The sequence below is a fragment of the Pseudoduganella violaceinigra DSM 15887 genome, assembly GCF_000425385.1.
In the GTDB taxonomy this organism is placed as follows: Bacteria; Pseudomonadota; Gammaproteobacteria; order Burkholderiales; family Burkholderiaceae_D; genus Rugamonas; species Rugamonas violaceinigra.
The window spans coordinates 334558-392228 of sequence record NZ_AUDI01000004.1; the positions used below are offsets into that span (position 1 = coordinate 334558).

General features: G+C 62.5%; 46 protein-coding genes and 2 riboswitches (2 of these 48 only partly in view). Of the genes, 26 read left to right on the forward strand and 20 right to left on the reverse strand.

The window, feature by feature from the left end:
- Positions 1-84: the final stretch of a hypothetical protein gene (locus H597_RS29815; RefSeq protein WP_035373137.1), read on the forward strand. The gene continues 528 nt to the left of window position 1, outside the view; the window shows 84 of its 612 coding nt (coding positions 529-612); the start codon falls outside the window, past its left edge; it ends in the stop codon at positions 82-84.
- 56 nt (positions 85-140) lie between these two features.
- Positions 141-1772: a peptide chain release factor 3 gene (locus H597_RS0105365; protein ID WP_028101227.1), complete on the forward strand. Its 1632-nt coding sequence runs from the start codon at positions 141-143 to the stop codon at positions 1770-1772.
- A gap of 170 nt (positions 1773-1942) precedes the next feature.
- Here H597_RS0105365 and H597_RS0105370 read toward each other — a convergent pair whose 3' ends face one another.
- From H597_RS0105370 to H597_RS0105385, 4 genes are all read right to left on the reverse strand, one after another.
- The gene (locus H597_RS0105370; protein WP_035373138.1) at positions 1943-3832 is read right to left on the reverse strand and encodes a putative bifunctional diguanylate cyclase/phosphodiesterase; all 1890 of its coding nucleotides are present in this window, start codon (positions 3830-3832) and stop codon (positions 1943-1945) included.
- On the reverse strand, positions 3829-4368 hold the full coding sequence (locus tag H597_RS0105375) for a YfiR family protein (RefSeq protein WP_028101229.1): 540 nt from the start codon (positions 4366-4368) through the stop codon (positions 3829-3831). Before H597_RS0105375 ends, H597_RS0105370 begins: the two co-directional genes overlap by 4 nt.
- On the reverse strand, positions 4368-6332 hold the full coding sequence (locus tag H597_RS0105380) for a TonB-dependent receptor plug domain-containing protein (RefSeq protein WP_083940953.1): 1965 nt from the start codon (positions 6330-6332) through the stop codon (positions 4368-4370). Before H597_RS0105380 ends, H597_RS0105375 begins: the two co-directional genes overlap by 1 nt.
- 97 nt (positions 6333-6429) lie before the next feature.
- Positions 6430-7332, reverse strand: a complete 903-nt coding sequence (locus tag H597_RS0105385; RefSeq protein WP_211232009.1) for a GlxA family transcriptional regulator — start codon at positions 7330-7332, stop codon at positions 6430-6432.
- A gap of 96 nt (positions 7333-7428) precedes the next feature.
- On the opposite strand from H597_RS0105385, the gene H597_RS29820 reads away from it, so the two are divergent.
- Positions 7429-8388, forward strand: a complete 960-nt coding sequence (locus H597_RS29820) for a fatty acid desaturase family protein (protein ID WP_211232010.1) — start codon at positions 7429-7431, stop codon at positions 8386-8388.
- 79 nt (positions 8389-8467) lie between these two features.
- Here the strand turns inward: H597_RS29820 and H597_RS0105395 are convergent, their stop codons facing one another.
- Together H597_RS0105395 and H597_RS0105400 are read right to left on the reverse strand one after the other, a co-directional pair.
- A complete protein-coding gene (locus H597_RS0105395) occupies positions 8468-8917 on the reverse strand; it encodes a DP-EP family protein (protein ID WP_154667967.1) in 450 nt (149 codons plus the stop codon).
- A gap of 11 nt (positions 8918-8928) precedes the next feature.
- Complete coding sequence (locus tag H597_RS0105400; RefSeq protein ID WP_028101233.1) at positions 8929-12168, reverse strand: nSTAND1 domain-containing NTPase; 3240 nt, start codon at positions 12166-12168, stop codon at positions 8929-8931.
- 188 nt (positions 12169-12356) lie between these two features.
- Between H597_RS0105400 and H597_RS0105405 the strand changes: the two genes are divergently transcribed.
- Positions 12357-13697: a hypothetical protein gene (locus H597_RS0105405; protein WP_154667968.1), complete on the forward strand. Its 1341-nt coding sequence runs from the start codon at positions 12357-12359 to the stop codon at positions 13695-13697.
- A gap of 3 nt (positions 13698-13700) precedes the next feature.
- Positions 13701-15224, forward strand: a complete 1524-nt coding sequence (locus H597_RS0105410; RefSeq protein WP_154667969.1) for a hypothetical protein — start codon at positions 13701-13703, stop codon at positions 15222-15224.
- On the opposite strand, the gene H597_RS0105415 is transcribed toward H597_RS0105410, so the two are convergent.
- From H597_RS0105415 to gcvT, 4 genes are all read right to left on the reverse strand, one after another.
- The gene (locus H597_RS0105415) at positions 15221-15550 is read right to left on the reverse strand and encodes a hypothetical protein (protein ID WP_028101236.1); all 330 of its coding nucleotides are present in this window, start codon (positions 15548-15550) and stop codon (positions 15221-15223) included. The two genes, H597_RS0105410 and H597_RS0105415, sit on opposite strands and share 4 nt — an antisense overlap.
- A 133-nt stretch (positions 15551-15683) precedes the next feature.
- Entirely contained in the window at positions 15684-18563 is a 2880-nt protein-coding gene (gene gcvP, locus H597_RS0105420; RefSeq protein ID WP_028101237.1) for an aminomethyl-transferring glycine dehydrogenase, read from the reverse strand.
- A 65-nt stretch (positions 18564-18628) separates the two neighbouring features.
- The gene (gene gcvH / locus H597_RS0105425) at positions 18629-19009 is read right to left on the reverse strand and encodes a glycine cleavage system protein GcvH (RefSeq protein ID WP_028101238.1); all 381 of its coding nucleotides are present in this window, start codon (positions 19007-19009) and stop codon (positions 18629-18631) included.
- 41 nt (positions 19010-19050) lie between these two features.
- The gene (gcvT, locus tag H597_RS0105430; protein ID WP_028101239.1) at positions 19051-20169 is read right to left on the reverse strand and encodes a glycine cleavage system aminomethyltransferase GcvT; all 1119 of its coding nucleotides are present in this window, start codon (positions 20167-20169) and stop codon (positions 19051-19053) included.
- A 54-nt stretch (positions 20170-20223) separates the two neighbouring features.
- Positions 20224-20328: riboswitch (glycine riboswitch) on the reverse strand.
- 8 nt (positions 20329-20336) lie between these two features.
- Positions 20337-20422, reverse strand: a riboswitch (glycine riboswitch).
- 279 nt (positions 20423-20701) lie between these two features.
- Here gcvT and H597_RS0105435 point away from each other — a divergent pair.
- Entirely contained in the window at positions 20702-21262 is a 561-nt protein-coding gene (locus H597_RS0105435; RefSeq protein WP_028101240.1) for an ATP-dependent Clp protease proteolytic subunit, read from the forward strand.
- A 51-nt stretch (positions 21263-21313) separates the two neighbouring features.
- On the opposite strand, the gene H597_RS34695 is transcribed toward H597_RS0105435, so the two are convergent.
- Complete coding sequence (locus H597_RS34695) at positions 21314-21484, reverse strand: hypothetical protein (protein WP_154667970.1); 171 nt, start codon at positions 21482-21484, stop codon at positions 21314-21316.
- Between the two features lie 225 nt (positions 21485-21709).
- On the opposite strand from H597_RS34695, the gene H597_RS0105445 reads away from it, so the two are divergent.
- Positions 21710-24436, forward strand: coding sequence for a DUF1631 family protein (locus H597_RS0105445; protein ID WP_028101241.1), 2727 nt, complete (start codon positions 21710-21712; stop codon positions 24434-24436).
- Here the strand turns inward: H597_RS0105445 and H597_RS0105450 are convergent.
- The gene (locus tag H597_RS0105450) at positions 24433-24870 is read right to left on the reverse strand and encodes a low molecular weight protein-tyrosine-phosphatase (protein ID WP_371850715.1); all 438 of its coding nucleotides are present in this window, start codon (positions 24868-24870) and stop codon (positions 24433-24435) included. The genes H597_RS0105445 and H597_RS0105450 overlap by 4 nt on opposite strands.
- Before the next feature lie 112 nt (positions 24871-24982).
- Here H597_RS0105450 and smc point away from each other — a divergent pair, with 112 nt between their 5' ends.
- From smc to H597_RS0105485, 7 genes are all read left to right on the forward strand, one after another.
- Entirely contained in the window at positions 24983-28513 is a 3531-nt protein-coding gene (smc, locus tag H597_RS0105455) for a chromosome segregation protein SMC (RefSeq protein WP_028101243.1), read from the forward strand.
- A 17-nt stretch (positions 28514-28530) separates the two neighbouring features.
- On the forward strand, positions 28531-29652 hold the full coding sequence (locus tag H597_RS0105460; protein ID WP_083940971.1) for a cell division protein ZipA C-terminal FtsZ-binding domain-containing protein: 1122 nt from the start codon (positions 28531-28533) through the stop codon (positions 29650-29652).
- Between the two features lie 8 nt (positions 29653-29660).
- Positions 29661-32003, forward strand: coding sequence for an NAD-dependent DNA ligase LigA (ligA, locus tag H597_RS0105465; RefSeq protein WP_028101245.1), 2343 nt, complete (start codon positions 29661-29663; stop codon positions 32001-32003).
- A gap of 2 nt (positions 32004-32005) precedes the next feature.
- Complete coding sequence (def, locus tag H597_RS0105470) at positions 32006-32542, forward strand: peptide deformylase (protein ID WP_028101246.1); 537 nt, start codon at positions 32006-32008, stop codon at positions 32540-32542.
- A 79-nt stretch (positions 32543-32621) separates the two neighbouring features.
- On the forward strand, positions 32622-34604 hold the full coding sequence (locus H597_RS0105475) for an OPT family oligopeptide transporter (protein WP_028101247.1): 1983 nt from the start codon (positions 32622-32624) through the stop codon (positions 34602-34604).
- The gene (locus H597_RS0105480; RefSeq protein WP_028101248.1) at positions 34604-35299 is read left to right on the forward strand and encodes a hypothetical protein; all 696 of its coding nucleotides are present in this window, start codon (positions 34604-34606) and stop codon (positions 35297-35299) included. The genes H597_RS0105475 and H597_RS0105480 overlap by 1 nt, the downstream gene beginning before the upstream one ends.
- Before the next feature lie 2 nt (positions 35300-35301).
- Positions 35302-36123, forward strand: a complete 822-nt coding sequence (locus H597_RS0105485) for an aldo/keto reductase (protein WP_035373141.1) — start codon at positions 35302-35304, stop codon at positions 36121-36123.
- Positions 36124-36133: 10 nt separating this feature from the next.
- Here the strand turns inward: H597_RS0105485 and H597_RS29825 are convergent, their stop codons facing one another.
- Entirely contained in the window at positions 36134-36901 is a 768-nt protein-coding gene (locus H597_RS29825) for a MipA/OmpV family protein (RefSeq protein WP_051293551.1), read from the reverse strand.
- Between the two features lie 110 nt (positions 36902-37011).
- On the opposite strand from H597_RS29825, the gene H597_RS0105495 reads away from it, so the two are divergent.
- Positions 37012-37683, forward strand: a complete 672-nt coding sequence (locus tag H597_RS0105495; RefSeq protein WP_028101250.1) for a response regulator — start codon at positions 37012-37014, stop codon at positions 37681-37683.
- Complete coding sequence (locus tag H597_RS0105500; protein ID WP_028101251.1) at positions 37680-39071, forward strand: sensor histidine kinase; 1392 nt, start codon at positions 37680-37682, stop codon at positions 39069-39071. Before H597_RS0105495 ends, H597_RS0105500 begins: the two co-directional genes overlap by 4 nt.
- Here the strand turns inward: H597_RS0105500 and H597_RS0105505 are convergent.
- The 4 genes from H597_RS0105505 to map all read right to left on the reverse strand — a co-directional run bounded on the left by H597_RS0105505 (position 39068) and on the right by map (position 44103).
- Complete coding sequence (locus tag H597_RS0105505) at positions 39068-39823, reverse strand: flagellar brake protein (protein WP_229632096.1); 756 nt, start codon at positions 39821-39823, stop codon at positions 39068-39070. The two genes, H597_RS0105500 and H597_RS0105505, sit on opposite strands and share 4 nt — an antisense overlap.
- A 122-nt stretch (positions 39824-39945) precedes the next feature.
- On the reverse strand, positions 39946-40695 hold the full coding sequence (locus tag H597_RS0105510) for a pseudouridine synthase (protein WP_028101253.1): 750 nt from the start codon (positions 40693-40695) through the stop codon (positions 39946-39948).
- A complete protein-coding gene (locus tag H597_RS0105515; protein WP_028101254.1) occupies positions 40695-43262 on the reverse strand; it encodes a [protein-PII] uridylyltransferase in 2568 nt (855 codons plus the stop codon). Before H597_RS0105515 ends, H597_RS0105510 begins: the two co-directional genes overlap by 1 nt.
- A gap of 22 nt (positions 43263-43284) precedes the next feature.
- Positions 43285-44103: a type I methionyl aminopeptidase gene (gene map / locus H597_RS0105520; RefSeq protein ID WP_028101255.1), complete on the reverse strand. Its 819-nt coding sequence runs from the start codon at positions 44101-44103 to the stop codon at positions 43285-43287.
- Positions 44104-44356: 253 nt separating this feature from the next.
- Between map and H597_RS29830 the strand changes: the two genes are divergently transcribed.
- Both H597_RS29830 and H597_RS0105530 read left to right on the forward strand, forming a co-directional pair.
- Positions 44357-46774 (forward strand): phosphocholine-specific phospholipase C, encoded by a 2418-nt coding sequence (locus tag H597_RS29830; RefSeq protein WP_035373144.1) that lies wholly within the window; start codon positions 44357-44359, stop codon positions 46772-46774.
- Between the two features lie 117 nt (positions 46775-46891).
- The gene (locus tag H597_RS0105530) at positions 46892-48799 is read left to right on the forward strand and encodes a M6 family metalloprotease domain-containing protein (protein ID WP_028101256.1); all 1908 of its coding nucleotides are present in this window, start codon (positions 46892-46894) and stop codon (positions 48797-48799) included.
- 14 nt (positions 48800-48813) lie between these two features.
- Here H597_RS0105530 and H597_RS0105535 read toward each other — a convergent pair whose 3' ends face one another.
- The 3 genes from H597_RS0105535 to H597_RS0105545 all read right to left on the reverse strand — a co-directional run bounded on the left by H597_RS0105535 (position 48814) and on the right by H597_RS0105545 (position 50095).
- A complete protein-coding gene (locus H597_RS0105535) occupies positions 48814-49383 on the reverse strand; it encodes a hypothetical protein (protein WP_028101257.1) in 570 nt (189 codons plus the stop codon).
- Between the two features lie 67 nt (positions 49384-49450).
- A complete protein-coding gene (locus tag H597_RS0105540) occupies positions 49451-49651 on the reverse strand; it encodes a DUF4287 domain-containing protein (RefSeq protein WP_028101258.1) in 201 nt (66 codons plus the stop codon).
- Between the two features lie 9 nt (positions 49652-49660).
- Complete coding sequence (locus tag H597_RS0105545; RefSeq protein ID WP_028101259.1) at positions 49661-50095, reverse strand: SRPBCC family protein; 435 nt, start codon at positions 50093-50095, stop codon at positions 49661-49663.
- A gap of 310 nt (positions 50096-50405) precedes the next feature.
- Between H597_RS0105545 and rpsB the strand changes: the two genes are divergently transcribed.
- The 8 genes from rpsB to rseP form a co-directional block, all read left to right on the forward strand.
- Positions 50406-51158: a 30S ribosomal protein S2 gene (gene rpsB / locus H597_RS0105550; RefSeq protein WP_028101260.1), complete on the forward strand. Its 753-nt coding sequence runs from the start codon at positions 50406-50408 to the stop codon at positions 51156-51158.
- 145 nt (positions 51159-51303) lie between these two features.
- A complete protein-coding gene (tsf, locus tag H597_RS0105555; protein ID WP_028101261.1) occupies positions 51304-52218 on the forward strand; it encodes a translation elongation factor Ts in 915 nt (304 codons plus the stop codon).
- Positions 52219-52383: 165 nt separating this feature from the next.
- Positions 52384-53100: a UMP kinase gene (gene pyrH / locus H597_RS0105560; RefSeq protein WP_028101262.1), complete on the forward strand. Its 717-nt coding sequence runs from the start codon at positions 52384-52386 to the stop codon at positions 53098-53100.
- Between the two features lie 33 nt (positions 53101-53133).
- On the forward strand, positions 53134-53694 hold the full coding sequence (gene frr, locus H597_RS0105565; protein WP_028101263.1) for a ribosome recycling factor: 561 nt from the start codon (positions 53134-53136) through the stop codon (positions 53692-53694).
- 70 nt (positions 53695-53764) lie between these two features.
- A complete protein-coding gene (uppS, locus tag H597_RS0105570; RefSeq protein ID WP_028101264.1) occupies positions 53765-54514 on the forward strand; it encodes a polyprenyl diphosphate synthase in 750 nt (249 codons plus the stop codon).
- A 7-nt stretch (positions 54515-54521) separates the two neighbouring features.
- A complete protein-coding gene (locus H597_RS0105575) occupies positions 54522-55358 on the forward strand; it encodes a phosphatidate cytidylyltransferase (protein ID WP_028101265.1) in 837 nt (278 codons plus the stop codon).
- A gap of 8 nt (positions 55359-55366) precedes the next feature.
- Positions 55367-56539, forward strand: a complete 1173-nt coding sequence (gene ispC / locus H597_RS0105580) for a 1-deoxy-D-xylulose-5-phosphate reductoisomerase (protein WP_028101266.1) — start codon at positions 55367-55369, stop codon at positions 56537-56539.
- A gap of 5 nt (positions 56540-56544) precedes the next feature.
- Positions 56545-57671, forward strand: partial view of an RIP metalloprotease RseP gene (gene rseP, locus H597_RS0105585; protein WP_028101267.1) — the 5' portion only. The gene runs 238 nt beyond the window's last position; 1127 of the gene's 1365 nt are visible here — the first part of the coding sequence; its start codon is at positions 56545-56547; the stop codon falls past the right edge of the window.

A 57671-nucleotide genomic window follows, 5' to 3' on the forward strand; every position in this document is an offset into this window, starting at 1 on the left:
TTCAATCCCGGCAGGATAGGGCGCATTGCCGTCCACAGCCGCATTTCCATGAAAATCGTCGTCGACTACGCTATACGGGCGTGAAGGTACGCATGGTAGAATAGCGGGTTTTCCGTCCGCGCCATCCGCTGGCTGCCATCATGTCTGACGATATCCAAATTCAAGCTTCGAGCAAGACCCCGGCGCTGATTGCGCGCGAGGTTGCGCGCCGCCGTACTTTCGGCATTATTTCCCACCCCGACGCGGGTAAAACCACCCTGACCGAAAAGCTGCTGCTGTTCTCGGGCGCAATCCAGATGGCCGGTACGGTCAAGGCGCGCAAGAGCGGCCGCCACGCCACGTCCGACTGGATGGAAATCGAGAAGCAGCGCGGTATTTCCGTGGCTTCATCGGTGATGCAGTTCGAGTTCCGCGACCACATCATCAACCTGCTGGACACGCCGGGGCACCAGGACTTCTCCGAAGACACCTATCGCGTGCTGACCGCGGTCGACTCGGGCCTGATGGTGATCGACGCGGCCAAGGGCGTGGAAGCGCAGACCATCAAGCTGCTCGACGTTTGCCGTATGCGCAATACGCCGATCGTGACCTTCATGAACAAGCTGGACCGCGAATGCCGCGATCCGCTGGAGCTGCTCGACGAAGTCGAATCGGTGCTGAAGATCCAGTGCGCGCCTGTGACCTGGCCGATCGGCATGGGCAAGAATTTCCGCGGCGTGTACCACCTGATCAACGACGAGATCCTGCTGTTCCGCGCCGGCGAAGAAAGCGTGCAAAGCTTCGAGGTCATCAAAGGCATCGACAATCCGCGCCTGCAGGAGATGTTCCCGCTGGAGATGGACCAGCTGCGCATGGAAGTGGAACTGGTGCATGGCGCCTCGCATCCATTCAGCCTGGAAGACTTCCTGGCGGGTAAGCAGACTCCGGTGTTCTTCGGTTCCGCGATCAATAACTTCGGCGTGCGCGAGATCCTGTCGGCGCTGGTCGATTGGGCGCCTGCGCCGGAATCGCGCGATGCGTCGGTGCGTACCGTGCAGCCGACCGAAGAGAAGTTTTCGGGCTTCGTATTCAAGATCCAGGCCAATATGGATCCTGCGCACCGCGATCGTATCGCTTTCTTGCGCGTCTGCTCGGGCCGTTTCGAGCGGGGCATGAAGGTCAAGCATCTGCGCCTGAACCGCGAAGTCAAGGTGTCGTCCGTGGTGACGTTCATGGCTTCGTCGCGCGAGCAGGTGGAAGAGGCTTACGCGGGCGATATCATCGGTTTGCCAAACCATGGCAATATGCAGATCGGCGATTCGTTCTCCGAAGGCGAAATGCTGCAGTTCACCGGTATTCCTTACTTTGCGCCGGACTTCTTCCGCCAGGTGCGCATCCGTAACCCGCTGAAGATCAAGCAGCTGCAGAAGGGCTTACAGCAGCTGGGCGAAGAGGGCGCTGTGCAGGTGTTCAAGCCGGTGCAGGGCGGCGAGGTGGTGCTGGGCGCTGTGGGCGTGCTGCAGTTTGAGGTGGTGGCTTCGCGCTTGCTGAATGAGTATGGTGTGGATGCCGTGTTCGAAGGTACGTCCATTTCCACCGCACGCTGGGTTTCCAGCGATGACAAGAAGGCGCTGGCGGACTTTGAGGCGGCCTTGGGGCATAACGTGGCGTATGACGCGGCGGGCAACCTGGCGTACCTGGCGACTTCCGGTGTGAACCTGCGCTTGACTCAGGAGCGCTGGCCTAAGCTGACTTTCCATGCTACGCGTGAGCATGCGACCAAGCTGGATTGAAAACCGGTAAAGCGGGGTCAGACCCAAAGGGTCAGACCCCGTCAGAACTTCCGGCGCCGGTTGGGTTTGAGGCTTTTGACTTTCGGCAAATGTCAAAGACCTTGAACTAACACCCCTAACCTTCGTTCAGACGGGGTCAGACCCTTGGGTCTGACCCCGGGTTGCCGGTTCTAAGCAGCCCACGAGCGGCGCTCGCGCAATAGAGCCTCCAACTGCTCCGCCGGCATCGGCCGCGCGAAATAGAACCCCTGCATCACATCGCAGCCCGCATCCGACAGGAAGGCCACCTGCGCCTCTGTCTCCACCCCTTCCGCAACAACGCTCAGATTCAACGAGTGCGCCATGGCGATGATCGCTTTGGCGATCGCAGCCCCGTCGCCCGGGACCGCGTTCACGAAACTGCGGTCGATCTTCAGCTGGTCGATCGGGAAACGCTTCAAATACGCCATCGACGAATATCCGGTACCGAAATCATCGATCGACAGATGAATGCCCGCGGCCTGGATCTTGTGCAGCAGCGCGATATTGGCGTTGACGTTCTCCATCAGCACGCCTTCGGTAATTTCCAGTTCCAGCAAGCGTGGCGGCAGGCCGGTCTCCATCAGCAAGGCCTGCACCTCATACATCAGCTGGACGTCCTTGGTCTGGCATGCCGACAAGTTGACCGCCACGTGCTCGATATCCTCCATCAACCCCGCCTTGCGCCACTCTGCCGCCTGGCGGATGGCGGTCTGCAGCACCCAGCGTCCCAGCGAGACGATTACACCGCTTTCCTCCGCCACGGGAATGAACTCCGCCGGGCTCACAGCGCCGCCCAAGGCCTCGCAATTCCAGCGCGTCAGCACTTCCATGCCGCGCATACGCCCCGTCCGCACGTCGATCTGCGGCTGGTAATGCAGGTACAGCTCATTGTTTTGCAAAGCCTTGCGCAAGTTCGCCTCCAGCGCCAGGCGCTTGCTGGCCTTGAGCGCCATCTCCTCATGGAAGACTTCATAGGCGTTCTTGCCCTTGTTCTTGGCGTGGTACATGGCGATATCGGCGCAGCGCATCGCGGCGGCGGCATCCCGCGCATCCTTCGGGTAGACGCTGACGCCGATACTGGCGCTGACGAAGAGCTGGTGGGTCTCGACCATGAAGGGCTCCGACAGGGCGCGCAGGATCTTGCGCGCTACCTCGTCCGGCTCCAGTTCTTCATCGGCTGGCTCCACGATGACCACGAACTCGTCGCCGCCGATGCGGCAAATGATGTCGGTGCTGCGCAGGGAATGCGTCAGCCTCTCAGCAACAAGGCGCAACAGCTTGTCGCCGGTGTCGTGGCCCAGCGTATCGTTGACGACCTTGAAGTTGTCCAGGTCCAGCAGCAGCAAGCTGACGTTGGTTTCCTGCTTGTCTGCCCGCTTGAGCGTATGTTCGAGCTTGTCGTTGAAAGCATTCCGGTTCGGCAGGCAGGTTACCGGATCCACATGCGCCAGCAGATGCAGGTGATGTTCGGCTTGCGCCACCGCGGCCCGCATGCGCCGCACCAGCAGCCAGGCCAGCGCGAACGAACCCAGGGTTGCGATGCCGGTGAAGCCAGCGAAAGCCAAGGCGCGCCGATACAGCGGCATGAGCGTGGCGCGAATCGAAACACTGCCAACGTTCTTGTGGTCGACCTTGATCGGCTCCTGCACCTCGATATAGTCCATGCCGTATTCATGCAGCGATTCGCCATGCGCGCTGGGCGGCAATTCGGGCACTGGTGCACCATTGCGGCGGAATTGCGCCAGCGGCGTATTGCCCACCGTGATATTCGCGCTTTGGACGCTGGGCGATGCGGCCAGTCCGCCCAGGATTTCGTCTGCCGCACGGGTGTCGCTGAACAGCAGCGCGGCCGTACTGTTGTTGCCGACAATGCGCGCCTGCACCTGGAGATCGCGCAGTAGCGTGCCGCGCAAGGCCATGAACTGGAACAACACCATGAGCAGGCCGGCAAGGCACAAAGCCGCCCCGGCGGCCAGCATGGTCGAACGTACCACCTTGCTGCCGATCGGCAGCAGCGCGATGTTAGCGCGCGACTTCATTGGACACTCCTTGCCAGCCGCAATAGCTTGGAACTGAGCGACAGGCGTGCCATGCGCACTGGCACCAGGTCCACGTCAAAGCCCACGCGGCGATTGTCGATTCCAAAGGAAATCATGGCGCCGTTGGCGCCTATCGTGCGGTCGTCAGCGACGGTCAGCACGCTGCTGTTCGCCAGTTCGTGCTTAAGCTGCGGCCAGCGCTCACGGTCCTGTGCGTCGAGCACCAACAGGTGGCAGGCCGCCAACTGCGATGCGCCCGGTGATGCGGGCAGCGTGCGCACGACGAGGCGGTGACCATTGACGTGCTTCTCCTGCAGGCCGCTAAGGGCGGTCAACAAGGCATTGCCCTGGAAGACGCAAAGGCGCAAAGGCGCGCTTGCGGGCAGGGTGTCCGTCGGCCATTCGGTGAACATGGCGAAATTGAACAGGATGGCCGCCTTCAGCTCCGCTTCGTCCGCACCCGCTGGAAGCTGGGCGCGCGCGTACCCGCCAGCCAGCAGCAGGAGTGTGAGGAAGGCGAACAGACGCTGCATCATCAGTATGCCGCCTTCAGCCGGAAGTAGACCCGTCGTCCATCCTGCTCAATGGTACGTTGCAGGAGGCCCAGCGATGCGGGTTCGCCGTAATGGCGGTCCAGCACGTTTTGCACGCCAAGCGAGGCGTCCAGATGGCGGGTCAGGCCGATGCTGAAGAAATTCAGATTGGCCAGCAAAAAGCCGCCTGTCTCGCCACCGTCCAGCAGCTTGCGGGAGCTGACATACTGCCCTTCAACACCGACATGCCAGGTGCCGGCAAGCCGGCCAGTTGTATTCAGCTTCGCCAGCCAGTTGGGCGAATTCACTTCACTGGCGCCGCCAGTCACGCGCTGCCGCGAAACGCTGGCACGCAGGCGCGCACCGTTGGCGAAGGAGTGCTCATACTCCAGCTCGAGGCCACGGGCCCGTGCCTTGCCCAGGTTACGGAAGATCGGCAAACCGATTTCCTCATCGATAACCTCGGTCACCAGTCCGGACGCCTCGTTGGTGTACGCGGCCAGCGTCATCCGCGCATTGGCGCCAAGCTGGCGTACCAGCGCTAACTCATGACTTCGAATGCGTTCGCGGCCCAGGTTGGGATTGGCCAGTTGGCCGCCTTGCCCGTCGATCCCGTAGAAGAGTTCATAGCTGTTCGGGGTGCGGAACGCGCTGCCGTAAATGGCTTTGGCCGTCGTGCCAGGCGAGACTTCGGCGATCAGCGCCAGGCGCGGATTGAATACTCCGCCGGTGCTGGTGTCGTGATCATAGCGCAAGCCGGCGTTCAGCAGTACATCCTTCGCCAGGGTGATTTCATCTTGCGCAAAGACGCCGAAACGCTTACTCGTCGAGCGGTCGTTGAGATAACTGACAAAAGGATCGATGTCGAAGTTCTGCTGCAGTACATGATTGTTGTATTGGTAGTCCGCACCGATTACTACCTTGTGGGCCGGCGCCGCTTGCAGGAACAGGCTGACATCCGCTCCCCACCAGCGTGCGCGCGTGCGGTCCATGTTGAGGGTACCGAACGGCTCCTGGTTGACGAAGCGCCCGTCGTAGCGGTATTCGCTGTAGCTCAGGCGCCCCGTCAGCTCGCCATGCATCGGCACGAGGGCTTTGCGGTAGCCAAGTGCGGCCGACATCAGTTGATCCATGGTCGAAGCGCCCGGCACGTCGAAAGGCTGGCCGTAGGGCGCTGTAGGCATGCCCTTGCTGCGCTTGCCGTCGAGAAGTGACAGCGACCAGTCGCCCCATTGGCCCCGAGCGAAGAAGCGTGAGAAGCGTTCCCAGTCCAGGCCGTGCGCTACGCCGCCGAATTCCGGGAAGTAGAGGTCGCGGCCGTCGCTATGACCGTGGGTAGCGGCCAGCAGCAGCTCGGAGTCGCCATTACGCCAGCCGTAGCTTGCGCTGCCGCTGCGGGTGCCGGCTTGACCCGCCTCCAGCGTCGCACGCGCGCCTTCGAGATCGGGGGCGCGGCGTGTAATGACGTTGATGACGCCGAAGAACGCGTTGGTGCCATACACCGAAGATCCCGGCCCCGGCACGAATTCGATGCGGTCCACCAGCCCGAGGTCAAGCGGGAACTCGGCGCCGAGTTGGGCCTGATCAAACACCGGGTCGTTGATGCGCGTGCCGTCGATCTGCAGCAGGAAGCGCGTATTCAGGTCGCCCGGACGCAGAAAGCCACGCGCACCGAGATAGCTATAGCTTCGGTCATTGCTGGTGTACAGGCCACGGATGCTGCGCAGCGCGTCGGCAAGCGTGCGCCAGCCATACGCGCGGATATCGTCCGACGTCAGAATGGTGACATTTGAGGGCGCCTGTATTGCATTTTGGTTGAAGCGGGAGGCACTGTAGACCTCCATCGACATCAATTGTTCAAGTGGCAAAGTAGTCAGGTCGGCATCTTGTGCGCAAGCGTTCGCCGCCGCGAGCAGCAAGACTGCCAGCGGCCTTGCGTGAAGGCCATGCAGTGCTTTGATTCTCATCCCGATGGATTGCTTTTATGGTGTCTGCACATGGTGGCATTGCCGTGAGGGAATGTACAGCCCGGCAGGCGCTATCACCACTATTTAACAACAACCATTAGCTGACGAACAATGTTCTCCACGCGCTTGGAGCTTTCCCTTCCAACTGTTTGAACGCACGCCGGAAAACGGTCTCGTCGCTGAATCCAGTTTCAATGGCGACGCGGCGCAAACTCAGGTTCGGGCGTGCCAGCAGACGCTTGGCCTGCTCGATACGGCATTGCAGAATGTACTGCACCGGCGTGACGCCAAGCGTCGCATGGAAGCGGCGCGCCAGGTTGCGCTGGCTCATGGCGACATGGCGCGCTACGTCGTCCGGTGTGATGCCGGCGCAGTTGTGCTGTTCGATATAGCGTTGGGCTGCCTGCACACGCGCGTCGGTGTGCTCATTCCTTCCGTTTGCGCCGTTCACATCGGCCAGTTGCCGAGCGGAGTTGGCATAGCGGGCGAATTTCAAGGCTGCCTTCTCGCCGTGGAAGTGCGAGACCAGGTGGGCGCAGGCGTCGATGGTTGGTGTGATGCTGGCTGCGGTAATCAGCCTGCCGTCGACAACCAACGGCGATTGCGGCGAAAGGCGCACTGCCGGCCGGGCCGCCGTGATTGAGCGCCGATCGGCAAGGTTGCAGGTCGCATCGCGTCCGTCCAGCAGACCCGTGGCGGCCAGCACGCGCACACCGCTTGCGGAAGCGAGGATGCAGCCGCCTGCTTCGTAGTGCTTCACGATCCAGCGCAAGAGGGACGGGACTGCTGGCACGTCGCCATAGAAGGAGGGCAGGACCAGCACGTTCGCCTGCCTGGCGGTGCGCAGGCTGCGTTCCGGCAGCAGGGCCGGGCCGGTGAACGAACGCACTGGCTGAAGTGTCGGGCCAACCAGCGTCACATCAAACATTGCAGCCGCTTTCAGATCGGGTTCACGGGCATTGAGAGTCCCCGCTACCGCCAGCAGTTCACGAATCAGCATGACTCCGCCGGCCCAGCAATTGTGGTCGATATAGATGCTTGTCGAGATGGCGGAAAAAGTATGTTGCATGGCGAATAATGTACCATGCAGCGCGCCATGCAGGACTACGATGGCTGCATGAATATTCTCTCCTACATCGACAAGCAAGAACTTCGTGCCTTTACGACGGCCGACAACTGGCGTGCCTCTGGAGTCGTGTTCGTCAACGTGGCGCTGGTGTCGCTTGGATTCGCATTGCCCGCGATATGGCACCATCCAATTGCCTGGATACTTGCCAGCATACTTCTCGCAGGCCGCGCACTTGGATTTGCGATTCTGACGCATGACGCAGCACACCGGAATTTCTTCACGTCGCGAAGTGTGAACCAGTGGATGGGGAAATGGATTTTCGGCGCGTTGCCAAACGTGCCTTACGCGGCATATCGCCGTGGCCATCTGGAACACCATCGCACCGCTGGAACCGCCGCCGACCCTGATCTCGCCTTCGTCACTGGCTATCCAGCGACTCGCGCAAGCCTTGCACGCAAGCTGTTACGCGATATCTCTGGCCTAAACGGTTTGAAGGGCATCATCTACCAGTTCCAACCGACTGATCGTGGAGCGCTGTACCCGTTCTTTGTGATGCACGGCTTGATCGTTGCCGTGCTGTGGACGCTTGGCGTACCACAGGTGTATGGCTGCTGGTGGCTTGGTCAGTTGTTTGTCTTCCCATTGATACTGCGGCTGCGCGTAATGGGGGAGCATGGTGCTGTCCCCGATCACATGGACCGGGACCCGCGCCGCAATACCGCAACGACGTTGGCAGGCCCGCTCGCTCGATTGCTGGTAGCGCCGAACTTCGTCAATTACCACGTTGAACATCACATGGCCGCGACGGTGCCAGGTTATAAGCTACCCGCATTGCATAAGCTGCTTCGTAAGCGTGGCTATTTTGAAGGGACGGAGTGCCCGGCCGAATCGTATTGGAGTGTCATTCGCCGATGCACAGCCGGAAGTGAAAGCGCCGCAGTGCGCCGCATTAGCGGCGCCCGCGGCGCTTTGGATAACATGCGTTGAAGCCGTGAAATTGTAGAAAAGTGGTTGGCCAACCTAGTGCTACTTCAGGGCTTTAGCGAGGCTCCGGCATTCGAGCAAATTAGGCGCGAGGATCATTCTCTGGCTCGGGATCGCGTTCCAAATCAGCTGCCAATGCCGCCACGACCATTGCGCGAGGATCGTTTTCAACCTCAGGGTCGACCAGAAATTCTTGGTTGTCCTTGGCGGTAAATTTAATCGAAATGTTGAATTTCTCCGCAATTGTATTGGCATCGCTAAACGTTACCAATCTTCCGCTTTCGCTAATGCTGGGCTTACTGAATTGCTGTGAGTTATCTGGCCTTACGCTAAGGCCTTTAAATTTTACATCCACCGGCGTTGGATCGATCAGCTGATAATTGATTACGGTATCTGGTTCCGTAACGGTAAGGGATCTTGGCGTGAAAGTGGTCGCGTATGTCACTTTCCCGTTCGCATCTAAGTGGGGGATTGCCGTGACCTGAACATTTAGGAACGTGGTAGCCGCTGTATCGATAACTGAGTTCTTCATGATTTCCTTTCTCATCGGTTTGCAAGGTATTTCGCGTAGCGAGAATTGTTAAAAGCCATTCTCTTAAGCTTTGATCTAATGATATCTGAAGTCGAATATTCCCCAGCGCACATCGCACTTCGCAAATAAGGGGCTAAGATGGCAGGGTTTAAAGAATCGCCAGCGAATGGCTTCAGCAACGATTCCGCCTCTTTGCAAAATTTGGTTCCTTCATCGACTTTATTTTGAGTTTTTAGTAGTTCACCTTTTAGAGCAACCAACTCTGCTAGTTGCGACGCAATTGTCGCATCATTCATGCTGGACTCAAAAGTCGTGCGATACAGTGCAATGTAATCATCCAAAGTAGCTAATGCGTCGGAGACGTGCCCCGATTGCGCATTGAAAGTTGCGGATTGGATTGCAATGGTACCTATAAAACCTTGTAATCGACTATTTTTAGGGGACTTTTTGAACTCAATATCCCAAATCTTACGAAGCTCATCTAATTTTTTCGCGATCATTGGTGTAGGCAAACCAGGTTGGACAATTAAAGAATTAACTCGAACAAAGGCGAGACTTAATTTCCATTTCAGGTTGCTAAGGTCTTGTGTCGTCAATAAAGTCAATAATGTATCGGCCTTATCGAGGTGGGTTGCCGCATCGGAGTCAAGTCCTAGCGCGATTTCTAGCGTCGCTCGGTGCCATAAAGCGTTTGCTAGTCGATAAGTCCAAAGACCATCATTGGGCGCTTGTTGGTGCACCGAAGATACGAGCTCTTCCTCTTCTCTAACTAAGGAAAAGGCAGCGTCGAGATGTCCCATCTTTTGTTTTGCGTCAGCCAACCAGGAAATGCTGTTAGCTAAGTCCGCCTTAATCTTTGAATTGTTGGGACTACCGAGCAGTGCTTTGCGCTTAAGCTGGACTGACTTTTCAAATGCCTCCGCTGCCAACGCAGGCTGATTGTTTTGTATTTGAGTGCTGCCGATCGCGCTATATGCATAAGACTGTTCCATCCATGCTTCCGAATCGTTAGGATAGGCTTTAACGATCCTATCGCTATAATTGAGATACTCGTTTGCATGCGCAAGTGCATCGCTCCACTCATTTCTGTTTGAGTGGTATAGGGAGATCCAAAATGCGTTTGCACCTAGATCCTTTAGGAGTGCCTTGTCAGTGCTAGTTCCTTTATCCTGAAGGCGAAGAATTTTTCGCGCAGCCAACAGTGCCTCATGCGCGGCGGGGAAATTGGAGCGCGTGGTATTAACCTCGGCAATTACGTGTAAGGCCTTGGCTCGCTGATTCAAAGAGGTAGGGCTCTCTACTAGGGACTCAGTCGAAGAGAGGTAATTTAGCGCCTTGTTACTCACGCTGTCTAGCAGGTCCAAACGGCCAAGCGGGCGGAGCTTTTCCGCAAACTCGCCAAGCATGTAGCCCAACAGCGCTTCTGCTTCAACTCGGTGTTGTTCTGCGGATCGTTGTGCGTTACGAGCGGCAAGTCCGAGTGCTGCGGAGACTAACGCTAAGATCCCAATCAACGTGGTTATGCCGAGTCGGACTCGCTCGCCTCGTTTTGCGCGCGACATTGAGGCGCGAATGAACTCGGTCTCTACTGGCGCAAGAGAAAAATCCGCAAGAGATAGCAAGCGGACCGCCTTTTCAACTTGACTACCAGACGGAAGCAAAAGGTCGGTCGCCCGTCCCCCATCAGCCCATCGCCTCGCTTGGCTCGTGAGTTGGGTCCGCAACTGTAATGAGCTCAGGAATTGTGCAATCCAGTTTGCAACGCGTGGCCAGCGTCGGAGCAATGCCTCATGTGCAACGCCGAAACTCGGTACGTCCCCTGCTAGCTCACTTACGAATAAGCGGGACTCGATCATAACCCTAACAAATTCTTTTTCGTCCTCGCTTTGCAGCATCGAAAGCGGGCTTCTTCTGGAAGTCACTGTCGAAGACTCTTCGCCTACGTTCACCAACAGGGATAGCACGCGCGGAAGGACATCAATTTGCTGCGGAGTTAAATTTGCGACTATCTGTTCAGCACGTACGCCAACGGCTCCTTCGATGCCGCCTAATTGGTGATAGACCTCAAATTTGAGTGCGTCATCTTCACTTCGTTGCCGATACAATTCGTTTAAGGTGTATTGCAGTAGCGGCAGCATATCGGGATTGCCCCGTGCAGCATCGCAGAGGACATCATCGAGACTCGCTCCGGTCAATTCATCCTTTTCAAACGTCAGGTTGGCAGCTAACGCGGGTTGTCGTACGATTTGCGCAATGTCTGCACCATCTGGAGGCAGAACGTCGAAATGTCCACCGCGCGATTTCAGATTCAGCAGCATTGGCTGCGCCATAACTTCTGGATAGAAGTCATTACGGCAGGCCATTAGCATCAACAAACAGTTCGACTTGGCCAACGCGTCGATCACTCCCAGGAATTGGTGAGCTTCGCCAGGCTGGGAGCGAAAGACTGCCTCAATGCGATCAACGAAGACGCCGACCGTTGTACGCGAGCATCCTCGTTCGAGTAGCTCGGCCGCCACCGCTTCGGGATTTGATGCCAATCGCTGACCAAGGCTATCGGCACTTGCGCCCGGGAAAAGCGGTTCTCCAAGGATGTCAGCGTCAATCAGAGCACCGGCAAGGGCTTGGAACAGAGTGCCACTACCCAGGTCAGCGCAATCGAGGTAGACGCTACTCGCCAAGCCGACCGGCTCATCAGAACGGGTGGCGCTTGCCATCAATTGGGGCAGCAGACCGGCACGGACGAGTGATGTTTTGCCCGAGCCGGACGGCCCGAGCACAAGCGCCATAGGCGAGCCATTTGTAGCCTGGGTCATTACCACTTCGCGTAACTGGGCAGTGGCCTGCACTCGTCCGAAGAAGATCGCCGCGTGGTTTTCCTGGAATGCCTCCAGGCCGCGGAATGGCGATCCACCTTCCCAAGTGACTGGCGCTTGGCTTGCCAATGTAGTAACAGGCGCAATGGCGCGGTAGCCACGCTTGCGGATCGTCTCAATATAGCGCGGATCGGTGCTCGAATCACCTAAGGCGCGGCGCAGCTGGGTGATGGCTTTATGAATCGGGTTGTCGCCCAGTTCGTTGCTTCCCCAACAAGCCTGCAGGATCTCTTCCGCCGGAATGACAGCGCCCGGATGCCGGCACAAATAGCGCAACACCGCCATCACACGCGGCTCGAGCTGCGTCTTCGCATCCCCATTGCTGACGATATTGGCTTCTGGACTGACCAACCAGTCGCCGAATTGGAACTCCATGACTCGCCTTACCTTCTTTTCTTATATGTCTTATAAATCAATGGCTTAGAAACCTTCCGGAGCATTTCTTCCGGACCGGAAGGTTTTCTTCCGGCCTTCGGAAGGTTTCCGGAAGGCGAGGGAAGGCTTTTTTTCTTATATTGTCGACATTGCCAAACGGCCAAATCTTAACATTCTTAATAGTAAAAATGGTCACTACTAAAGCGGTATTTTTTGAGATCGGTTCCGAATCCACGACTTCTGTACAACAGCTGTCGGCGAGTTGGTTCACTTCCGGAAAGTTCCTGGAGAGCACGATCGATGCAATGCGCGCGGCCGGCGAGTTTCCAAATGACATCAAATACGGCAGCATGGAGGTCGGCAGCCTGGCGCTCGGCGGCGAGGAAGATGACCGAGCCGAGCTGCGTCCGATCGAGATTCGCTACGATTCGGCGACCCCGTCGGTTGCCCAGGTGACGATGACCCTGTCGTCGGGTAATTTGCGCTTCTATAACGGTTATGGCCGTCAAGAAATCTTGCGTCAATCGGTGGCCGGGTGGCGTCTCGAGTTCACGGTAGCGGTCAATGAATTCGGCGGCCTGGTGTTGAACGCGGCGCTATGTGATGTGGATAAATCCCATCTGCCGTGTGATAACGCTCCGCTCAAGGAATTCTTCATTACCGCCGTCAGCCATTGGCTGCGCACTTTGGCGCCGGCTGTGCTGAAAAAAACAGCAATGCGCCGCGCTGTGATCGGCCGCGAGAACTTCCTGCGCCAATATATTTACCCGATGGTGGTGGATAAGCTGCAGCGCCGCTTGAATTCCCTGCCGGATTATGTGGCGTCCCGCGACGGGGTAGCCCACGTTAATACGCTGGATAGCCAGAACGAGAAGTCGGGTGTGGAGGCGACGCTGAAAAACGGCGAACGCGCCCGCTTCATCCGTAATAGCAACGGCTGGACCTACCGCGACCACGTGCTGCTGAACTGGCAGGAAGCCAACCGGACCTTGCACGACCGCGAGTCGGAGCAGGACCTGCGCTATACGGTAAACCTGGGCCGCCAATCGGGACCGGACGGGGTGTCGCGCCCGACCCTGGACATTGGCGGCGTGTTGGGCCGTTACGAATGGGACAGCGTGAAGCAGGAGTTGCCGCTGTCGCGCCAGCGCAGCTATATGGGCAAGGCCTGGGCACGCGCTACTTTGCAGTGGTCGCTGCGCCTGCAATGGCATGCGGAGGATGGCCGGGTGGGCGTGGCCTCGCTGGCGCGCAAGGGTATGCCGGCCACCGATGCCGGCACGACGGGGATTTATGTGGTATCCGATCCGCTGCCGCATCTGCTGAATGTACAACGCATCAACCTGTGGTGGGAGGGCAATGCCGCCAGCCTGTCATCGGTTCAACAAGATATCGCCGGTTCGCTGGCCGCGGCTACCGGCGACATGTTCGCCGCCGTTGCGGAGGGACTGGCCCCAGGGCGCAAGCTGGGTTGCCGTGACTTGCGCATTAACGAGTCGGGTGACATCGAAATCGAACTGGGGGAATGAAGCATGTCTGTCTTGATGACATCTGTGCCGGTGGCGCAGGTTCGGAAGTGGGGCGGCGCGTACGCGTCGGGCGCACTGAGTTTTGCTGCGGCGCGCGTCGCACGCATTGTTTTGCAACGGGAGCCGATGGCAAGTGAAGCCTTGTCGTGGACTACTCTCTATAGCTGCCAGGGTGAGGCCGTGCGCGGCCGTGCCGAGCTGGCGCTGCATTTGCTGGCCCGTCCGGAACTGGCGGAGCTGGATGCCAAGGAGCGCCTGCGGCGTGCCTACAACGCGGTGTTCGACCGCTACGATGCGTCGCAGCCGGCGGATATGGCTTATTGGCTCAGCCAGATGACGGCCGGGCGCGAGCTGGCTGCGCTGGTGCGCCATGAACTGGTGCCGCTGTTTGAGTCCGGCTACCGCTCCAGCCCTTGCGCGTCGCCGGCGACGGCGCGCTCGCCGCTGTTTGTCGTGCGGGATGGCTCGGGTTTGCCGCTGGTGTTTACGCTCGGCTCCAACCGTTCGCTGTACCTGTTCCGCCGCACGCCGTTCGGCCGCTGGTCGCAGACGGATTTGAGCGGCATGCTGCCGCTGAACCAGCCGGGCAAGGTGCAGGCGCTGGATGTGCAGCAGGCCCCGGACGGTACGATCGCGCTGGCGCTGGCTGTTGCGCCATGGGCCAGCGGCGGCGGGCCTACCTTGCATGTTGCTGTTGGCATTTCAAACCAGCTCGATGAAACGGGCTGGGTGGAAGTCATGCGCGGCATGGCTGCGCGCCATGTGCCGGAGGTGGAGGAGCCGGTGACCCGCATTGCCTTTGGCCTCTTGCAGTCGGGCGCCGTGCCGATGGTGTTGGTGACCGCTGAGAATACCTGGTATTTCAATGCTGCGGCGGAAGGGGCCTTGATTGCCTGGGACGACGAAGGGGCAGAGCCTTCGCTGGCGACCGCCCTGGGCAGCTACCGCGTGCCGGGCGCCTGGCGTCTGAGCGAGACGCCGTCGGGCCGTATGCTGCGCTTCAACAGCTTTGCGCGCGCTGCGGCATGGGGGATCGCAATCGATTATCAGGGCTTGCCGCGCCGGGCGAACGGGCTGCATCTGGCGCCTTCCAATGTGCCGAACGTGCCGGATGTCTTTGTCGCGGGCGATAGCATCGTCGTGTATCGCGGCGGGCAGTCGGTGCCGCAGCCTGTGGCGAATATTGGCGGCGCTTGCGTGGTCTGGAGCGAGGCGACTGCGGTTGGCGAGTATCTGGCTTACGGCGATGGCGCAGGCGGACTGTGGCTGGTGTGCCGGCGGCAGGGCGGGCACTGGAGCATGCCGGTGCCGATTGCGACGACGCTGGTGATGGCGGCGCTGATGGCCGCGCCGAATCATGGCGGCGTGCACGCGATCGGCATCACCCCAGGCGGGGCGCTGGCCTGGCTGCGCTTTAATGCCGATGGCGCGCAGGTTGGGGCGGAGGAGATTACCCAGGCTGCGGTCTGGGACGATGAGGCGCAAGATGTGCAGCGCGCCGCACGCGTAACCCGCAGCGTGGCTTAAGGGCGGTCGCGCAACAGCAGTGCGTCGATGATGCCGGCGAGCCAGCAGGCGACCAGGATCCATGCGGCCGTGTCGGCGCCGGGGACGAAGCTGGTTTCGTGCAGGCGGGCGGAAATGGCGAACGGGTCGGGGGCCAGGGTGCCGTTCAGGGCTTCTTCCATCAGGGTTGCGGTGGCCGCCCATACGCCGTACATGATCCAGCAGAACGATGCCAGGGCGGGCAGCAGGATGGCTGCTCCGCGCTTGGGGCGTTTGAGGACCATGAGTTGGCCTAGGCCGGGGAAGGCCAGGCCGGAGAGCAGGGCGGCTTTTGTTGTTTGCTTCATTCATTCTCCAACGCGGCGGTCGCGGACCAAAGGTGTCTGACCCTCCGGGTCTGACACCGGTTTACCGGTTTTACATAGCAAAAACGCCGGCACCTCACGGTACCGGCGTTTTCCTTTTCAGGCAAGAGCCAGATTAAGCGTAATCGCTAACCGGGATGCAGGCGCAGAACAGGTTGCGGTCGCCGTACACGTTGTCGGCGCGGCCCACCGGCGGCCAGTACTTCTGCTTGCGCAGCGACGGTACCGGGTAGGCTGCCACTTCGCGGCTGTACTTGCGTTCCCACTTGTCGGCCAGCAGCACCTCGGCGGTGTGCGGGGCGAACTTCAGCGGGTTGTCCAGCTTGTCGAATTCGCCCGATTCCACTTTGGCGATTTCGGCGCGAATGGCGATCATCGCGTCGATGAAGCGGTCCAGTTCAACCTTGGATTCGGATTCGGTCGGCTCGATCATCAGCGTGCCTGGAACAGGGAAGCTCATGGTCGGCGCGTGGAAGCCGAAGTCCATCAGGCGCTTGGCGACGTCTTCGTTGCTGATGCCGGTGGCATCGGTCAGTGGACGCAGGTCCAGGATGCACTCGTGCGCCACCAGGCCGTCGTGGCCCGAGTACAGCACCGGGAAGTGCGGCGCCAGGCGGCGCGCGACGTAGTTGGCGTTCAGGATCGCGGTTTCGGTTGCCGCGGTCAGGCCTTCGCCGCCCATCATGGCGATGTACATCCAGGAGATCGGCAGGATCGATGCCGAGCCGAACGGAGCGGCCGAGATCGAGCCGATGCCGTCTTCGCTGCGCACGTAGCCGTTGGAACGCTGGTTCGGCAGGAACTTGGCCAGGTGGGCGCCAACGCCGATCGGGCCGACGCCTGGGCCGCCGCCACCGTGCGGGATGCAGAAGGTCTTGTGCAGATTCAGGTGCGAGACATCGCCGCCGAACGCGCCCGGGCCGGCCACGCCGACCAGTGCGTTCATGTTGGCGCCGTCCACGTAGACCTGGCCGCCGTGCGAGTGAATGATTTCGCACAGTTCGGTGATGCCGTCTTCGAACACGCCGTGGGTGGACGGGTAGGTCACCATCACGCAGGCCAGGTTCTTGGAGTGTTGTTCGGCCTTGGCTTTCAGGTCGGCCAGGTCAACGTTGCCCTTGTCGTCGCAGGCGGTCACGACAACCTGCATGCCCACCATGGCGGCGGAAGCAGGGTTGGTGCCGTGCGCCGAGGATGGGATCAGGCAGATGTTGCGGTGGCCTTCGCCGCGCGATTCGTGGTACTTCTTGATCACCAGCAGGCCGGCGTATTCGCCCTGCGAGCCGGCGTTAGGCTGCAGCGAGACGGCGGCGTAGCCGGTCACGGCGCACAGCATTTCCTCCAGCTGGGCGATCATCTCGCGGTAGCCGACGGTCTGGTCGTTTGGTGCGAACGGGTGGATGGTCGAAAACTCCGGCCAGGTCACCGGGATCATTTCGCTGGTGGCGTTCAGCTTCATGGTGCAGGAGCCCAGCGGGATCATGGTGCGGTCCAGCGCCAGGTCCTTGTCGGCCAGGGAGCGCAGGTAGCGCAGCATTTCGGTTTCGCTGTGGTAGCGGTTGAAGGTCGGGTGCTCCAGGTAGGCGGAGCTACGCACCAGCGCTTCAGGGAAGTTGCGGCCCACGGAAGCTTCAACAGCGTCGAAGTCAGGCGCAGCCTTGCCGCCGCTGAACACGTTCCACAGCGCGGCGATGGTGTCGCGGTCGGTGGTTTCATCCAGCGATACGCCGACGTGCTTGGCGTCGATCTTGCGCAGGTTGATGCCGGCGGCAACCGCGGCTGCGTGCAGGGCGTCGACCTTGTCGGTGGCGATGGTCAGGGTGTCGAAGAAGGACTCGTTGACCGAGTAGCCCAGGGACTTCAGGTTGGCGGCCAGGATGCCCGTGAAGCGGTGGGTGCGCTCGGCGATCTGTTTCAGGCCTTTCGGGCCGTGGTAGACGGCGTACATGGAGGCCATCACGGCCAGCAGCACCTGTGCGGTACAGATGTTGGAGGTGGCTTTCTCGCGGCGGATGTGCTGTTCGCGGGTCTGCAGCGCCAGGCGGTAGGCCTTGTTGCCGTTCTGGTCGATGGTCACGCCGACCAGGCGGCCCGGCATGGAGCGCTTGTATTCGTCGCGGGTGGCCATGTAGCCGGCGTGCGGGCCGCCGAAGCCCAGCGGTACGCCAAAGCGCTGCGAGTTGCCGACCACGACGTCGGCGCCCCATTCGCCCGGAGGGGTCAGCATGGTCAGCGCCAGCAGGTCGGCGGCCACGATCACCATGGCGCCGGTGGACTTCACGGTTTCAACGGCGGCGCGGTAGTCGCGCACCACGCCGTTTACGCCAGGGTATTGCAGCAGCACGCCGAAAGCGTCGGTCACGCCGGCCAGTTCGGACGGGTCGAAGGTCTTGACGGTGATGCCCAGCGGCTCGGCGCGGGTCTGCACCACTTCCAGGGTCTGCGGCAGCACGTCGTTGGCGACGTAGAAGGTGTTCGACTTGGACTTGCCGACGCGCTGGATCAGGGTCATCGCTTCGGCGGCGGCGGTGCCTTCGTCCAGCATGGACGAGTTGGCGATGGCCATGCCGGTCAGGTCGATCAGCACCTGCTGGAAGTTCAGGATCGCTTCCAGGCGGCCCTGGGAGATCTCCGGCTGGTACGGGGTGTAGGCGGTGTACCAGGCCGGGTTTTCGAAGATGTTGCGCAGTACCACGCCCGGCGTGTGGGCGTTGTAGTAGCCCTGGCCGATCAGGGATTTCAGCACCTTGTTCTTGGACGCGATGCCTTTCAGCTTGGCCAGCGCTTCGTTTTCCGGCAGCGGCTGGAAGAATTGGCCCAGTTGCAGGGCGTTCTTGTTGCGGATGCCCGGCGGAACGATGGCATCGATCAGGGCGGCGCGGGTTGCGTAGCCGAGCACGTCCAGCATTTGCTGCTGTTCTGCGGCTTCCGGGCCGATGTGGCGGGCGATGAAGGCATCGCGGGCTTCAAGTTGGGTCAGGCTGGTGCGGGTCATGGTGGGAAATCTCTTGGCCAGAATGTGAAAAAGGCCGGCATGCAGCCGGCCCGGTAATGCGTGAATTAGTGCGCGACGTTGCCGTAAGCGGTTGCGTCCAACAGGCCGTTGATGGCGTTGGCGTCGCTTGGCTTGATTTTGAACAGCCAGTTGGCGTAGGCGTCGGCGTTGATCGACTCCGGCGCGCCGGTGACCTCATCGTTCACGGCAACCACTTCGCCCGATACCGGCGCGTAGATGTCGGAGGCGGCTTTCACCGATTCCACCACGGCGGCGTCGTCGCCGGCGGTGTAAGTGGTACCGACTTTCGGCAGCTCGACGAACACGATGTCGCCCAGGGCATCTTGCGCGAATTCGGTGATGCCGACGGTCAGGGTGCCGTCCGCTTCAGCGCGTACCCACTCGTGGGACTCGGTGTACTTCAGGTCTGCTGGAATGTTGCTCATATTGGCTCCAAGGCTAAGGTTATGTTATTCGTTTGATCTGGTCAGGCAACCAGGATTTTACCGTTACGGACGAAAGGCAGCTTTACCACGGTGGCGGCCAGCTTCTTGTCGCGGATTTCCACGTGCACGGTATCGCCCACATTCACGCCCATCGGCACGCGTGCCAGCGCGATGGCCTGCTGCATGGTAGGGGAGAAGGTGCCGGAGGTGATTTCGCCGGTTTCGCCGGAAGCGGCGATGACTTTCTGGTGGGCGCGCAGCACGCCGCCTTTTTCGCGCAGGATCAGGCCGACGAACTGGGCGTTCTGGCCCTTGGCCTGCAGGGCTGCCTTGCCGATGAAGTCGCGCTCGGAGACCAGGTCGATGGTCCATGCCAGGCCGGCGTCCAGCGGGTTCACGGTTTCGTCCATGTCCTGGCCGTACAGGTTCATGCCGGCTTCCAGGCGCAGGGTGTCGCGCGCGCCCAGGCCTGCTGGCTTGACGCCGGCGGCGTTCAGGGCGTTCCACAGCTTCTCGGCCTGTTCGGCGGCGACGCCGATTTCAAAGCCGTCCTCGCCGGTGTAGCCGGTGCGTGCCACCATGGCTTCGCCGAAGGCGGTGCCTGGCACCAGGGCGACGTTGAACGGTTTCATTTCAGCGGTGGCTTCTTTGGCCTGCGGGATCACTTCCCATACCTTGGCGCGGGCGTTCGGGCCTTGCACGGCGATCAGGGCCATGGCATTGGCGCCGTCGCGGCGCTGGGTGATGGTCAGGCCGGCGCCGGTGGCGTCGTTCTGCTGGTTCATCCAGGCGATGTCTTTTTCCGCGGTGCCGGCGTTGACCACCAGGCGGAACCATTCTTCGTTGATGAAGTAGATGATCAAGTCGTCGATGACGGTGCCTTCCGGGGTCAGCATGCAGGAATACAGGGCTTTGCCCGACACCTGCAGCTTGTCGACGTTGTTGGCGACCAGGCCGCGCAGGAAGGAACGTACATTGGCACCCTTGATGTCAACGACGCACATATGGGCCACGTCGAACATGCCGACGTCGCTGCGCACGGCGTGGTGTTCTTCGATCTGGGAGCCGTAGTTGACCGGCATGTCCCAGCCGCCGAAATCGACCATGCGGGCGCCAAGGGCACGATGAGCGTTGTTGAGTGGGGTTGCTTTGAGCGTCATTGATACCTCGGGCCACGAAGGGCAATAGGGGTTAATAAACGTAAACATAAGTACGCCTACCCCTCTGTCCTTGGTACCTGAGAGATAACGGGAAAGAATTCCCGCACGCCCCTTCGGTGGGCCCCGCGCCTTGGCGGGCCGCTCTCCAGAGTTTCAAGCCATTGCGGCTCCCTCGATCGGTCCTTTTGCCTGAGAGTTTCTGGGTAATGCCCCTTCGGCGCCAGCACCGGCTGGTCTCTCCCGATCAAGACTTGGGACTATATGACAGGAGGGCAATAAAGTCAAACTCGCGCCCCCTCGAACTCGGCACAATGCGGCCGGGTTAAGGGGCACGGAAACGCCAAGCGCGCAGGCCCTTTGCGACAAAGCGAACGCGGCTTGAGCGTGCCCTTCAGCTGGCGGAAAAGCGCGTTTGCTGTCCAGAACTGGCACGCATGTGTGCGAACTGCTGGATAAACGGTGACTGGAACATACCAGTCCGCCAGCCTGCGCTAGAATGTTTGGAACATCCATCTCCACAAGTGGAGCGACCATGAGCGAAGACAAACAGAAGGCGGACAAGGTAGCGTGGTTCACCCTGTCCGGTGATGTGAACAGCGATATGGTGCACCGTGTTTTCGATGCGGTGGCTGACATGACGGATGACGGCATTGAAACTGCCCATATCCTGATCCAGTCCAACGGCGGCTATGTCAGCGACGGCCTTTGCCTGCACAACTACCTGCGCAACCTGCCGATCAGGATCATTACCTACAACGGCGGCGCGGTGGCGTCGATTGCCGTGATCCTGTTCCTGTCAGGTCACGAACGGTATGCTAGCGAGACCGCGCGCTTCATGGTGCACAAATCGCATGCCAGTGCGCCGCATGGTGCGCGGCCCGATGCCTTGCGCATCATCGTGGAAGGGCTGCAAGCGGACGATGCGCGTACGGAATCGATCCTGCGCAAGCATGTCCAGCTGACTGACGAGCATTGGAATATCCACGCCTATTCTGACTTGCACCTCACGGCGCAAGAGGCGGCCAAAGTCGGCTTGGTGAACGAAGTTGCCGACTTCCGGCCGCCGAAGGGAAGGCGCGTCACGAATATCTGAGCGCCCAAGTAAGGCAGCCCGGACGCTCGTCCCGGGCCACCCTGGCTTCACTCAACGCTTTCCGCTACGGCTGGAGGGCGTTTTCTTGTCCGTCTTTGGTTGGCGGCCGACATCCGATTGCTGGTTCGATGGTTGCGCGCCCGACAGCGAACCCTGGTCCGCAGCCTGGCGCGTGCCCGAACTCGAACCCTGCTTGCTCGACTGTTGCCTGGACTTTTTCATGATAGTTCCTTTCTAAAGGATCGGAACTTCATCATGCTTTGTGTAATAGTAAAGGTGAATCAGAAGCCAACTAGCAGGTTTGTAGGATTAGTCCTGCACCATTGTGGTGCGAGCTCAACAGTTTTGCGGCATTCAATAAAATATTTGCAGATTCTTTTCGTTTGGCCATTGCCGGGTGGAAATAATGTGCGACAATTCGAATAACCCTCAAAGTCAGGCACTAACATGTTTCCAGAAAACCCAACATCTGCGGCGCAAAAAAAGGCGGTTACGCCGCGGCATGCTTTGCTGGAAACGTTGATTACCCTGGTCAAGAAGCATGTCAGCGAGCAGTTCAACGAATTGTCCACCGAGTGGGCCGGCGACCTGGTCGACGTGACCGAGGCCGGCGACGTCAAGAATTTGCAGGCCCGCCTGCGCGCAGGGAACCGCCTGCGCACCGATCATTACGCCTTCCTTACTACTTTCACCAAGCAGCTGGAGAGTGATCTCCGCAGCGAGATCGCGCTGCTGGCTCCCGGTCAGAAAGTCCAGGCCCCCAAGCTGGCCGATATGCTGTCGCTGGTGTCCATGGAAGAAATGGACACCAAGGTGAGCCTGAGCAGCTTCAGCAAGGCGTTTGAGATCAAGTATTCCGATGCCTTGGCGACGCTGAATGTGCGCCTGGCTTTCCTGCTTGACCGCGAGATCCTGCGGATCAACCAGAACCCTTTCCGTCCTGAAGTGTTCCTGGGGGCGTTCCAGCAAGCTTGGGTGGACTTTATCCAGGACGAGGAAGGCAACGAGCTGATGAAGTCGTTCCTCCGTCCGGACGACTTCTTCAATCTGGCCCCCATGCTGGATGAGCTGAACACCGCGCTTGAGCGCAAGGGTGTCGGCCCGGGCTCGGTGGAAAAGCACAAGTCGCGCCGCGCGGACTCGCACGACGCCTCGCAATCCTCACGCAAAAAGAACCAGCAAGCGGACCTGGCCGAGCAACTGCGTCAATTCTTCTCCGGCGCCGGTGATCCTCAGGCTGGCGGCAATGCTGGGCCGAGTGGTTTCGACCAGTTGGGCGACCTCGATCTTTCCCTGCCAACCCTGAGCGTGGCGCCCGGCCTGTATGGCGCGCCGGCCCACATGGCGGATCACTCGGGTGCGCATGCGGGCGCCGCACCGGCGATGCACGCAGCGGGCCAGTCCATGCCGGCACCGGGGATGGTGCCAGGCGTTCCGCTGCAGGGTGCTGCGCCGATGATGGCTGGCGTCCCGGGCGCGCCCATGGCGGGCGGCATGATGATTCCTTCCGGCGGCGTTGTCGCCGGTGGCGGCATGCCTGTCGGCGGTCCGGCGATGGCTGGCGCTGGTGTGCCAGGCGGCATGATGGCGGGCGTGTCGGTGCCTGGCGTGCCGGGCGGCGTGGCCGTTCCGCAAGGCGGATGGGTGCAAGGACCGGCCCAAGGCTTCCATGGCGGCGCCAATAATGAGGCGGCCCAGCGCGCATCGCTACTGAACGCCAAAGAGCCGCTGATGAATTTCCTGGCGCAGTTGCAGCGCTCTGTGCCGTCCGGCGCGGTATTTACGGGCGGCGATATCGGTGCACTGCCGGTACCAGGCCTGGGCGGCGCCTTTACCCCGGCGCTGGCTTCTGCGCCGGCGCAGGCTGGCGGAGGCGTCATGCCGGCCCCGGGCTTTGCCGTCGGCGGCGGTTCGATGGGCAATGTCTTCCTGTTGCCGCAGATCAAGGAACAGGCGCCGGCAGGCAGCCTGAGCCGCGCTGACGAGGGCACGATTGACTTGCTGTCGGCGGTGTTCGACACCGTGTTCCGCGACCAGAGTATTTCGCCTGAAATCCGCAACCTGATCCGCTTCCTGCAGATTCCGGTGCTGAAGGCGGCCCTGGTCGACAAGAATTTCTTCTTCCAGGAAGCGCACCCGGCGCGCCGCATGATCGAGCTGCTGTCGCGCATGGGCTGGGAGAACCACAAGGATCCGGATGATCCGCTGTACAAAGCCATGCAGCGCAGCGTGGAAATGGTCAGCAAGGACCATGAAGAAGAGCTGACCGTCTTCACCGAGGCGGTCAATGAGCTGGAAGCGTCGATCAAGGCGGACGAAGCGGCTGCCGCGGCGGCCATGGCGGAGCCGATCGCCCAGGCGCTGAAGCAGGAAAAAATGTCGGTGGCCGCCAAGTCGGCCAAGGATGCCGTGGCGCTGCGCATCGGCACCGGCGAAGTGGTGGCCATTGTCGAGGCCTTCCTGGAAAACAAGTGGGTCTCGGTGCTGACGATTGCCTACAGCGTCGAAGGCGAGAAGCCGGGCGCGGTGAACAACGCGACCCAGACCATGGATGACCTGATCTGGAGCGTGCGTCCGAAGTTTAGCCAGGATGACCGCAAGAAGTTGATCGCCAAGCTGCCGGGCTTGCTGTCCACGCTGAACAAGTGGCTCGATGTGATCAAGTGGCAGGATGCCGACCGCCTGCAATTCTTCGCCGAACTGGCTGAGTGCCATGCTTCGATCGTGCGTGCGCCGATCGAGATGTCGCCGGATCGCCAGGTTGAGATCGCGATGGAAGTGGCAAAGCAGGACGCCGAGCGCCGCATCCAGTTGCAAGCGGTGACCGAAGTGAAGGCGGAAGAAGCGCCGCAGGAGGACGACGACGCCACGATCGAGGTCGACAGCCTGACACGCGGCATGTGGCTGGAGTTCGACCAGGACGACGGCAGCAAGCGCAAAGTCAAGCTGGCCTGGATCAGCCCTCTGAAGACGCTGTATATCTTCTCCACCAGCGGGCGCCAGGAAGCGTTCTCGATTACGGGCGAGGCCATGGCGCAGCAGTTCCGCGAAGGCACCGTGCGCCCGATCCGCACCGAGGGCGTGGTGGCTGCCGCGCTGTCGATCGCCATGGGCGGCGTCGCGGCGGTCAACGACGACCACCACGACATGCCGGCCAACGGCACCGCGTCTTAAGTCTTGCGCAGGACGGCGATCAGGCCGTCCGCCGCATCTTCAATGTAGTCCAGCACCAGGTCGAAGCCGTTTGCGCCACCGTAGTAGGGGTCGGGCACCACGTCCGATCCGGAGCGCGAGGCAAATTCCATGAACAGCCTGACTTTGTGCCTGTGCTGCGCAGGGCAGGCGCGCAGCAGGGTTTCCAGGTTGTCATGATCCATGGCCAGCACAACATCGAAACGCTCGAAGTCGTCGGCGGCGACCTGGCGCGCGCGCTGGGCGCTGAGGCCGTAGCCGCGGGCGGCCGCATGGCTGGCCGAGCGCGGGTCGGGCGGATTGCCGATATGGTAGGCGTGGGTGCCTGCCGAATCGATGTGCAAAGCGAGCCCGGCGGCCTGCGCGCGGGTGCGGAATACACCCTCCGCGGTCGGCGAGCGACAAATGTTACCCATGCATACAAACAGGATCGCGGTTCCAGCCTTCATTTTGTTCTTGCCCTACAGGGAAAATGGTATGATTAGCCACTTTTTTAACACGTCCCAGCGGGCGAAGTACAGATAAAACGTGCGTCTATCTTCCATTAAATTGTCGGGATTTAAGTCGTTCGTCGATCCCACCAATTTCCAGGTACCCGGACAGCTGGTCGGCGTGGTTGGTCCAAACGGTTGCGGCAAGTCCAATATTATCGACGCTGTGCGCTGGGTGCTGGGCGAATCGAAGGCGTCCGAGCTGCGCGGCGAGTCGATGCAGGACGTGATTTTCAACGGTTCCACCCATCGCAAGCCGGCCGGCCGCGCATCCGTGGAGCTGGTGTTCGACAACCAGGAGGGCAAGGCGTCCGGCCAATGGGGCCAGTACGCCGAGATCGCGGTCAAGCGCACGCTCACGCGCGACGGCACGTCCACCTATTACATCAACGGCCAGCCGGTGCGCCGGCGCGACATCCAGGACATCTTCCTCGGCACCGGTCTTGGTCCGCGCGCCTACGCGATCATCGGCCAGGGCATGATTTCGCGCATTATCGAATCGCGTCCGGAAGAGTTGCGCGTCTTCCTGGAAGAGGCGGCGGGCGTCTCGAAGTACAAGGAACGGCGCCGCGAGACGGAAAACCGGCTGCATGACACGCGCGAAAACCTGTTGCGCGTGGATGACATCCTGCGCGAGTTGAACAACAACCTGGAGAAGCTGGAAGGCCAGGCCGCCGTGGCGACCAAGTTCCACCAGCTGCAGTCGGACCAGGATGAGAAGCAGAAGCTGCTCTGGCTGCTGCGCAAGAACGAGGCCCAGAACGAGCAGGCCAAGTACTTCCGCGAGATGGAGCAGGCGCAGAACGACCTGGAAGAGCAGACCGCGAAACTGCGCAATGTGGAATTGACCCTGGAGCAGATGCGCCAGGCCCACTTCGCCGTCGGCGACCGCCTGCACCAGGCGCAGGGTCACCTGTACCAGACCAACGCCGAAATCGGCAGCCTGGAAGCCCAGATCAAGTTCGTGATCGAATCGCGCACCCGCCTGCAGCAGCAGCTGGCCACCCTGACCGCACAGCGCGACCAGTGGCAGCAGCAGGCGGAGGAGTACAGCGGCCAGGTGGCCGAGGCGGAAATCAATCTGGAGGAACTCTCGGCCCGGGTGGAGGAAGCGCGCATGCTGGCCGAGCAGAAGGGCGAACTGCTGCCGGTGCTGGAGCAGGAATGGCGCGAAGCGCAGACCCGGAGCACGGAGTCGCGCGCCCGCATCATGCAAGCGCAGCAGCAACTGGAGCTGGAGTCGGCGCACCAGCGCAACGCCTCCAACATCCTGGCCGGCCTGGCCACGCGCAAGGAGCGCCTGCAGCAGGAAAAGGGCGGCCTTGCCATGCCCGATTCCTCGCATCTGTCGAACCTGAAGATGCAGCTGGAGGAAAAGCAGCAATCGCTGGAAGAGCAGAACATGATGCTCGACGAGGCGATGGATCAGCAGCCCAAGCTGGAAGAGGAGCGCCAGGCGGCGCAGGCTGCGGTGCAATCCGAGTCCGCCGCCACCCACCAGCTGGAAGCGCGCCTGAATGCGCTGCGCCAGCTGCAGGAGCGCGTGCAGACCGAAGGCAAGATCACGCCATGGCTGCAAAAACATGAATTGAACGAGCTGCCGCGGCTGTGGCAGAAGCTGGACATCGAAACGGGATGGGAGACGGCGCTCGAAGCCGTGCTGCGCGAGCGCACCTCGGCGCTGCAGGTGTCCAATATCGAATGGGCCAAGCATTTCTTCAGCGATGCGCCGCCGGCCAAGCTGGCGCTGTTCGCCCCCGCCGTTGCCGCTGCCACGCCCGCCAATACCGGCGCAGGCGCGCTGCGCCCGTTCGTGGACCTGCTGAAGCTGAACGATCCCGGACTGCGCGGCGTGCTGCAGGACTGGCTGCACAATGTCTTCCTGGCCGAGGACAGTGCCGGCGCCTTTGCCGCGCGCGGCACCTTGCCGGCCGGCGGTTGCTTCGTCACCAAGCAAGGCCACATCATCACCCAGTCGTCGGTGCGCTTCTACGCGGCCGACGACGAGCAGGCCGGCATGCTGGGCCGCCAGCACGAGATCGAGAACATCACCAAGCAGCTGCGCGCCCAGTCCATGCTGGCGGAAGAGGCCCGCGGACGGGCAGTGCGCGCCGACGCGGCCGTGGGCAACCATGGCCGCCTGCTGACCGAGCTGCGCGCCAAGGTCCAGAGCCTGACCGCCAGCGTGCATACCCTGCAGCTGGAAGTGGTCAAGCTGTCGGAAATCGAAGCCCGCTTCAACCAGCGCAGCAACCAGATCGAGAGCGACCTGGCCGAGATCGCGGCGCAGGAGGAAGAGCAGATGCAGGTCAAGCTCGAATCGGAGGAGAAATTCGAGCAGCTGGATATGGAGCTTGGCAACCTGCAAGGCGAGCACGAAGACGGCCAGACCGCTTTCATGCTCAAGGAGCAGCGCCTGGCCGATGCCCGCGAAGCCCTGCGCGAGCTGGAACGCAAGGCGCAGGAGGCGGAATTCGCCGAGAAGTCCGGCCGCAACCGCATCGACGAACTGCGCCGCAGCATCGCCACCGCCACCGCGCAAGTGGCGCAGGTGGCCGAGAGCCTGCAGGCGGGCAAGCTGGAACTGGAAGGACTGGAAGCCGGCACCGCCAACGAGGGCTTGCAGGATCTGCTGGACCGCCGCACGCAGCAAGAGCGCGCGCTGGCCGACGCCCGCCATGAGCTGGACCAGATCACGCAGCAATTGCGCCAGTTCGAAGACTCGCGCATGCAGTCGGAGCGCAGCCTGCAGCCGCAGCGCGACAAGATCACCGAGATGCAGCTGAAGGAGCAGGCCGCGCGCCTGAACCAGGAGCAGTTCGCCCAGCAACTGGCCGAGGTCCAGGCCGACGAAGCGGCGCTGGCCGAGAAGCTGCACCCGGACATGAAGGCTTCCTACCTGCAGGGCGAAGTAACGCGCCTGACCAACGCCATCGCCGCCCTTGGTGCCGTCAACCTGGCGGCCCTGGACGAACTGGCGACGGCGTCCGAGCGCAAGAACTTCCTCGACGCGCAGAACCGCGACCTGAACGAGGCCATTGCGACGCTGGAAGACGCGATCACCAAGATCGACAAGGAAACGCGCGACCTGCTGCAGGATACCTTCGACCGCGTCAACCAGAGCTTCTCCGAACTGTTCCCGATCCTGTTCGGCGGCGGCCAGGCCAAGCTGACCATGACGGGCGAGGAGATCCTCGACTCCGGCGTGCAGGTCATGGCCCAGCCGCCCGGCAAGAAGAACGCCACCATCCACCTGCTGTCCGGCGGCGAAAAAGCGCTGACCGCAACGGCCCTGGTGTTCTCCATGTTCCGCCTGAATCCCGCGCCGTTCTGCCTTCTGGACGAGGTGGACGCGCCGTTGGACGACGCCAATACCGAGCGCTTCTGCCGCATGGTCAAGCGCATGTCCGACCAGACCCAATTCCTCTTCATTTCGCACAACAAGATTGCGATGGAGATGGCCAACCAATTGATCGGTGTGACGATGCAGGAACAAGGCGTGTCGCGCATCGTGGCGGTGGACATGGAATCCGCCGCATCCTTCGCTACTGAGGCTCAAGCAGCATGATTATTACGGATTTTCAAATGAGTTTGATTGCTGGGGGCGTGGTGTTTGTCACCGGCGTCTACAGCTACAACAAATGGCAGGAATACAAGGTGAAGAAGCGCGTCGAGCGCGCCTTCGACGGCCAGCATGACGATGTGCTGATGCGCAGCGACGACGGGGTGCGCGCCGAACCGCGCTTCCACCTGGATGAAGTGCCGATGCCCGACGGCGGCTCGGGCGCCTACGGCGTGCCGGAGCATCTGGGCGGCCATGTCGGCGATGTCGCGGCGCCAGGCTTCGCGCCCGACGAGGCAGCGGTGCTGCCGGTGCGCAGCGCCGATGCCGGTGTGCCGGTCGAAGAGCTGGCGACCAGCCTGGTCGATCCGCTGATCGACTGCCTGCTGCCGCTGGAGCTCGAAGCGCCGGCACGGGGCGAAAAGCTGCTGCCTGCGCTGCAAAAGCTGCGCTTCGTCGGCAACAAACCGGTCCATTTCATCGGCCTGGCCGTGAGCGGCGATTGGGAACCGGTGCGCCATGGCGTGGTGTACACCAGGCTGCAGGGCGGGGTGCAATTGGCCAGCCGCAGCACGGCGCTGAATGAACTGGAGTACTCCGAGCTGGTGTCCCGCCTGCGCAGCGTGTCCGATGAAATCGGCGCCGAGCCGCAAATCCCCGACATGATCGAGGTGATGCAGGATGCCAGGAATCTGCACCGTTTCGTGGCCAACCACGATGCGCAGCTGGGCGTGAACCTGGCGTCCAACGGCGCGCCGTGGAATATCGCGACCCTGCTGGGGGCCCTGGAAAAACTCGGCTTCGACGTGCGTCCGGATGGCCGCTACGCGATGCCGGACGGCGAGGGCGGCCACCTGTTCTCCCTGTCCACCAATGTGACCCTGGCCGAGGAAACCACCGCGCGCCTGACGCTGCTGCTCGATGTGCCGTGCGTGGCGCCGGCCCGCGACGGCTTCGGCTCGATGATCGCCTGCGCCAAGAACCTGATGGCGCGCCTGGACGCGACCATTGTGGACGATGCCAACCAGCCGCTGGCTGACGAGACCCTGGCCAATATCGCCGGTCAGGTGAAAGAGTTTTACGACGATATGGCGGCGTCGGATATCCCAGCCGGCTCCACCCGCGCCCTGCGCCTGTTCAGCTGATCGGAATTATGAGCAATACCCCACACGCAACGCCGGCCGAACGCGCGGCCTGGCTGACGGCGGAGCTGAACCGCCACCTGCACGCCTACCACGTGCTCGACGCACCGACCATTCCGGACGCCGAGTACGACAAGCTGTTCATCGAGCTGCAAACCATCGAGGCGGCCCATCCCGAGCTGCAGGCCGCGGATTCGCCGACCCTGCGCGTGGGCGCGCCGCCGCTGGACGAATTCGCGGCCGTCACCCACGCCGTGCCGATGCTCTCGCTGAATAACGGCTTTGACGACGGCGACATCGAGAACTTCGACCGCCGCGTGCGCGAAGGCCTGGATGCGCAGCAGGTCGAATATGCGACCGAGGTCAAGTTCGACGGCCTGGCCATCAACCTGCGTTATGAAAACGGCGTCTTCGTACAGGGCGCCACGCGCGGCGACGGCTATACCGGCGAAGATGTGACGGCCAATATCCGCACCATCAAGGGCATTCCGCTGCGCCTGAATACCGACGCGCCGCCGCCGGTCCTGGAGGTGCGTGGCGAGGTGCTGATGTTCAAGGCCGATTTCGAGGCGCTGAACGCGCGCCAGCGTGAACTGGGCCAGAAGGAGTTCGTCAATCCGCGCAACGCGGCGGCCGGCGCGCTGCGCCAGCACGACTCGCGCATCACGGCGCAGCGCAAGCTCAGTTTCTACGCTTACGGCATCGGCGAACTGACCGGCGCCGAGCAGCCCGCCACGCATGGCGCGCTGCTGGACTGGTATGCCGAACTTGGTTTGCCGGTGTGCGCCGAGCGCGATGTGGTGCGCGGCAAGGACGGCTTGCTGGACTATTATGAGCGTATCGGCAAGGCCCGGCCGGCGCTGCCGTATGAAATCGACGGCGTTGTGTACAAGACCAACCGCTTCGAGGATCAGCGCGCGCTGGGCTTCGTCTCGCGCGCGCCGCGTTTCGCCCTGGCGCATAAATTCCCCGCCGAAGAGGCGCTGACCACGGTGCTGGCCATCGAGGTCCAGGTTGGCCGTACCGGCGCGATCACTCCGGTGGCGCGGCTGGCGCCCGTCTTTGTCGGCGGCGTGACCGTCACCAATGCGACGCTGCATAATGAGGACGAAGTGCGCCGCAAGGATGTGCGCGTGGGCGATACGGTGACTGTGCGCCGCGCCGGCGACGTGATCCCGGAAGTGCTGGCGGTGGTGCTGGACAAGCGCCCGATGCCGGCAGCTCCGATGTGGGCCTTGCCGGCCGCATGTCCGGTTTGCGGATCGCACGTGGTGCGCGAGGCTGACGAGGCGGTGGCGCGCTGCTCCGGCGGCTTGTTCTGCTCGGCCCAGCGCAAGGAAGCGATCCGCCATTTCTGCGGCCGCCGCATGATGGATATTGAAGGCCTGGGCGACCGCTATATCGACAACCTGGTCGAGTGCAAGCTGGTTGCCGGCGTGGCGGACCTGTTCCGCCTGACGCTGGACGATTTGCTGAAAATGAAGCGCCTGGCCGACGAGCGTGACGGCACCACGCCGGACACCGCCGCCCAGGGCAAGGTGCCGACCAAGTGGGCGGACAACCTGCTGGAAGCCATTGCCGCCAGCAAGCATCCGCCACTGGAGCGGCTCTTGTTCGCGCTGGGCATCCGCCACGTGGGCGAATCGACCGCCAAGACCCTGGCCGAGTGGCTGGGCAAGCTGGAACTGATCCGCAAGGCGCCGGCGGCGCTGCTGCGCGTGCTGCCGGATATCGGCGGCACCGTGGCCGAATCGATCGCCGACTTCTTCGCTGAAGAGCGCAACCAGGAGGCGCTCGATGCCTTGCTGGCCGCCGGCGTGGTACCGAAAGGCGAGCATGCGCCGAAAGCCGCGCTGCGTGAAAAGCTGGACCAGGTGGCGCTGCTCGCTGCGATGGGCATCCCGAAGATGACCGAGCCGCGTGCGCGCCAACTGGCGGAGCAGGGCATGACCCTGGAAGCGCTGTCGCATCTGACTGTCTACAATGTGTTCGGACTGCCGGCCGCGGTAGAGCAGGGGCTGGAAGGCTGGCTGGCAGAGCGGGCCAACCGCGACGCGTTGCTGGCGCTGCATGTGCTGCGCGAGGATTTGCTGGCCCAGCTGCCTGAGGTGGCCGAAGCGAAAGGCGCCATGACGGGCAAGACCTTCGTTCTCACCGGGACCCTGCCGACCATGAGCCGCGACCAGGCGCAAGCCTTGATCGAGCAGGCGGGCGGCAAGGTATCGGGCTCGGTGTCGAAGAAGACGTCGTATGTTGTCGCCGGCGCGGAAGCGGGCAGCAAGCTGGCCAAGGCGGAAGAACTGGGCGTGACGATTCTCGATGAAGCGGGCTTGCTCGCGCTGCTGGGAGGCTGAACATGGCTGTGCGTGAAATTCTGAAGATGGGCGATCCAAGGCTGCTGCGCGTGGCCGAGCCGGTGCGCGAGTTCAACACCAAGGAATTGCACGCCCTGATCGTCGACATGTTCGACACCATGCATGCCGCCAACGGCGCCGGCCTGGCCGCACCGCAGATCGGCGTCAACCTGCAGCTGGTGATCTACGGCTTCAAGACTAACACGCGCTACCCGGATGCGCCGCAAGTGCCGGAAACAGTGCTGATCAATCCCGTCCTGACGCCGCTTGGCGACGACATGGACGAGGCCTTCGAGGGCTGTCTGTCGGTGCCGGGTCTGCGCGGCAGCGTGCCGCGTTTCACCCGCCTGCATTACGAGGGCTTCGACCAGTTCGGCGAACGCATCGTGCGCGATGCCGACGGATTCCATGCGCGCGTGGTGCAGCATGAAGTCGATCATTTGCTGGGCATCCTTTATCCAGCACGGATCCGGGACTTCTCCAAGTTCGGATTTACGTCGGTGTTGTTCCCCGACCTCGACCCGGGCGACGACGACTGAGCCCGCGGTTGGCGGCATGGCCAATCTGGCGTAATATCCCGGCAAGTTTGTTTCTTGATCAATACAACGGATTTCCCAGATGAGCATCCCGTCGCACAACAACCCGCTCGAATTCAGCATCCGAGGCATTGTCCTCGGCGTGCTGATTACCCTGATCTTCACAGCGGCGCAGGTTTACCTCGGCCTGAAAGTCGGCCTGACCTTCGCCACCTCGATTCCCGCGGCCGTGATTTCCATGGCCCTGCTCAGCGCATTCAAGGATGCGACGATCCAGGAAAACAATATCGTGCAGACCATCGCCTCCGCCGCGGGCACGCTGGCGTCGGTGATCTTCGTGCTGCCTGGACTGCTGATGATCGGCTGGTGGGCGGAAATCCCGTTCTGGCCGACCTTCGGCGCTTGCGCGGTGGGCGGCGTGCTGGGCGTGATGTACACCATGCCGCTGCGCCGCGCGCTGGTGTCGCAATCGGACTTGCCGTATCCGGAAGGCGTAGCCGCGGCGGAAGTGCTGAAGGTGGGCACCCAGTCCCGCGCCGGCGCGCAAGAAGGCAAGGCCGGCCTGTGGGCTGTGATCTGGGGCTCGGTCGCTTCTGCCGTATTCGCCTTCCTCGGCGCGGCCAAGCTGATCGCCAGCGAGGTGGCGGCCTTCGTCCGCGTCGGCGGCGGTTCCACCGGCATGGGCGCGTCGAGCTCCCTGGCCTTGGTCGGCGCCGGCCACCTGATGGGCATTAGCGTCGGCGTCGCCATGCTGGTCGGCCTGGTGATCGCCTGGGGCGTGCTGGTGCCGCTGCTGACCAATTTGGACCCGCAGCCGGCAATGAGCGCCGCCGACCATGCCTTGCAGGTGTGGAGCACCAAGGTGCGCATGATGGGCGCCGGAACCATCGGCGCTGCCGCAATCGTTACGCTCGCCACGCTGGGCAAACCGGTGCTGGGCGGCCTGAAGTCCGCGCTGGAAACCGCGCGCCGCGTGAAAGCGGGCGGTGCGGACGTGCCGCGCGAAGACAAGGATATTCCGGTGTTCATCGTCGGCCTGGTGACCCTGCTGGCCATGGTGCCGGCAGGCTGGCTGCTGGCCTCCTTCCTGAAAGGCGGCGCGCTGGCCTCGATTTCCACCCCGCTGGTCCTGGTGGGCATCGCCTATATCGCCATTGCCGGCATGATGGCCGCCGCCGTGTGCGGCTATATGGCCGGCCTGATCGGTTCGTCCAACTCGCCGGTGTCCGGCATCGCGATCCTGACCATCCTCGGCGCGGCGACTTCGGTCGGCGTGGTGGGCCGCCACATCATGGGCCCGGACACGGCGCAGGCGCTGATCGCCTTTTCGCTGTTCGTCACCACGGTGGTGCTGGCGGTGGCGGTGATCGGTAACGACAACCTGCAGGATTTGAAAACCGGCCAACTGGTCGGCGCTACGCCATGGAAGCAGCAGGTCGCCCTGATCATCGGCGTGTTCGCCGGTTCCTGTGTGGTGCCGCCTGTGCTGGAGCTGCTGAACCATGCGTACGGCTTCGCCGGCGCCCCGAATGTCAACGCCATTTCCGCGCAGCCGCTGTCGGCCCCGCAGGCCACCTTGATTTCCACCCTGGCCAAAGGCGTGGTGGGCGGCGACCTGAAGTGGGACCTGATCGGCTACGGCGCACTGATTGGACTGGCGCTGGTGGCGCTCGACTTCATGCTGAAGCGCTCCAGCAGCAGCAAGTACAGCTGCGCGCCGCTGGGCGTCGGCCTGGCGATCTACCTGCCGTCGGCCGTAACTTCCCCGGTCGTGGTGGGCGCCATCGGCGGCTACTTCTTCGAAAAAGCCATGCGTGGCAAGAAGTACGGCGAAGGCGCTTCCCGCCTGGGCGTGCTGGTCATGTCCGGCTTCATCGTCGGCGAAAGCCTGTTCAATGTGGCGCTGGCCGGCTTGATCGTGCTGTCGAATAAGGGCGAGCCGGTGGCGATTGCCAACAGCATGTCCGAAGCGACCACGATGCTGATCGCGCTGGCCGTGGCGGCCGCCGTGGTGGTGGGCCTGTACCGCTGGTCGGCCAATTCGGCGCGCGCTATCGAGGCCTGATGGGCACAGGAGAAATCCTGCACAGCGCCGGCCAGGCCTTGTTCCTGATCGGCGCCGCCCCCTGGTCCCTGCTGGCGGGCGTGCTGGTTTTCTTCCTGGTGGCCGAAGTGCTGATGCTGGTCCCACGCATCGGCTTCGTTCTCAAATTCTGTGCGGCGGCCCTGCTGGCACCGCAAATCCTGGCGATGTTGCGCATCGCCTCCCTCGGCGAAACACCATCGCTGCGCATCCTCGCCGATGTCATCTACCTGCCGCCATCGACCATGCTGGTGCTCTGCGGCTGCGCCTTGCTTCCCTTCTTCCTTGGCCTGTCTTACTTTGCGGCCAGCGGTCGCACGGTCGCCTTGCGCTTCTTCTTCGGCAACGTCCGCAGGCAGAAAGCGCCGGAGGCGCGCCATTTCCTGATCTTCAAATTGCTCATGACGGTGGCTGCATTGCCGTTCACCTATGTCGCGCCCGCGGTGGTGTTGAAAGGCTATATTGGCGGTAACGCGCTGGAGCAGGGCCTGCTGGCCGGAATGCTGTATTGGCCTTCGCTGGCGGCGCTGCTGATGCTGGCGCTGGGATTTGAACTGCTCGTTTGGCTGTTGCCGCGCCGCGTGACGGCGCTGCTGGCGGCGCCGCTGGTGGCAGCCTTCCTGTTGTTCCTGTTTGCTTTCACTTATGCGCTTTCCGTGCGCGCTTTTGGAGTGTGACCATGACGCTATCGAGGATGGGGCAGGGGACCTGGAATATGGGCGAGCGTGCCGCCGACAAGGCCGCCGAAGTGCGCGCCCTGCAGCTTGGGCTGGACCTGGGAATGACGGTGATCGACACGGCGGAAATGTACGCCGAGGGCGGTGCGGAAAAGGTCGTCGGGGCTGCGCTGGACGGGCGCCGCAGCGAAGCCTACCTGGTCAGCAAGGTGCTGCCGCAGAATGCGTCGCGCAAGGGCGTGGTGACCGCCTGCGAAAAGAGCTTGAAGCGGATGAAAGTCCAGCATATCGACCTGTACCTGCTGCATTGGCGCGGCAGCGTGCCGCTGGCGGAAACGCTGGAAGGCCTGGTGGCGCTGAAGCAGTCGGGCAAGATCCACGAGTATGGCGTCAGCAACTTCGACTTGGCGGACATGAAGGAAGCCGCCGGATTGCCCGGCGGCGACGCGATTGAAGCCAACCAGGTGCTGTACAACCTGCGCCGGCGCGGCATCGAATGGGACTTGCTGCCTTGGTGCCAGGAACGCGGCGTATTGCTGATGGCCTATTCGCCGCTGGAATCCCACCGCAAGGAGCAGGAGCGGCTGCTGGCCGAGCCGGTGCTGGCCAGCCTGGCCGCCCGGCACCATGCCACGCCGGCGCAAATCGCGCTGGCATGGCTGCTACGCAAGGATGGCGTAATGCCGATTCCGAAAGCGGCCAGCGAGGCGCACGTGCGCGCCAATGCGGCGGCGATGACGCTGCGCCTGGAGCAGGAGGACCTGGCCCTGCTGGACAAGACGTTTGCGCCGCCACGGCGCGCGACGCCGCTCGACATGCTGTGAGCCGGCCGCCTCAGTAGCGGTAGCTAGCATAGACCGCCGCCGTGGGCGCCGTGCTGCGGCGGGTCAGCGGGCTGCGCGCGGCATCGCGCACCAGGGTGCTCGAGCCCAGCATGCCGGTCACGCTCCAGCGCGAATCGACCTTATGTTCCCAAGCGAAGTTCAGCACCGCCTCGTACATGCCGGCGCGCGGGCTGAATGGCTTGCGCCCGGTGCGCAGGGCCTGGGCCGCGTTGACGCCGTGATAGGTTTGCAGGTATTTGCTGTCGCCGAAGTTCGCGCCCAGGGACAAGGCCACCTTGTCGGTCTTGTCGTCGTGCAGGATACCGGTAAGTTCAACACCCGCGGTCTTGCCGTTTTCTTTATGGGAGAGCGGCAGCGAGAGGCTGGAACCCAGGACCAGTCCGGGCACAATGCTGTAGCCGGCGTGCAGATTGGCCGTGGCGCTGGCCTTGACGTCGCCCATGCCGCGCAACTCGGTGCTGCCGCGGCTGCCGGCCAGGCCGCTTTCATTCTTTTCCTTGCGCTCGCCGCGCACGCCGAGCGCCGCATCGAGCGAGAAGCCGCCCAGCGCAGTGCCGTAACCGAGGCCGCGCATGCTGCTGGCATAGAAGCCGTTGGCCATCTGGTAGTCGATGACGATGATGGGCGCGGCCTGCGTTTCTTTGGAGCCGGCATAGCGCGGTGCCGCGCCCAGGCCTGCGCCCAGGGTGAGAATGTTTTCTTCGGCTTGTACATTGGCGCAGCAGGCGAGGATGAGGAGTGATACGGGAAATTTCATGACTTTGTCGTGAAGTAAGTGATGGAGCCGGCAGTTTCCCAGCACAGCATGAAGATTGGGTAAAGCGCATCTTCATGCTTCCTTCAGGCAGGCGTGATTAAATATGGCCCATGAAAATCCTGCTGATAGAAGACGATATGGACCTTGGCAACGGCATCCGCATTGCGCTTGCCGACCAGGGCATGGACGTGACCTGGGTGCGCCAGCTGGCCGATGCGCAGCGCCAGCTGGAGCAGCGCGGCTTCGACCTGCTGCTGCTCGACCTGGGCTTGCCCGATGGCGACGGCATGGGCTTGCTGGCCGGCCTGCGGCGCGAAAAGGAGGGCGTGCCTATCCTGATTTTGAGCGCACGCGATGCCTTGTCCGACCGCCTGCTTGGCCTGGATACGGGCGCCGACGATTATCTGGTCAAGCCGTTCGAACTGTCCGAACTGATGTCGCGGGTGAGGGCGCTGGCCCGCCGCAGCTACGGCTTTGACGGCGAGACGCTGGAGCTGCGCGGCATCGTGCTGCACGCACCGACGCGCAGGGTGACGTTGAACGGCCGCCTGGTCGACCTGACCGCCAGCGAATATGAATTGCTGCGTATCCTGATGATGCGCGTTGACCGCGTGGTGACGCGGCGCAGCCTGGAGGAGCAGGCCTTGCCGGGCTCCCAGGCCAACGCCAGCAATTCTCTCGACGTGCACATGGCCAACCTGCGGCGCAAAGTCGGCGAGGGGCTGATCCGCACGGTGCGCGGAGTGGGCTATGTGATCGACCAGCGCGAGGTGGCCCGATGATGGGCAGACTGTGGCGGCGCCTGGTCCCGCGCAGCCTGATGGCGCGCCTGCTGGCGGCGCAAATGTTCGTCCTGTGCCTGGTGTGGCTGCTGTTTCTGGCCTTTCTCGCCTACGATGCGGGCCAGGATACCGTCACGCTGAAGCGCCAGCCAATCTACGATGCCTGGTTCGCCGTCGCCGAGAACCTGCAGGCAGACCGGCCGCGGATGCGCGATACCATGCGCAAACTCGAACACTCCCTGCGCAGCGTCGGCGGCGTCGAGCCGGGAACGTTCAAGGGCCCGAGTTTCGTCGTGGAAGACAGCACCGGCGTGCTCTACCAATCCGACGAAACACCGCAGGGTATCCGTGCCGGGCCGTTGAACGAGTTCGTGCTGTTCAACGGCAGCGGCGGCAGATGGCGTGCGCGCACGGTGCAATCGCCGCGCTCCGATATCCGCGTCACCAGCGTCATGCCAGCCGACGGTCTCAACATCTATCTCACGCTGGCGTCGCGGGGCACCATGCTGTTGCCGCTCATGATCAGCCTGCCGTTCCTGATCGTGCCGGGCTGGCTGGCAATCCGGGTCGCGCAAGGGCCGTGGACCAAGGCCATGGAGGACCTGGCGACGCGCGGTGCGCAGGATCTCCGGCCGTTACCGGTGGAAGGCCGGCCGCGCGAGCTGGTGACGATGTTCGAGCGCATCAACGCCTTGCTGGCGCGCGTCAGCGAGAGCGCCGAGCGGGAGCGCTCCTTCATCGCGGACGCGGCGCACGAACTGCGCACACCGCTGGCGGCCATGCGCGTGAACGTGGAAGCCTTGCAGCAGCAGGCTGGCGACCCGCGCCAGCAGCCGCTGCTGGACGGCATCGTCAGCGGCAATGCGCGCGCCACGCGGCTGGTCAGCCAGCTGCTGCGGCTCATGCGCAGCGACGCCACGAGCGGCGAGCAGGATGAGGAAATCTGCTTCGATGCGCTGTTGCAGGAGCGGATGGCGGGCCTGGCCGGCATCGCCGATGCCAAGGCTGTCGAGCTGGAAATGAGCGGCGACAGCGCTCTTTATCTGGCCGGTCGCCGCGAAGGGCTGGTATCGCTGGTGGACAACCTGCTGGACAACGCCATCAAGTACAGCCCGGAGCGAGGCAAGGTATTGGCGGATCTACGGCGCGAGGAAGGCTGCGCCGTGCTGCGCATTTCCGACCAGGGACCGGGCATTGCGCCGGCATTGCGCGAGCGCGTGTTCGACCGCTTCTTCCGCGATCCGCGCCAGGCGCAGCCGGGCAGCGGGCTGGGCTTGGCCATTGCGCTGGCCGTGGCGCGCCAGCATGCCGGCAGCATCGACCTGGATGCCGCCGGCAGCATGGGCTTGTGCGTTACCGTCCGTTTGCCGTTTGCCGCGGGCGCTTAGCGCGGTCCGCGCGTCGAGTTCATGCGTTCGAGTATGCGGTGCAATTCGTCCTGCATCCCCTGCGAGAGGTTCTGGAACTGGCAGCCGATCTGCACCTGCTCGCCGAGCAGGAAGGAACGGAAATGGCGCGCCAGGCGGATTTCCAGGTCGCAGATCAGAATGGCGCCGGGCCCCATGTCCAGCCGCACGCGCTGCAATTTGCGGCCCACATGCAGGCCGACCGCATCGCGCGGCGAGCAGCGCATGCCGACGCCGCCGACGGCGAAATCGTACAGCTGCAGTTCGTACGGCTTGCCGTTCAGGACGAATGAAGCGGTGTGATAGGTGCCCAGCGGCGTTTCCAGGCGCGGCGCGGCGCGCCGGTTGAGGACCTGGCAGCGCTCCGGGAATTGCGCCGGAACCAGCGTCGGCTGTTCCGGCAGGGCATTCCAATGCGGGTCGTCCAGCTTGAACTGGAATTTGGCGCCGCCCAGCCAGGCGACGAAGGTGCATTCGCCGGGAGGCAGGCTGCCCCCCTCGTTCAACTGGATGACAAAGTGGGGCAGCTCGGGATCGACCGAGAGCAGGCGGGCCAGGACGACGTCGGCGTTGGCCCGGTGGTAGATGGAAATCGCGTCGCCGGCTTCCGCCAGCGCCGTCAGCGCGTCACCGATATCGTCCGGATCGACGATATCGTGTGGATGTGACCCCGCGGCAATCGGCTCCACCGCGTCTTGCAGACGGGGCGGTCCTTTGCGGAAGTCGCTTGGCATGGGATCGTTCACAGCTAAGGTTCTCGTTTTCTGGGAGAAGACCCGGCTACTTTACCGCGTTCCGGCGGCTTTGGCTTGCTAAACGGCAATCAATGCTGCTCTACTGTTGCGCCGATGCCGACTCAGAAGCGTTCGTCCGGGGACAGGTAGCGCCATTGTCCTTCTGGCAAATTTCCAAGTTTGACACGACCGATGCGCACACGTTTCAAGCCTACCACGCGCAGGCCAACCATCTCGCACATTCGGCGGATCTGGCGTTTCTTGCCCTCGCGCAGGGTGAAGCTGAGCTGGTCGTCGTTCTGCCAGCGCACCTTGGCCGGCAGCAGCGGCTTGCCGTCCATCCACAGACCATGGTTCAGGCGCTGCAAGTCACTCTCGGGCAGGCGGCCCGGCTTGGTGTATTCCACGCGCACCAGGTATTCCTTGTCAACGTTGGTATGTTCGCCAATCAACTGCTTGGCCACGCGGCCGTCCTGGGTCAGCACCAGCAGGCCGACGGAATCGATGTCGAGGCGGCCGGCCGGGACCAGGTTGCGCAGCTGGTTGCGGTCGAAGCGTTCCGGCGAACTGTCTTCTTCCCAGCGGTTTTCCGGCTTGATCAAGACCACGGCCGGCTGGTAGCCATCTTCGGCCTGGCCGGAGACATAGCCCATCGGCTTGTTGATCAGGATGGTGACGCGGCGCGCCTGTTCGGCGGCCGCTTGGCGCTCCACGGTGACTTTCTGGCTTGGGTAGACCTTGGTGCCCAGTTCGGACACCACCTGGCCATCCACGCGCACCCAGCCTTTGGCGATCCATTCATCGGCTTCACGGCGGGAGCACAGGCCCAGTTCGGACATGCGTTTGGACAGGCGTAATAATTCTTCGGACATCAGATTTTCAGTGCTTCGAGTAGGTCGGTTTCCAGCTGCAGCTGGGTACGGGCATTGGCCAGGGCCGGTCCGTCGACGATGAACACGTCTTCCACGCGTTCGCCGAGGGTCATGATCTTGGCCGTATGGAGGTTGATTTTATACTGGGTCAGCACCTTGGCGATCGAGTACAGCAGGCCGGTGCGGTCGTTGGCCGCCACGGACAGCAGGTAGTACTGGCCCCGTTCATCGGGCCGCAAGTCCACGGTCGGCTGGATCGGGAAGGTGCGCGACAGGCGCGACAGACGGCCGCGGCTGGGCGCCGTCAGCGGCCCCTGGGTCGCCAGCAGCTCGCCCAGCTCATGCTCGATCAGGTTGATGATGTCGCGGTAGCGCTCGGCGAAATTCTGCTCGGTGACCATGAAGGTGTCGAGCGCATAGCCGTGCTTCGTGGTGTGGATCTTGGCATCGAGGATGCTGAAGTTCTTGCGGTCGAAGTAGGAGCAGATGCGCGCGAACAGGTCCGGCTGGTCCTTGATGTAGACGGCCACCTGCAAGCCTTCGCCGATGGGCGCCAGGCGCACCTTGACCACCGGCTGCCCGCTGTCCAGGCGGTCCCACAGGGCGCGCGTCTGCCAGGCGATGTCGCTGGCGTCGTGGCGCAGGAAGTAGGCCAGGTCGAGCTGCTTCCACAGCGCTTCGTGCGCATCGGGCGGCAGGCCGTACAGGCGCAGGGTGGCCAGCGCCTCCTGCTGGCGGTTTTTCAGCTCGCGGTCGGCCGAATGCGGCTCGCCGCCCAGCACGCGCAGGGTGATCTTGTACAGGTCTTCCAGCAGCTTGCCCTTCCAGGCGTTCCACACTTTCGGGCTGGTGCCGCGGATGTCGGCCACCGTCAGCAGGTAGAGGGCGGTCAGATGGCGTTCGTCGCGCACGGTGCCGGCGAAGGCCTGGATCACGTCCGGGTCGGACATGTCCTGCTTCTGCGCCACGTGCGACATGGTCAGGTGGAGCTCCACCAGGAAGGAGACCAGCTCGGTGTCTTCCTCGCCGATGCCGTGCTCCTGGCAGAACTGCGCGACGTCGGCCACGCCCAGCTTGGAGTGGTCGCCGCCGCGCCCCTTGGCGATATCGTGGAACAGCGCCGCCACATACAGCAGCCATGGCTGCGGGAAGTTGGCCATCAGCTGCGAGCAGAACGGATACTCGTGGGCGTGCTCGGTCATGGTGAAGCGGCGCATATTGCGCAGCACCATCATGATGTGCTGGTCCACCGTGTAGACGTGGAACAGGTCGTGCTGCATCTGGCCGGTGATCTTGCGGAAGCTCGGCAAGTAGCGGCCCAGAATGGACAGCTCGTTCATCCGCCGCATATTGTGGATGATGCCCTGCGGCGCCTGCAGGATACGCAGGAAGAAGGCCTTGTTGACGGGATCGGCGCGGAAATCGGCGTCGATCTTGAAGCGCTCGTGCCACAGCGCGCGCATGGTGCGCGCCGTCATGCCTTTCAGGGCGGGGCGTTCGCACAGCAGCACGAAGATCTCCATGATGGCGGACGGCGTCTTTTCGAACGTGTCGTCGTCGTTCATGTCGATCATGCCGTTCACTTCGCTGAAGCGTTCGTTGATGCGCACCGGCTCCGCGTCGTGCGGGAACAGGAAGGATTCGATGTTCTGCAGCAGGATGGTATTCAGCTGCACCACGGCCTTGGCGGCCCAGTAATAGCGCTGCATCAGGTATTCGCTGGCGCGCCGCATATGGACGCCGCTGCCGGTGGCCTTCAGGCCCAGGGTTTCGGCGACGGCGGTCTGGACGTCGAACACCAGGCGGTCTTCGCGCCGCCCGGCCACCAGGTGCAGGCGCACGCGGATATCCTTGAAGGCGCGTTCCTTTTCCATCAGCTGGCGCGCCTCGGTCTGGGTGATCAGGCCGCGCACGGCCAGGGTGCGCCAGGAATTGGCCAGGCCGGCGGCCTTGGCCATCCACAGGATCACGTGCAGGTCGCGCAGGCCGCCCGGGCTTTCCTTGACGTTGGGCTCCAGGCTGAAAGGCGTGTCCTCGTACTTGGCGTGGCGCTGGCGCATCTCGATGGTCTTGGCTTCGAAGAAGGCGCGCGGGTCCATGGCCTTGTTGTAGGCGTCCTGCAGCTGCGCGAACAGCACCATATTGCCGGTCACGATGCGCGCCTCCAGCAGGCTGGTTTGCACGGTGATGTCGGCCTTCGATTCGGCCAGGCATTCGTCGATGGTGCGGATGCTGTGCCCCACGTCCAGGCCCAGGTCCCACAGCAGCTGGACGAATTCCTCCAGCCTGCCCCGGGTGGCCTCGTCCGGCGCCTGGTGCAGCAGGATCAGGACGTCGACATCCGAGTAGGGGAACAGCTCGCCGCGGCCGTAGCCGCCCACCGCCACCAGGGCCGCCTGCGGCGGCAGCCGGTTCCCGGCCCAGGCCTGCGTCAGGACATCGTCGACGCTGCTGCGCAGGTTGCGCAGCAGCTTTTCCGGCATGCCGTCTTCGTGGAAGTTGGCAATGATGCGCTGGCGGTCGGTTTTGAGCCGGACCTTGAGCTGTTCCCGGAGATCCTTCTTCATCGCGGCGTGGGCCATCGCGGTGTTACGCTGCGGCTTTTTCGGTGACAAAGGCCGGCGGCGGCGGGCTGCCGGCGGACAGGGTCAGCACCTCATAGCCCGTTTCGGTGACGACCAGGGTGTGTTCCCACTGCGCGGACAGGCTGCGGTCCTTGGTCTTGATGGTCCAGCCGTCCGGCATTTCCTTGATTTCGCGGCGGCCGGCATTGATCATCGGCTCAATGGTGAAGACCATGCCCGCTTCCAGCACCGGCCCGGTGCCCGGCTTGCCGTAATGGAGGATCTGCGGCTCTTCATGGAACACCTTGCCGATGCCGTGGCCGCAGAACTCGCGCACCACGCTGTAGCCGGCTTGTTCGGCATGCACCTGGATGGCGTGGCCGATATCGCCCAGGGTGGCGCCCGGCTTGACCTGCTCGATGCCCAGCCACATGCACTCAAAGGTCACGTCCGACAGGCGCTTGGCCAGGATCGACGGTTTGCCGATGAAGAACATGCGGCTGTTGTCGCCGTGGTAGCCGTCCTTGGTGATCACGGTGATGTCGAGGTTGACCACATCGCCGTCCTTCAGCACCTTGTCGCCCGGGATGCCGTGGCAAATCACGTCGTTGACGGAGGTGCAGATGGCTTTAGGGTAGGGGGTATAGCCTGGCGGGCAGTAATTCAGCGGTGCCGGAACGGTGCCTTGCACCTTGGTCATGTACTCGTGGCACAGGCGGTCCAGCTCGCCGGTGGTGACGCCGGCCTTGACGAAGGGGGTGATGTAGTCGAGCACCTCGGAGCCCAGGCGGCCGGCCTCGCGCATGCCTGCGATGTCCTCGGGGGTTTTGATATTGATAGTCATGGGTTCTTGCTGTTCTGTTCAGGGTACGCCGCCATAGGGCGTTATCAGCAAGATTATAAACGACCGGCCCCGTGCGCGCCGGGCCGGCGCATTGGCGGCAACGCTCGCTTGCCCGGGCAATTCGGCGCCGGCTGTGCCGAAATCGCGCCGGGAATGCGCTGAAAACGCCGCGCACGCACGGCGGCTGACACGCGATGGTAATAATTGCACCGTAGCATCGTTGCACCTTCAACTTCAGCGAAAAGGATCATCGATGTCCACCAGCCGCCGTAAATTCCTGGGTATGGCCACCGCCGGCGCCGCCGCCACCCTGTTTCCCGACCTGATCAAGCAAGCCCTGGCCGTACCGGCGAATAACGCCACCGGTACCCTGGCCGATGTGCAGCACGTGGTCATCTTCATGCAGGAAAACCGCTCCTTCGACCATTATTTCGGTACGCTGGGCGGGGTGCGCGGCTTCAACGATCCGCGCGCCATCGCCCTGCCTGGCGGTAAACCGGTGTGGTACCAGCCGAATGGCACGGGCGGTTATGTGCTGCCGTTCCACTTCGACGCCAAGAACACCAGTGCGCTGTCCTTGGGCACCAACCATAGCTGGAAGGGGGCGCAAACGACCTGGCAGGGCTGGGACGCCTGGGTCCAGCAGAAGACCGCCCAAAGCATGGGCTACTTCGATCGGGGCGACCTGCCGTTCTATTATGCGCTGGCCGACGCCTTCACGATTTGCGACGATTACCATTGTTCGATTTTCGGCGCCACCGATCCGAACCGCATGTATTCGCTGAGCGGCACCAACCAGAACTGGCTCGGCGCGATGGGCAGCCTGTACAACATCGATGGGGCCGGCTATTACAACAACGATCCGAAATACGACAACATCACCCCCGCCGTGACGGCGGGGGCGCCGAACTGGCGCACCTATGCCGAAGTGCTGGAAGCGAACAGCGTCAGCTGGAAGGTCTACCAGGAATGGGACAACTACGGCGACAACTACCTGGCCTATTTCCGCAATTTCCGCGTCAATGCGGACGGCACGCGCCTGTCGCAAAACAGCCCGCTGTACCAGAAGGGACGGGCCATCGCGCCCGGCTCCAACGAATCAAATACGCGCGGCACCAAGGGCGACTGGCTGGTGAACTCCTTTGCCGACGATGTGCGCAACAACCGTCTGCCGCAGGTGTCATGGATTTGCGCGCCCAATGATTACACCGAGCACTCGCCCAATTCGCCGAACGCCGGCGAAAACCTGACCGCGCGCCTGCTGGCGGCGCTGGTGGCCAATCCGGAAGTCTGGTCCAAAACGGTATTCCTGCTGACTTACGACGAAAACGATGGTTTCTTCGACCACGTGCCATCGCCTATGGCGCCCCTGAATTCCGGCATGGGCCGCACGACCATGGCCGATGTCGGCCAGTACGAGAACTATAACGGCGTCCCGGTCGGCCTGGGCCCGCGCGTGCCGATGCTGGTGATCTCTCCGTGGAGCAAGGGCGGGCGCGTATGCTCGCAGTTGTTCGACCACACGTCGAAACTGCGCTTCCTGGAAGAATGGCTGGTGGCGGGACTCGGCAAGCAGCGCGGCAGCGTCGCCTGCGAGAACATCTCGCCGTGGCGCCGCGCCGTCTGCGGCGACCTGACGTCCGCCTTCGACTTCAAGGCTCCCAATGCCAGCTGGCCGGCCTCGGTGCCGAAGAATACCACTTACCAGCTGGTGTCGGGGAAGCCCTATCCGCAGCCGCCGGCGGTGCAGACCTTGCCTGCGCAGGAAGGCGGCACCCCGCGCTACTCCTGCGCCTTGCCCTATGCGTTTTCGGCCACCGCGCGCGTGGCGTCGTCGAAGCAGGTGGAACTCTCTTTCTTTAACCAGGGGACGGCAGGCGGCGCCTTCATCGTCTATTCGCAGGCCCGCAGCGACGGCCCTTGGTATTACGCGGTCGAAGCCGGGAAGAAGATCGAACGGGAAGTATGGAACTGGAGCACAGCTAATTACCACTTGAACGTGGTCGGCCCGCATGGCTTTCAGCGCGAGTTTGGCGGCGTGCTGGCGCTGGCCGCCGCGACAGGGGGCGCCCGTCCGGAAGCATGGCTGAACGCCGATCCGGGCGCAATGGCGGTCGATGTCGTCCTTTCCAACGTGGATGGCGGCCGCGCCGCGACGTTCCGCATCGCCGACAACGCCTACGGCCGCGCGCCGAGCAGCCATACCGTCGCCGCGGGACAGCAAGCCACGGTGCGCGTGCCGGTTGGCGCGAACTATGGCTGGTACGACCTGTCGGTGACCTGCGACTTCGACGCCCAATACCTGCGCCGCATGGCCGGCCGGGTGGAAAACGGGCGGGCCAGCCGCACCGACCCCGTGCTGAACCGCACCCCGGCGGGCCCGCGGGCGACGCTGGCCGCCAGCGCGGGCAGTGTCCCGCACGGAACGCCCATCACTTTCAACTATTCGGTTCCGGCGCCCCAGGTGAACGGCAAGAATTGGATCGGCATTTACCGTAGCGGGGTGACGCCGGGGGCGACGGCTTCCCTGTCCTGGCAGTACGTCGCCAACGGGGCGGGTAGCGCGGCGTTTGCGACTTCCGGTTTGGCCGCCGGGAATTATGCGAGTTGGCTTTTGTATAACGATGGGTATATTTCCCTGGCCGGCCCCGTCGCTTTCACCGTGAGTTAACGGTTTTTGCGTGCGATTGTGCCGATTTCACCAGCGCACGCATATAAATTCATCAAGACTTGCACAATCGTGCGTGATGTACTCCTGTTTCCGCAAGACAACATTAGGAGATATCAAATGCGATTGAAAGTTTTGACTGCAGCAGCCATGTTATTCGCCAGCCTGTCCGCGCAGGCTGGTATCCCTTACAAAGACAGCGTCTACGAGTTCAAACAGCCGGGCGGCGAAAAGCTGCGCGTGCACCTGGACGGTAACGATTACTACGCCGAACAGCGCACTGACGATGGCTCGCTCATTGTCTACGACGCGGCAAAGAAAGGCTTCTGCTACGCCAAAGTGAACGCCGCCGGCACCGAGCTGGTTTCGACCGGTGTGCTGGCGACCGGCGCCAAGGTGCGCAGCCTTGGCGCAGCGAGCAAGGCTGCCAGCAAGGAGCAGGGCCTGAGCCAGGACGCGCGTGCCCGCAAGGCCAAGGAACAGTTCGAAAAAATGAACGGCCGCACGGTGGAAACCGCTCGTAAAGCGGCGTCCGCAGCCTTCAGCCCGGCGCCGAAAGCGTCCGCCGCCGTGACCGGGCAGATTAAGGGCCTGACGGTGATGATCGACTTCCCGGACGTGCCGGGCACGATCACCCAGGCGCAGGTGACCTCCTTCCTGAACGATATGCCTTACACCGGCTTTGGCAACGCCCAGTCGGTGCGCGGTTACTGGCAGTCCGTCTCCGGCGGTAAACTGGACTACACCAACGTGACCACGGTTTATTACCATGCCAAGCACAATAAGGCTTACTACGCCGACAGCTCGCTCGATTCGGGTGTGCGTTCGCAAGAACTGATCACCGAAGCGCTGAACTGGCTGGAAAACACCCAGGGCTTCAATTTTGCCTCGCTGAGCGTCGATGCGAACAAGCGCATCCGCGGCCTGAACTTCTTCTATTCCGGCGGCTCCGACAGCGCCTGGTCCAAAGGCCTGTGGCCGCATATGGGCTGGCTGAACAAGCAGTTCTGCGCCGACGGCGTCTGCACCGGCTACTACCAGATCACCAATATGGGCAACAGCCTGGCGATCGGCACCTTCTCCCACGAGACCGGTCACCTGGTGATGGGCTGGCCGGACCTGTACGACTATGACGGCAGCTCGGAAGGTTCCGCCGCCAGCTATTGCATCATGGGTTTCGGCAGCATTGGCGCACAAAGCCAGTACCGCCCCGTACCGCCGAACGGCTTCTTCCGCTACCAGGTAGGCTGGGACACGGTGACCGAGCTGAATCCTGCCATCAATCCGAATGCGCCAAAAGGGCGCCTGAGCCACACCTCCGGCTCGCATAACCTGTACCGCTGGACCAATCCGGCCAAGCAGGACGAGGCCTTCTACGTGGAAGCGATCTACAAGGCCGACCAGAGCTTGTATCAGCTGGGCTCCGGCCTGGCCGTGTGGCACATCGATCCGGCGGGCAATAATTCGGACGAATGGCATCCCTACGTGCAGATGGAGCACGCCGACGGCCGCCGCGATCCGGAAAACAACGTCAACCGCGGTGACGCCACCGACCTGTACGACGGCGCGATCTATAAGGCCTTCTACGATACGGTGCCGAACAACTACGCCACCCATGGCACCAATTCGCGCTGGTGGAATGGCTCCGGCTCGAACTTCGGCATCGCCAACATCAGCCCGGCGGCCCAGACCATTTCCTTCGACGTTGTGAAGGGTGACGGTACGGGCGGCACCAGCGGCGAACGTTACACCGGCTACCTGTCCGGCACGGCCGCCTCCGCCATCCATCCATCGCCATACTTCCTGTACAACGGCGGCACGATCAAGGCCAACCTGACCGGACCGTCGAACGCCGACTTTGAATTGAAGATCGAGAAATGGGACGGCAGCAACTGGGTGCGCGTCGCTTCGTCGACCAGCCCGACCTCGACCGAATCGATCAGCTACAACGCCGCGCTGGCCTACTACCGCATCACGGTGTACTCGTACAGCGGTTCGGGTAACTACACGCTGACCGTGAGCAAGTAAGGCGTTTAAGGAGGTCAAGCCTTCTGGCTGCTGATTTTTTCCATAGCAGCCAGTCGGGCTTCCATCGCGGCCAGTAATGCGTCGGAACGCTGGCGCTGGGCCATCATGTCCTTCTCGGCCGCTGATAAATAGCGGGCCGAATCGAAGGCGGCGTGATAGTTCTGAATCAATGCCGCGTTGAATGCTGCGACGCCAAGTACCGTGCTTAGCGATGCGCCGACAATGAATTTCTTCAAACTGGCAATTGAGGCTTCGATTTGATCCAATCGCTTTTCCATGCGATCGAACCTGGCCTCGGAGGCCTGATGACGCGCATCGGCCTTGGCTTCATAGGCCGCCATTAAGCGTTCAAAGTTATTTGCCCTGATGTCTTCACGCTCGCGCGCTGCCGTATCGCGCTCTCGAGCCGACGCCTCGCGCTCTTCGGCGCGCGCCGTGTAGGCCTGCATCGTCGCCCGAAAGTCGGCTTGCCTTGCCTCCGACTGAGCCACGGCAAGCGCGAGGTTCGAATCGACATACTGTTTGGTGGCGGGATCCATGACTTCATCTTCGGCGGGTGGGGCAGTGATGTCAACCAAGCTCATGGGGCACCTCAAGGTATTCCCCCATTGTGGCGACGCTCACTTCCCTCCGCTTAGAGCTGGATCAAGCTTAGACGTCCTTGTTCTCCGCCTTAAAATGCGCCACCAGGGCATTGGCATGCCCATGGCCCATGCCGTGGCCGGTCTTCAGCGCGGCCACCATGTCCATATGTCTCATGCCCTTCATTCCTTTTAGCAGCTTGAGCCAATGATCGACCGGCTTGCCGTACTTGGCTTCGATCGAGGGGAAATAGGAGGATGGGGAACCCATGGCGCCTCCTTATTGCTCAACCAGCAAAGCCAGCAAGGCCAGCGACTGCTGCCAGCCGAGGTGGCACTGCTCGGCGGGGATCACGGCCGGCACGCCTTCCTGGGTGATGTCGACCTCGGTGCCGCAGGAAACGGCGCGCAGATGAATCGTGGTCTGCATCTGGCCCGGCAGGTTCGGATCGTCGAACACGGCGGTGTAGCGGATTTTCTCGCCAGGATGCAGTTCCAGGTATTCGCCGCCGAAGGCGTGGCTGAAGCCGGTGCCCAGGTCGGTGAAGGACATGCGGTATTTGCCGCCCACGCGGGCATCCATCTCATGCACCTCGCCGAGGTAGCCGTTCGGCGGCAGCCATTTGTTGAATGCCGATGCCGTGGTCCAGGCTTTATAGATGCGTTCAGGCGAAGCGCGCAGGACGCGGTGCAGCTTAATCGTATTGGTGGCCATTTTCTCAGTCTCCGGGTGGGGTGGTTGGTATAGGCACGACGCGCCAGTGTGGCCGGAATCGACATCAGGCAGGAATATTTTCGCCAATTTCTGTCTCTGTTATCAAGGTTGCACTAAAATGTCGCCCGGCGCAGGAGGGAAGGGCCGTTGCACGCTTGCATGAGTACCCCCCAATACGCTAAAATTTATGGTTGCCTGACCTGGTGTCTTGCAAAGTAGTAAATTTTCTTATTTTATAAACCCGAATCCCCCCTACAAGGGTGCCCGCAAGGGTGACTGGGAGGATTCCAGACCCAACCCTGGAGTAAATATGTCTGTAACGATGCGTGAAATGCTGGAAGCCGGCGTCCATTTCGGTCACCAAACCCGTTTCTGGAACCCAAAGATGGCTCCGTTCATCTTCGGCCACCGCAACAAGATTCACATCATCAACCTGGAAAAGACCCTGGCCATGTACCAGGACGCGATGAAAACCATCCGTCAAATCTCCGCTTCCCGTGGCACCATCCTGATGGTTGGCACCAAGCGCCAGGCTCGCGACATCATCGCTGCTGAAGCTCAGCGCGCCGGTGTTCCGTTTGTTGACCAGCGTTGGCTGGGCGGCATGCTGACCAACTTCAAGACCATCAAGACCTCGATCAAGCGCCTGAAGGACATGGAAGCCTCGATCGAAGACGGTTCCGTCGAGAAGCTGTCGAAGAAAGAAGCGCTGCTGTTCCGTCGCGAACTGGAAAAGCTGCAGAAGTCCATCGGCGGCATCAAGGATATGGGCGGTGTTCCTGACGCAATCTTCGTGGTTGACGTTGGTTACCACAAAGGCGCGATCACCGAAGCCGCTAAGCTGGGCATCCCAGTGATCGGCGTGGTCGATACCAACCACTCCCCAGAAGGCGTGACCCACGTCATCCCTGGTAACGATGACTCCTCCAAAGCGATCACCCTGTACGCCCGCGGCGTGGCAGATGCGATCCTGGAAGGTCGTGCAAACGCTACCACTGAAGTCCTGGAATCCATCAAGACTGCAGCTGGCGACGAGTTCGTAGAAGTTAACGAGCAGGCGTAATTGCCTGGCCGCCGCAAGGCGGCTTCAGCTTGAGAAAGGGGTGGCCCACCAGCTCCCCCTTTTTTTTAAACAGAATCCCCCGGAAGAGCAGGCTGCCCTCGGCGCCGCCCCGGACCGAATCCCAAACCGAATACAGGAGAATCACATGGCAGCAATTACTGCAGCAATGGTAGGTGAACTGCGCGCTAAGACCGACGCGCCAATGATGGAATGCAAAAAAGCGCTGACCGAAGCCGGCGGCGACATGGACAAAGCGGAAGAGCTGCTGCGCGTCAAGCTGGGCGGCAAGGCTGCAAAAGCTTCCGCACGTATCACCGCTGAAGGCGTGGTTGCTTCCCACATCGCTGGCAACATCGGCGCCCTGGTGGAAGTGAACTCCGAGACCGACTTCGTTGCCAAGAACGACGACTTCCTGGCCCTGGCGGCCCTGGCTGCCAAGCTGGCTGCTGAAAACAACCCGGCTGACGTTGCTGCCCTGCTGGCCCTGCCAGCTGGCAACGGCCAGACCCTGGACGAAGTGCGCGCTGCCCTGGTGGGCAAGATCGGCGAAAACATGTCGATCCGCCGCTTCCAGCGTTTCGACACCACCGGCAAGCTGGCTTCCTACCTGCACGGCACCAAGATCGGCGTGATCGTCGAGTTCGACGGCGCCGACGAGCAAGTGGGTAAAGACGTGGCCATGCACATCGCTGCCATGAAGCCAGTCGCACTGTCGTCCGAGCAAGTGCCTGCCGAACTGATCGCCAAAGAGCGTTCGGTTGCCCAGGCCAAGTCCGACGAAGACGCAGCCGCTGCCCAAGCCGCTGGCAAGCCAGCCCAGCCAGCCGACATCGTTGCCAAGCGCATCGATGGCGCCGTGGCCAAGTACCTGAAAGAAGTGTCCCTGATGAACCAGGCTTTCGTGAAGAACGACAAGCAGTCCATCGAGCAGATGCTGAAAGCCGCCAACACCACCGTCAAGGGCTTCACCATGTACGTGGTGGGCGAAGGCATTGAAAAGAAAGTTGACGATTTCGCGGCGGAAGTCGCAGCCCAGATGGCTGCCTCCAAAGGCGCATAATCAAGAGAACGGGCCGCAAGGCCCGTTTTTTTAAGCCTGCTGCTGGACGGTTGTTAAGTCTTTTTTAAGGCTTTCAATCTGGAATTAAACGGCGGACAATGGCATTTCCGTTATCATTGCCGCCGAAGCCTCACCGAACAAAACATTTAAAAGGAGCCCCAGCTCATGTCAAAACCAGCCTTCAAGCGCGTCCTCCTGAAATTGTCCGGCGAAGCCCTGATGGGCGATGACCCGTACGGCATCAACCGCGCCACCATCGAGCGCACGGTGGCCGACGTTGCCGAAGTCGCAAAGCTGGGCGTTGAAGTGGCGGTTGTCATTGGCGGCGGTAACATCTTCCGCGGCGTGGCGCCTGGCGCCCAAGGCATGGACCGTGCCACCGCCGACTACATGGGCATGCTGGCCACCGTGATGAACGCCCTGGCCCTGGCCGACGCCATGAAGCATGTGGGCGTGACCGCGCGCGTGATGTCGGCCATCGGCATCGAGCAGGTGGTCGAGCCGTATGTGCGTCCGAAAGCGCTGCAGTACCTGGAAGAGGGCAAGGTGGTGATCTTCGCCGCCGGCACCGGTAACCCGTTCTTCACCACCGACACCGCTGCCGCCCTGCGCGGTTCGGAAATGAGTGCGGAAATCGTGCTGAAGGCCACCAAGGTCGACGGCATCTATACCGCCGACCCGAAGAAGGATCCGAACGCCACCATGTACCACCAGATCAGCTTCGACGAAGCGATCGCCAAACACCTGCAAGTCATGGACGCCACCGCCTTCGCGCTGTGCCGCGACCAGAAGCTGCCGATCAAAGTATTCTCGATTACCAAGCCGGGCGCGTTGATGAACGTGATCATGGGCGCGGAAGAGGGTACACTGGTTCACGTTTAAAATATTTCAAGTAATTGCAACAGGAGAGCAGCAATGTCTATCGCTGACATTAAAAAGAATACGCAGGACCGCATGGTCAAATCGCTGGAAACCCTGAAGGCCGACCTGTCCAAGGTGCGTACCGGCCGTGCCCACGTGGGCATCCTGGACCATGTGATGGTGGACTACTACGGCAACCCGACCCCGCTGAACCAGGTCGCCAACCTGACCCTGGTCGACGCGCGCACCATCGGCGTGACCCCGTTCGAAAAGAAAATGGGCGCCGTCATCGAGAAAGCCATCCGCGACGCCGACCTGGGCCTGAACCCGGCGGCCCAGGGCGACACCATCCGCGTGCCGACCCCGCCGCTGAACGAAGAGCGCCGCAAGGAAATGGTCAAGCTGTGCAAGGGCGAAGGCGAAGATGCCAAGGTCGCCGTGCGCAACATCCGCCGCGATGCCAACGAAGGCTTGAAAAAGCTGGTGAAGGACAAGGCTATTTCGGAAGACGAAGAACGCCGCGCAGTCGATGAAGTGCAGAAGCTGACCGACAAGTTCATCGCCGACATCGATAAGACCGTCGCCGAAAAAGAGAAAGAAGTCCTGACCGTCTAAGGTCCCGAAACCGGGGAGGGGTGGAGGCGTTCCCGCCTGCACCTTCCCCGGATTTTTAGTTTACGTGCCTATGAAATATTCGAGTTCGACGACCGCAGTTCCTGATGCGCCGAAGGTGCCGCGCCACCTGGCCATCATCATGGACGGCAACGGACGCTGGGCAACCAAGCGTTTCCTGCCGCGCGTGGCGGGCCACGTCAAAGGCGTGGAAGCGGTGCGTACCGTGGTGGAAGCCTGTGTACAGCGCGGCATTGAGTATCTGACCGTGTTTGCGTTCAGCTCCGAGAACTGGCGCCGGCCGGAAGAGGAAGTGTCGCTGCTGATGAGGCTCTTCGTCACCGCCCTGGAGCGCGAGGTGTCGAAGATGCATGCGAATAATATCCGCCTGAAAGTGGTGGGCGACTTGTCGCGCTTCGACGCCAAGCTGCAGGACATGATCGCCAATGCCGAGCGCAAGACCGCCAACAACACCCGCATGACGGTCACCGTGTGCGCCAATTACGGCGGGCGCTGGGACATCATGCAGGCAGTCAGCAAGATGGTGGCCGAGCATCCGGGCGCGACCGACTTCTCCGAGGAGCAGCTGGCGCCGTACCTGTCGATGGCCTACGCGCCGGAGCCGGACCTGTTCATCCGTACCGGCGGCGAGGAACGCATTTCCAACTTCCTGCTGTGGCAACTGGCCTATACGGAGCTGCACTTCACCGATATTTACTGGCCTGATTTCAATGCCGAACGCCTGGATGAGGCGATCGCCTCCTACCAGGGCCGCGAACGCCGCTTCGGCCGCACTGGCGACCAAGTGGCCAACAAGAGCTGATACCACAATGCTGAAAACCCGCGTGATTACCGCCGTCCTGCTGCTGGCGGTACTGTTGCCCGTCCTGTTCTCCGGCTACCGGCCGGCGGTGGACGTTGTCGTGGCGCTGTTCTTTGCCGCCGCCGTCTGGGAAGCCTTCCGCCTGTTCAAGAGCCGCGTCGCGATTATCGCCGCGGCGGCCTGGACCGGCGCGTTCGCCTACACCTTCATTTTCACCGGCGGCCTTGAGCATGCCGAGTTCTGGCTGGCCCTGGGCGCGGCGATCTGGCTGATCCGCTTCACCCCGGCGCTGAAGCTGGGCCTGCCGCCTGCCGAAGGCACGGGCAACATCATGCTGAGCCTGGTGTATTCGGCCACCCTTGTGTCCTGCTTCGCCGCCATGCTCCTGCTGTTCGAACGTGGTCCGGTCTACCTGCTGTCGGTGATGGCGGTGGTGTGGGCAGCCGACATCTTCGCTTATTTCTCGGGCAAGGCCTTCGGCAAACACAAACTGGCGCCGAGCATCTCGCCAGGCAAATCCTGGGAGGGCGCCGTAGGCGGCATGGTTGCCGTGCTGGTGCTGGCCTGCGCCACCGTGCTGCTGGCGCCGTCCGTGCCGCTGCTGCAGGGCACCTTCGCCGTGCGGCTGGCCGAGCGCATGGGCTGGGGCATCATGCTGGCCGTGCTGGTGCTGGTGGTTGCCGCGTCCATTGTCGGCGACCTGTTCGAATCCATGCTCAAGCGCCGCGTCGGCATGAAGGACAGCAGCAATCTGCTGCCCGGCCATGGCGGCGTGCTGGACCGAATCGACGCGCTGGTGCCGGTGCTGCCGATCGCCGCGCTGATCACCCCAAGGCTGTTCTAAGGAATTCCATGCAACGCATTACCATCCTCGGCGCCACCGGTTCCATCGGCGTCTCCACGCTGGACGTCATCGCGCGCCACCCGGACCGCTATAGCGTGTATGCGCTGACCGCCCATAGCCGGGTCGAAGCACTGGCGGCGCAGTGCATCCAGTTCCGTCCGGCGCGCGCCGTGGTGGGCAGCGCCGATGCGGCGGACCAACTGGGCGCCTTGCTGCGCGCGGCCGGCTGCAAGACCGACGTGGAGTGGGGCGAGGCGGCGCTGTGCAGTGTATCGTCGGCCGCCGAAACGGATGCCGTGATGGCTGCCATCGTCGGCGCCGCCGGCCTGGCGCCGACCCTGGCGGCCGCCCGCGCCGGCAAGAAAGTCATGCTGGCCAATAAGGAAGCGCTGGTCATGTCCGGCCAGCTGTTCATGGACGCCGTGGCCGCCAGCGGCGCCGTGCTGCTGCCGATCGACTCCGAGCACAACGCCATCTTCCAGTGCCTGCCGCAGGGCTACGGCCGCGTGCCGGCCGCCGCCGGCGTCACCAAGATCCTGCTCACCGCTTCCGGCGGCCCCTTCCTCAAGCGCGACGTGGCCACGCTGGAAAACGTCACCCCGGACGAGGCCTGCAAGCACCCGAAGTGGGTGATGGGCCGCAAGATCTCCGTCGATTCCGCGACCATGATGAACAAGGGCCTGGAAGTGATCGAGGCGCATTGGCTGTTCGGCGCGCCGGCCGAACAGATCGACGTGGTGATCCATCCGCAATCGGTGATCCATTCGATGGTGTCCTACAGCGACGGTTCGGTGCTGGCGGAGCTGGGCAATCCCGATATGCGCACCCCGATCGCGCATGCCTTGGCTTACCCTGAGCGCATCGCTTCCGGCGTGGCGCAGCTGGACCTGACCCAGGTCGGCACGCTGCAGTTCGAACAACCGGACTTCAAGCGCTTCCCCTGCCTGGCGCTGGCCTTCGAGGCGCTGCGTGCGGGTGGCACCGCGCCGGCCCTGCTGAACGCCGCCAACGAGGTGGCGGTGCAAGCCTTCCTCGACGAGCGTATCGGCTTCCGCCGCATCGACCGCGTGATCGCCCAGGTGATGGAAGAACTGCCGCACGGTGCGGCAAGCAGCATTGAAGCCGTCATGGCGCAGGACGCGCTGGCGCGCTTGGCTGCGGAACGGATTATTTCAGGCTGAACATCATGGACCTTCTGCGCCAACTCATCGCAACGATCATCTGCCTCGGCTCCCTGATCGTGATTCACGAGCTGGGGCACTACCTGGTGGCGCGCTGGTGCGGCGTCAAGGTCCTGCGTTTCTCGGTCGGCATGGGCCGCATCGTCTGGATGCGCAAGTTCGGCCGCGACCAGACCGAATGGGCGATTTCCGCCATCCCCCTGGGCGGCTACGTCAAGATGCTGGACGCCCGCGAGGGCGATATCGCCGGCCTGCCGGCGGCCGACCTGGCGCGGGAATTCACCCGCCAGAGCGTCTGGAAACGCATTGCCATCGTCGCCGCCGGCCCGCTGGCCAACTTCCTTCTTGCCATTGTCCTGTACGCGGGCCTGTTCATGAGCGGCGTGCTGGAACCGGTCGCCCGCATCGGCGCGCCGGCCGCCGCCACCGCGGCGGCGCAGGCCGGCCTGCAGCGCGGCGACCTGGTCAAGTCCGTCAACGGCGAAGCGGTGCAAGGCTGGTCGGAGCTGCGCTGGGCCATCGTCCAGGCCGCGATCCATCAGGAAGCCATCCGTCTCGTCGTCGAGCGCGCCGGCCGCGGCGAGGTGCACGTGGTCCTGGCCGCCGCTGCCGCGGCCCATGTCAGCCTGGAAGACGATGTGCCATCCGTGCTGGGCATCGACCTGATGCGCCAGCCGCCGGCCATTGACCGAATGGAGCAGGGCGGCGCCGCCCAGCGCGCCGGCCTGCTGAAAGGCGACGTGATCGTGGCGGTGGACGGCCAGCCGGTGGTCGACGACCGCGCCTTCGTGGCCGAAATCCTGCGCTCGCCCGGGCGCAAGCTGGCGGTGACGATTCTGCGGCACGGCCGCCAGCAGCAGCTGGAGCTGACCCCCGATGCGGTCGAAGACAAGGCCGCCAACAGCAAAGGCCTTGTAACAGTCGGTAAGATCAAGGCCGGACTGCTTAGTCCCGTTGATACGATAGTGGTGCATTATGGTCCGCTGGACGCGGCTGCCAAGGCATTGCGCCGGGTGGCGGAAACCTGCACCATGACGCTGCGGATCCTGGGCCGCATGATCGTCGGCGAGGTATCGCTGAAGAATATTACCGGGCCGCTGACGATTGCCGAATATGCCGGGGAAACTGCGAA

What these genes read in the sequence shown, in the direction of transcription:
- H597_RS0105365 (WP_028101227.1), top strand. Translation starts at nt 141, where the DNA reads ATGTCTGACGATATCCAAATTCAAGCTTCGAGCAAGACCCCGGCGCTG.
- H597_RS0105370 (WP_035373138.1), bottom strand. Translation starts at nt 3,832, where the DNA reads ATGAAGTCGCGCGCTAACATCGCGCTGCTGCCGATCGGCAGCAAGGTG.
- H597_RS0105375 (WP_028101229.1), bottom strand. Translation starts at nt 4,368, where the DNA reads ATGATGCAGCGTCTGTTCGCCTTCCTCACACTCCTGCTGCTGGCTGGC.
- H597_RS0105380 (WP_083940953.1), bottom strand. Translation starts at nt 6,332, where the DNA reads ATGAGAATCAAAGCACTGCATGGCCTTCACGCAAGGCCGCTGGCAGTC.
- H597_RS0105385 (WP_211232009.1), bottom strand. Translation starts at nt 7,332, where the DNA reads ATGCTGATTCGTGAACTGCTGGCGGTAGCGGGGACTCTCAATGCCCGT.
- H597_RS29820 (WP_211232010.1), top strand. Translation starts at nt 7,429, where the DNA reads ATGCAGGACTACGATGGCTGCATGAATATTCTCTCCTACATCGACAAG.
- H597_RS0105395 (WP_154667967.1), bottom strand. Translation starts at nt 8,917, where the DNA reads ATGAAGAACTCAGTTATCGATACAGCGGCTACCACGTTCCTAAATGTT.
- H597_RS0105400 (WP_028101233.1), bottom strand. Translation starts at nt 12,168, where the DNA reads ATGGAGTTCCAATTCGGCGACTGGTTGGTCAGTCCAGAAGCCAATATC.
- H597_RS0105405 (WP_154667968.1), top strand. Translation starts at nt 12,357, where the DNA reads ATGGTCACTACTAAAGCGGTATTTTTTGAGATCGGTTCCGAATCCACG.
- H597_RS0105410 (WP_154667969.1), top strand. Translation starts at nt 13,701, where the DNA reads ATGTCTGTCTTGATGACATCTGTGCCGGTGGCGCAGGTTCGGAAGTGG.
- H597_RS0105415 (WP_028101236.1), bottom strand. Translation starts at nt 15,550, where the DNA reads ATGAAGCAAACAACAAAAGCCGCCCTGCTCTCCGGCCTGGCCTTCCCC.
- gcvP (WP_028101237.1), bottom strand. Translation starts at nt 18,563, where the DNA reads ATGACCCGCACCAGCCTGACCCAACTTGAAGCCCGCGATGCCTTCATC.
- gcvH (WP_028101238.1), bottom strand. Translation starts at nt 19,009, where the DNA reads ATGAGCAACATTCCAGCAGACCTGAAGTACACCGAGTCCCACGAGTGG.
- gcvT (WP_028101239.1), bottom strand. Translation starts at nt 20,169, where the DNA reads ATGACGCTCAAAGCAACCCCACTCAACAACGCTCATCGTGCCCTTGGC.
- H597_RS0105435 (WP_028101240.1), top strand. Translation starts at nt 20,702, where the DNA reads ATGAGCGAAGACAAACAGAAGGCGGACAAGGTAGCGTGGTTCACCCTG.
- H597_RS34695 (WP_154667970.1), bottom strand. Translation starts at nt 21,484, where the DNA reads ATGAAAAAGTCCAGGCAACAGTCGAGCAAGCAGGGTTCGAGTTCGGGC.
- H597_RS0105445 (WP_028101241.1), top strand. Translation starts at nt 21,710, where the DNA reads ATGTTTCCAGAAAACCCAACATCTGCGGCGCAAAAAAAGGCGGTTACG.
- H597_RS0105450 (WP_371850715.1), bottom strand. Translation starts at nt 24,870, where the DNA reads ATGGGTAACATTTGTCGCTCGCCGACCGCGGAGGGTGTATTCCGCACC.
- H597_RS0105460 (WP_083940971.1), top strand. Translation starts at nt 28,531, where the DNA reads ATGAGTTTGATTGCTGGGGGCGTGGTGTTTGTCACCGGCGTCTACAGC.
- ligA (WP_028101245.1), top strand. Translation starts at nt 29,661, where the DNA reads ATGAGCAATACCCCACACGCAACGCCGGCCGAACGCGCGGCCTGGCTG.
- def (WP_028101246.1), top strand. Translation starts at nt 32,006, where the DNA reads ATGGCTGTGCGTGAAATTCTGAAGATGGGCGATCCAAGGCTGCTGCGC.
- H597_RS0105475 (WP_028101247.1), top strand. Translation starts at nt 32,622, where the DNA reads ATGAGCATCCCGTCGCACAACAACCCGCTCGAATTCAGCATCCGAGGC.
- H597_RS0105480 (WP_028101248.1), top strand. Translation starts at nt 34,604, where the DNA reads ATGGGCACAGGAGAAATCCTGCACAGCGCCGGCCAGGCCTTGTTCCTG.
- H597_RS0105485 (WP_035373141.1), top strand. Translation starts at nt 35,302, where the DNA reads ATGACGCTATCGAGGATGGGGCAGGGGACCTGGAATATGGGCGAGCGT.
- H597_RS29825 (WP_051293551.1), bottom strand. Translation starts at nt 36,901, where the DNA reads ATGAAATTTCCCGTATCACTCCTCATCCTCGCCTGCTGCGCCAATGTA.
- H597_RS0105495 (WP_028101250.1), top strand. Translation starts at nt 37,012, where the DNA reads ATGAAAATCCTGCTGATAGAAGACGATATGGACCTTGGCAACGGCATC.
- H597_RS0105500 (WP_028101251.1), top strand. Translation starts at nt 37,680, where the DNA reads ATGATGGGCAGACTGTGGCGGCGCCTGGTCCCGCGCAGCCTGATGGCG.
- H597_RS0105505 (WP_229632096.1), bottom strand. Translation starts at nt 39,823, where the DNA reads ATGCCAAGCGACTTCCGCAAAGGACCGCCCCGTCTGCAAGACGCGGTG.
- H597_RS0105510 (WP_028101253.1), bottom strand. Translation starts at nt 40,695, where the DNA reads ATGTCCGAAGAATTATTACGCCTGTCCAAACGCATGTCCGAACTGGGC.
- H597_RS0105515 (WP_028101254.1), bottom strand. Translation starts at nt 43,262, where the DNA reads ATGAAGAAGGATCTCCGGGAACAGCTCAAGGTCCGGCTCAAAACCGAC.
- map (WP_028101255.1), bottom strand. Translation starts at nt 44,103, where the DNA reads ATGACTATCAATATCAAAACCCCCGAGGACATCGCAGGCATGCGCGAG.
- H597_RS29830 (WP_035373144.1), top strand. Translation starts at nt 44,357, where the DNA reads ATGTCCACCAGCCGCCGTAAATTCCTGGGTATGGCCACCGCCGGCGCC.
- H597_RS0105530 (WP_028101256.1), top strand. Translation starts at nt 46,892, where the DNA reads ATGCGATTGAAAGTTTTGACTGCAGCAGCCATGTTATTCGCCAGCCTG.
- H597_RS0105535 (WP_028101257.1), bottom strand. Translation starts at nt 49,383, where the DNA reads ATGAGCTTGGTTGACATCACTGCCCCACCCGCCGAAGATGAAGTCATG.
- H597_RS0105540 (WP_028101258.1), bottom strand. Translation starts at nt 49,651, where the DNA reads ATGGGTTCCCCATCCTCCTATTTCCCCTCGATCGAAGCCAAGTACGGC.
- H597_RS0105545 (WP_028101259.1), bottom strand. Translation starts at nt 50,095, where the DNA reads ATGGCCACCAATACGATTAAGCTGCACCGCGTCCTGCGCGCTTCGCCT.
- rpsB (WP_028101260.1), top strand. Translation starts at nt 50,406, where the DNA reads ATGTCTGTAACGATGCGTGAAATGCTGGAAGCCGGCGTCCATTTCGGT.
- tsf (WP_028101261.1), top strand. Translation starts at nt 51,304, where the DNA reads ATGGCAGCAATTACTGCAGCAATGGTAGGTGAACTGCGCGCTAAGACC.
- pyrH (WP_028101262.1), top strand. Translation starts at nt 52,384, where the DNA reads ATGTCAAAACCAGCCTTCAAGCGCGTCCTCCTGAAATTGTCCGGCGAA.
- frr (WP_028101263.1), top strand. Translation starts at nt 53,134, where the DNA reads ATGTCTATCGCTGACATTAAAAAGAATACGCAGGACCGCATGGTCAAA.
- uppS (WP_028101264.1), top strand. Translation starts at nt 53,765, where the DNA reads ATGAAATATTCGAGTTCGACGACCGCAGTTCCTGATGCGCCGAAGGTG.
- H597_RS0105575 (WP_028101265.1), top strand. Translation starts at nt 54,522, where the DNA reads ATGCTGAAAACCCGCGTGATTACCGCCGTCCTGCTGCTGGCGGTACTG.
- ispC (WP_028101266.1), top strand. Translation starts at nt 55,367, where the DNA reads ATGCAACGCATTACCATCCTCGGCGCCACCGGTTCCATCGGCGTCTCC.